The sequence below is a fragment of the Sphingomonas sp. genome (assembly GCF_026460985.1).
Classification (GTDB): domain Bacteria; phylum Pseudomonadota; class Alphaproteobacteria; order Sphingomonadales; family Sphingomonadaceae; genus Sphingomonas.
On record NZ_JAPKNM010000067.1, the window covers coordinates 57,672 to 115,342 of the forward strand.

45 protein-coding genes (2 of these 45 cut by a window edge) are annotated in these 57,671 nt (G+C 68.7%); 15 read left to right on the forward strand and 30 right to left on the reverse strand.

Annotation, left to right across the window (positions count from 1 at the left end; genetic code table 11):
* Together MT490_RS10995 and MT490_RS11000 are read right to left on the reverse strand one after the other, a co-directional pair.
* Positions 1–484 carry the 5' portion of a hypothetical protein gene (locus MT490_RS10995; RefSeq protein ID WP_297387235.1) on the reverse strand. The gene continues 86 nt to the left of window position 1, outside the view, so only the first 484 of its 570 coding nucleotides appear in the window; the start codon lies at positions 482–484; its stop codon lies off the left edge, out of view.
* Between the two features lie 17 nt (positions 485–501).
* Entirely contained in the window at positions 502–3,141 is a 2,640-nt protein-coding gene (locus MT490_RS11000; protein WP_297387237.1) for a TonB-dependent receptor, read from the reverse strand.
* A 379-nt stretch (positions 3,142–3,520) separates the two neighbouring features.
* Here MT490_RS11000 and MT490_RS11005 point away from each other — a divergent pair, with 379 nt between their 5' ends.
* From MT490_RS11005 to MT490_RS11030, 6 genes are all read left to right on the forward strand, one after another.
* The gene (locus MT490_RS11005) at positions 3,521–4,147 is read left to right on the forward strand and encodes a DUF6644 family protein (RefSeq protein ID WP_297387240.1); all 627 of its coding nucleotides are present in this window, start codon (positions 3,521–3,523) and stop codon (positions 4,145–4,147) included.
* The gene (locus MT490_RS11010; RefSeq protein ID WP_297387244.1) at positions 4,144–4,980 is read left to right on the forward strand and encodes a DUF6644 family protein; all 837 of its coding nucleotides are present in this window, start codon (positions 4,144–4,146) and stop codon (positions 4,978–4,980) included. Before MT490_RS11005 ends, MT490_RS11010 begins: the two co-directional genes overlap by 4 nt.
* A gap of 180 nt (positions 4,981–5,160) precedes the next feature.
* Positions 5,161–6,492, forward strand: a complete 1,332-nt coding sequence (locus MT490_RS11015; protein ID WP_297387247.1) for an SMP-30/gluconolactonase/LRE family protein — start codon at positions 5,161–5,163, stop codon at positions 6,490–6,492.
* Positions 6,493–6,557: 65 nt separating this feature from the next.
* Positions 6,558–6,977 carry a DUF6152 family protein gene (locus tag MT490_RS11020; protein WP_297387250.1) on the forward strand — a complete coding sequence of 140 codons (420 nt, stop codon included), beginning with the start codon at positions 6,558–6,560 and terminating at the stop codon, positions 6,975–6,977.
* A gap of 1 nt (position 6,978) precedes the next feature.
* Complete coding sequence (locus MT490_RS11025; RefSeq protein WP_297387253.1) at positions 6,979–7,785, forward strand: hypothetical protein; 807 nt, start codon at positions 6,979–6,981, stop codon at positions 7,783–7,785.
* Entirely contained in the window at positions 7,782–8,756 is a 975-nt protein-coding gene (locus MT490_RS11030) for a hypothetical protein (RefSeq protein ID WP_297387255.1), read from the forward strand. Before MT490_RS11025 ends, MT490_RS11030 begins: the two co-directional genes overlap by 4 nt.
* 196 nt (positions 8,757–8,952) lie before the next feature.
* Here the strand turns inward: MT490_RS11030 and MT490_RS11035 are convergent, their stop codons facing one another.
* A complete protein-coding gene (locus MT490_RS11035) occupies positions 8,953–9,966 on the reverse strand; it encodes a LysR substrate-binding domain-containing protein (protein ID WP_297387258.1) in 1,014 nt (337 codons plus the stop codon).
* A 183-nt stretch (positions 9,967–10,149) separates the two neighbouring features.
* Positions 10,150–11,376: a helix-turn-helix domain-containing protein gene (locus tag MT490_RS11040; protein WP_297387260.1), complete on the reverse strand. Its 1,227-nt coding sequence runs from the start codon at positions 11,374–11,376 to the stop codon at positions 10,150–10,152.
* Between the two features lie 194 nt (positions 11,377–11,570).
* On the opposite strand from MT490_RS11040, the gene MT490_RS11045 reads away from it, so the two are divergent.
* Positions 11,571–13,613 (forward strand): TonB-dependent receptor, encoded by a 2,043-nt coding sequence (locus MT490_RS11045; protein ID WP_297387262.1) that lies wholly within the window; start codon positions 11,571–11,573, stop codon positions 13,611–13,613.
* A gap of 16 nt (positions 13,614–13,629) precedes the next feature.
* Here MT490_RS11045 and MT490_RS11050 read toward each other — a convergent pair whose 3' ends face one another.
* From MT490_RS11050 to MT490_RS11070, 5 genes are all read right to left on the reverse strand, one after another.
* Positions 13,630–14,994, reverse strand: coding sequence for an alginate export family protein (locus tag MT490_RS11050; protein ID WP_297387266.1), 1,365 nt, complete (start codon positions 14,992–14,994; stop codon positions 13,630–13,632).
* A gap of 116 nt (positions 14,995–15,110) precedes the next feature.
* Entirely contained in the window at positions 15,111–16,145 is a 1,035-nt protein-coding gene (locus MT490_RS11055) for a sulfate/molybdate ABC transporter ATP-binding protein (protein WP_297387269.1), read from the reverse strand.
* Positions 16,142–16,975: a sulfate ABC transporter permease subunit CysW gene (gene cysW / locus MT490_RS11060; protein WP_297387272.1), complete on the reverse strand. Its 834-nt coding sequence runs from the start codon at positions 16,973–16,975 to the stop codon at positions 16,142–16,144. Before cysW ends, MT490_RS11055 begins: the two co-directional genes overlap by 4 nt.
* Positions 16,975–17,814, reverse strand: coding sequence for a sulfate ABC transporter permease subunit CysT (gene cysT, locus MT490_RS11065; protein ID WP_297387275.1), 840 nt, complete (start codon positions 17,812–17,814; stop codon positions 16,975–16,977). Before cysT ends, cysW begins: the two co-directional genes overlap by 1 nt.
* A gap of 29 nt (positions 17,815–17,843) precedes the next feature.
* Positions 17,844–18,878: a sulfate ABC transporter substrate-binding protein gene (locus MT490_RS11070; protein WP_297387277.1), complete on the reverse strand. Its 1,035-nt coding sequence runs from the start codon at positions 18,876–18,878 to the stop codon at positions 17,844–17,846.
* 368 nt (positions 18,879–19,246) lie between these two features.
* Here MT490_RS11070 and treA point away from each other — a divergent pair, with 368 nt between their 5' ends.
* Entirely contained in the window at positions 19,247–20,782 is a 1,536-nt protein-coding gene (gene treA / locus MT490_RS11075) for an alpha,alpha-trehalase TreA (RefSeq protein ID WP_363321744.1), read from the forward strand.
* A gap of 84 nt (positions 20,783–20,866) precedes the next feature.
* On the opposite strand, the gene MT490_RS11080 is transcribed toward treA, so the two are convergent.
* Positions 20,867–23,314, reverse strand: coding sequence for a TonB-dependent receptor (locus tag MT490_RS11080; RefSeq protein ID WP_297387280.1), 2,448 nt, complete (start codon positions 23,312–23,314; stop codon positions 20,867–20,869).
* A gap of 355 nt (positions 23,315–23,669) precedes the next feature.
* Between MT490_RS11080 and MT490_RS11085 the strand changes: the two genes are divergently transcribed.
* Positions 23,670–25,964 carry a TonB-dependent receptor gene (locus tag MT490_RS11085; protein ID WP_297387283.1) on the forward strand — a complete coding sequence of 765 codons (2,295 nt, stop codon included), beginning with the start codon at positions 23,670–23,672 and terminating at the stop codon, positions 25,962–25,964.
* A gap of 220 nt (positions 25,965–26,184) precedes the next feature.
* Here MT490_RS11085 and MT490_RS11090 read toward each other — a convergent pair whose 3' ends face one another.
* From MT490_RS11090 to MT490_RS11105, 4 genes are all read right to left on the reverse strand, one after another.
* Entirely contained in the window at positions 26,185–26,640 is a 456-nt protein-coding gene (locus MT490_RS11090; protein ID WP_297387286.1) for an SMI1/KNR4 family protein, read from the reverse strand.
* Entirely contained in the window at positions 26,640–28,190 is a 1,551-nt protein-coding gene (locus MT490_RS11095; protein ID WP_297387288.1) for an HNH endonuclease, read from the reverse strand. Before MT490_RS11095 ends, MT490_RS11090 begins: the two co-directional genes overlap by 1 nt.
* Before the next feature lie 160 nt (positions 28,191–28,350).
* On the reverse strand, positions 28,351–29,781 hold the full coding sequence (locus tag MT490_RS11100) for a CHAD domain-containing protein (protein ID WP_297387289.1): 1,431 nt from the start codon (positions 29,779–29,781) through the stop codon (positions 28,351–28,353).
* Positions 29,782–29,964: 183 nt separating this feature from the next.
* The gene (locus tag MT490_RS11105; protein ID WP_297387292.1) at positions 29,965–30,930 is read right to left on the reverse strand and encodes an alpha/beta hydrolase; all 966 of its coding nucleotides are present in this window, start codon (positions 30,928–30,930) and stop codon (positions 29,965–29,967) included.
* Between the two features lie 227 nt (positions 30,931–31,157).
* On the opposite strand from MT490_RS11105, the gene MT490_RS11110 reads away from it, so the two are divergent.
* Positions 31,158–32,051 carry a LysR family transcriptional regulator gene (locus MT490_RS11110; RefSeq protein WP_297387294.1) on the forward strand — a complete coding sequence of 298 codons (894 nt, stop codon included), beginning with the start codon at positions 31,158–31,160 and terminating at the stop codon, positions 32,049–32,051.
* Positions 32,052–32,099: 48 nt separating this feature from the next.
* Here the strand turns inward: MT490_RS11110 and MT490_RS11115 are convergent, their stop codons facing one another.
* The 5 genes from MT490_RS11115 to MT490_RS11135 all read right to left on the reverse strand — a co-directional run bounded on the left by MT490_RS11115 (position 32,100) and on the right by MT490_RS11135 (position 36,207).
* A complete protein-coding gene (locus MT490_RS11115; protein ID WP_297387297.1) occupies positions 32,100–32,984 on the reverse strand; it encodes a copper resistance protein B in 885 nt (294 codons plus the stop codon).
* Positions 32,981–34,804, reverse strand: a complete 1,824-nt coding sequence (locus tag MT490_RS11120; protein ID WP_297387300.1) for a copper resistance system multicopper oxidase — start codon at positions 34,802–34,804, stop codon at positions 32,981–32,983. The genes MT490_RS11115 and MT490_RS11120 overlap by 4 nt, the downstream gene beginning before the upstream one ends.
* A 136-nt stretch (positions 34,805–34,940) precedes the next feature.
* Positions 34,941–35,507: an RNA polymerase sigma factor gene (locus tag MT490_RS11125; RefSeq protein ID WP_297387303.1), complete on the reverse strand. Its 567-nt coding sequence runs from the start codon at positions 35,505–35,507 to the stop codon at positions 34,941–34,943.
* Positions 35,504–35,941, reverse strand: a complete 438-nt coding sequence (locus tag MT490_RS11130) for a periplasmic heavy metal sensor (RefSeq protein WP_297387305.1) — start codon at positions 35,939–35,941, stop codon at positions 35,504–35,506. The genes MT490_RS11125 and MT490_RS11130 overlap by 4 nt, the downstream gene beginning before the upstream one ends.
* Positions 35,941–36,207, reverse strand: a complete 267-nt coding sequence (locus MT490_RS11135) for a hypothetical protein (protein WP_297387308.1) — start codon at positions 36,205–36,207, stop codon at positions 35,941–35,943. The genes MT490_RS11130 and MT490_RS11135 overlap by 1 nt, the downstream gene beginning before the upstream one ends.
* Before the next feature lie 506 nt (positions 36,208–36,713).
* On the opposite strand from MT490_RS11135, the gene MT490_RS11140 reads away from it, so the two are divergent.
* Positions 36,714–38,972 (forward strand): heavy metal translocating P-type ATPase, encoded by a 2,259-nt coding sequence (locus MT490_RS11140; RefSeq protein ID WP_297387394.1) that lies wholly within the window; start codon positions 36,714–36,716, stop codon positions 38,970–38,972.
* Positions 38,973–38,994: 22 nt separating this feature from the next.
* Complete coding sequence (gene cueR / locus MT490_RS11145) at positions 38,995–39,387, forward strand: Cu(I)-responsive transcriptional regulator (RefSeq protein WP_297387311.1); 393 nt, start codon at positions 38,995–38,997, stop codon at positions 39,385–39,387.
* On the opposite strand, the gene copD is transcribed toward cueR, so the two are convergent.
* The 9 genes from copD to MT490_RS11190 all read right to left on the reverse strand — a co-directional run bounded on the left by copD (position 39,384) and on the right by MT490_RS11190 (position 50,894).
* Positions 39,384–40,319 carry a copper homeostasis membrane protein CopD gene (gene copD / locus MT490_RS11150; protein ID WP_297387314.1) on the reverse strand — a complete coding sequence of 312 codons (936 nt, stop codon included), beginning with the start codon at positions 40,317–40,319 and terminating at the stop codon, positions 39,384–39,386. The genes cueR and copD overlap by 4 nt on opposite strands.
* A 3-nt stretch (positions 40,320–40,322) precedes the next feature.
* A complete protein-coding gene (gene copC / locus MT490_RS11155) occupies positions 40,323–40,697 on the reverse strand; it encodes a copper homeostasis periplasmic binding protein CopC (RefSeq protein ID WP_297387317.1) in 375 nt (124 codons plus the stop codon).
* Positions 40,698–40,774: 77 nt separating this feature from the next.
* Entirely contained in the window at positions 40,775–42,433 is a 1,659-nt protein-coding gene (locus tag MT490_RS11160; protein WP_297387319.1) for an FAD-binding dehydrogenase, read from the reverse strand.
* Entirely contained in the window at positions 42,433–44,157 is a 1,725-nt protein-coding gene (locus tag MT490_RS11165) for an AMP-binding protein (RefSeq protein ID WP_297387321.1), read from the reverse strand. Before MT490_RS11165 ends, MT490_RS11160 begins: the two co-directional genes overlap by 1 nt.
* Positions 44,154–45,440 (reverse strand): acetyl-CoA C-acetyltransferase, encoded by a 1,287-nt coding sequence (locus tag MT490_RS11170; RefSeq protein ID WP_297387323.1) that lies wholly within the window; start codon positions 45,438–45,440, stop codon positions 44,154–44,156. The genes MT490_RS11165 and MT490_RS11170 overlap by 4 nt, the downstream gene beginning before the upstream one ends.
* Entirely contained in the window at positions 45,424–46,326 is a 903-nt protein-coding gene (locus tag MT490_RS11175; protein ID WP_297387324.1) for a MaoC/PaaZ C-terminal domain-containing protein, read from the reverse strand. The genes MT490_RS11170 and MT490_RS11175 overlap by 17 nt, the downstream gene beginning before the upstream one ends.
* A 5-nt stretch (positions 46,327–46,331) precedes the next feature.
* Positions 46,332–47,624: a 3-oxoacyl-ACP reductase gene (locus tag MT490_RS11180; RefSeq protein WP_297387326.1), complete on the reverse strand. Its 1,293-nt coding sequence runs from the start codon at positions 47,622–47,624 to the stop codon at positions 46,332–46,334.
* Complete coding sequence (locus MT490_RS11185) at positions 47,621–50,110, reverse strand: acyl-CoA dehydrogenase (RefSeq protein WP_297387328.1); 2,490 nt, start codon at positions 50,108–50,110, stop codon at positions 47,621–47,623. The genes MT490_RS11180 and MT490_RS11185 overlap by 4 nt, the downstream gene beginning before the upstream one ends.
* 307 nt (positions 50,111–50,417) lie before the next feature.
* Complete coding sequence (locus tag MT490_RS11190; protein WP_297387330.1) at positions 50,418–50,894, reverse strand: hypothetical protein; 477 nt, start codon at positions 50,892–50,894, stop codon at positions 50,418–50,420.
* Positions 50,895–51,128: 234 nt separating this feature from the next.
* Here MT490_RS11190 and MT490_RS11195 point away from each other — a divergent pair, with 234 nt between their 5' ends.
* Positions 51,129–51,737, forward strand: a complete 609-nt coding sequence (locus tag MT490_RS11195; RefSeq protein ID WP_297387332.1) for a TetR family transcriptional regulator — start codon at positions 51,129–51,131, stop codon at positions 51,735–51,737.
* A gap of 270 nt (positions 51,738–52,007) precedes the next feature.
* Here MT490_RS11195 and MT490_RS11200 read toward each other — a convergent pair whose 3' ends face one another.
* Together MT490_RS11200 and MT490_RS11205 are read right to left on the reverse strand one after the other, a co-directional pair.
* Positions 52,008–52,469 (reverse strand): DUF2147 domain-containing protein, encoded by a 462-nt coding sequence (locus tag MT490_RS11200; RefSeq protein WP_297387334.1) that lies wholly within the window; start codon positions 52,467–52,469, stop codon positions 52,008–52,010.
* A 10-nt stretch (positions 52,470–52,479) separates the two neighbouring features.
* A complete protein-coding gene (locus tag MT490_RS11205; RefSeq protein ID WP_297387335.1) occupies positions 52,480–55,809 on the reverse strand; it encodes a TonB-dependent receptor in 3,330 nt (1,109 codons plus the stop codon).
* A gap of 274 nt (positions 55,810–56,083) precedes the next feature.
* On the opposite strand from MT490_RS11205, the gene MT490_RS11210 reads away from it, so the two are divergent.
* On the forward strand, positions 56,084–56,767 hold the full coding sequence (locus MT490_RS11210; protein WP_297387336.1) for an ABC transporter ATP-binding protein: 684 nt from the start codon (positions 56,084–56,086) through the stop codon (positions 56,765–56,767).
* A protein-coding gene (locus tag MT490_RS11215; protein WP_297387338.1) for an ABC transporter permease crosses the window boundary here: on the forward strand, positions 56,761–57,671 show its 5' portion. The gene runs 289 nt beyond the window's last position; the window shows 911 of its 1,200 coding nt (coding positions 1–911); its start codon is at positions 56,761–56,763; its stop codon lies beyond the right edge, outside the window. Before MT490_RS11210 ends, MT490_RS11215 begins: the two co-directional genes overlap by 7 nt.

A 57,671-nucleotide genomic window follows, 5' to 3' on the forward strand; every position in this document is an offset into this window, starting at 1 on the left:
AGGCCTGCTTGTCCTGCTTCTCGGCTGCCTTGGCAGCCTCGATCGCGACCTTGCGCACCGCTTCCACGGCGCGGTCCCATTCGGCCTCGCGCACGCGGCGCCTGGGCACGAGAAGCGTGTTGGTCACTTCGGCTAGCGTCAGCGCCGCGCTTTCGGCCTTCTCCCATTCCTCGTCGTTCTTGGGGAAGAGCGAATGCTCGCCGGCCGCGTCGACGACGGAGCCCTGGCGCTCCCAGATGCCGTCCGCCGAATATTGCAGCACGTGCACCATCAGCTCGTTGAGCGGGAGCTCGGCGTAATAAGGAGCGTCGTCCGCCGCGGCCTGGGCCAGCGGCTCATCCTGCGCGGCCTGGCGGTTCGCCGCCTCGGGTGCGCTGCACGCCGCCATGGCGAGCAGAAGCGCCGCGGCCAGCGGCGGGAGCGCCTTCGCCTGCCGCTGGCCGAGCCGCATCTTCGACCATTTCCTCTGGAGCCGTCGCGACATATCGGAAGCCTCCAAGATCAGAGCCGCGAGCGGAAGGAGACGATCAGCGTCCGGGGAGCGCCCCAGGTGACCGATTGCGCCGCGCTGTTCGACCAGGTGCTGGCGCTGGTATAATATTCCTGGTCGAACAGGTTCCTGACGAGCAGCGCGGCTTCCCAGCTGCGGTCCTCCGCGCCGAAGCCCAGGCCGAGATTGGTCAGGTTATAGGCGTCCTGATAGGTGAAGGCCGCGTGATTGTCGTTCTGGTAATAGCCCGAACGGAACGCGTTCGCGATCGTGATGCGCCCCAGATAGCCGCCGATCGGCACGCTGTAATTGAGCCCATAGCTCAGCGTCAGCCTGGGAACGCCGGTGACCTGCTTCCCCTCCAGGTCGAAGAACTCGGTGGCGGCGATCTCGGGACGCTGCGCCAGCCACTGAGTCTCGTACTTCGCCAGATTATAGGCGCCGGCGAAATTCAGGGTCAGGTGGCGGCTGTGCCGATACTGCGTCTGCAGCTCGATGCCCTTGGCCCCGATCCGCTCGACATTGCCCCAGCCGCTGATGAAGCTGCCGGGCCGCCGCGGATCCTCGCGTTGCCACGATGCCTGGTAGTTCTTGATCCGCGTATAATAGCCGTTGATGTTGAACTGGAGCCGCCGGTCGAAGAAGGCGCTCTTCAGGCCCAGCTCGATGTCATAGGTCTGCTCGGGCTTGATATGGCTTTCGGTGGCGGTCTCGTCGGTGGCGAAGAAGATGAAGCCGGACTTCACGCCCTTTCCCAGCGAGGAATAGAGCAGGATGTCGTCGGTGACGTCGTAGCTCAGCCCGATATTGGCGGCGGTGAGGTCGGCCTCGATCGGATTGCCGTCGCGCCAGCCGAAGGCCGGGTCGATCTGGCCGTCGCGGATCGCCTGTGCGGCCGCGATCTGGGCGCCGCTCGCGTTCAGGGCGGTGCCCAGCGCCGTCAGGTTCTCGCCCGGCCGGTCGAGCTCGTGCGACACCCGGTTGGTCTTCTTCTCGTGCGTCTGCCGCACCCCGAAGTTCAATGTGAAGCCCTTGGCGAAACGCCAGTCGGCCTGGGCATAAGCCGCAAGGCTCTCCACCCGGGCATCGGTCACCCGCGAATTGTAGACGCCGTCCAGCGACTTCCGGAGCAGCTCCCGGCCGGCGCCGTCGGCGATCAGGGTGCGGAACTGCGTGGCGCTCGCATACCAGGCGCCGGCATCCTGCCCGTAATAGCTCGGATCGTCGCTGTAGACGCGGGCGTTCAGATAATAGACGCCGCCCTGATAGTCGAAGGACCCGCCGCCCGGCGACGTGAGCCGCAGCTCCTGCGAGAACTGGCGGTTCCACAGCTGCTGGCCGCCATTGCTGATGTAGAATTGGCCGTATTGGCCGCCATTCTTGATGTCGAAATCCTGGTAGCGATAGGCGGTGATCGAGGTCAGCGTGTGCCCGCCGAGATTCCAGTCGAGCGTGGCCTGGATGCCCCATTGGTTGGTGATCTGCGGCCGTGCCTCGGAATTCGCGATGTCGGTGGTGCCCAACGGGGGCTGGTAGACGGTCCCGTCGGCATTGTGGAACCACGCCGCCTTCTGGGTGAAGCGGCCGAGATAACCGTAAGTGGCATAGGTCCCCACCGGCGAATAGGCGATGGGCGTGAGGATCGGGCGCGCACTGCCGTCGGCATAGGTCGCCGGGCCGTTCGAAATCAGCGTGTTGCCGGTGTTGACCCGCTCGTCGGAGCGCAATTTGTCCGCGATGATGCGCGCCGTGAAATTGTCCGACGGCTTCCAGAGCAGCTGTGCGCGGCCCGCCAGCTTGTTGCTCTCGCGCCACGTCTCCTTCGCCCGGCCGAACGACTGATAGGTGTTGGTGTAGATGCCGTTGCTGCGATCGGCGACGAAGTTGACGCGATAGGCGAGCGTGTCACCGACCAGCGGCCCGGTCGCCGAGAATTTGCCGCTCAGCGTGTTCAGGTCGCCCGCGAAGATCTCGAAGCTGTGCTGGCTGTCGAAGCTGGGCGCCTTGGTGACGATATTGATCGCGCCGAGCGAGGAATTCTTGCCGAGCAGCGTCCCCTGCGGCCCGTTGAGCACTTCGATCCGGTCGAGGTCGACATAGTCGCTCCACGCCTGCCCCGAATAATAAAGCGTGACGCCGTCGACGATGACCGCGACGCTCTGCTCCATCGAATCGTTGGCGCCGCCGCGGCCGAGACCGCGGATCGACGGGCTCACCTTGCGGGCATTCTCGCCGGGATTGTTGAGCTGAAGGTTGGGGACCTTGGCGGGCAGGTCCCAGATCGACTTGATGTCCTCGCGGTCGAGCGTGTCGCCGCCCAGCACCGTGATGGGGAGGGGCACATCCTGGGCAAGCTCCTGCCGGTTGCGTGCGGACACCACGATCTCGTCCCCGCCCCGCGGCTGCTCGGCCACGGCGGCAGCGGGCGTCGGCGCCGGATCGGCCGACGCGCCGACCGCCGCCAGCTGCGGTGCTTCGACCGGTGTGGAGCCCGATCCCTCGCCCAGGCGCCGCTTGAGCGCTTCGATCTCCTTGCGCAGTTCCTGGTTCTCGATCTGCAGATCGCGTTCGCGCGCGTCGGGCGCGGTCTGCGCATGCGCGGGAACCCCGGCGAGCATAAAGATCGATATCGCCGCCCCTGCGTGGAGCACGTTCCTTTTCCTGCGGACGGAGGCGGCGCGACCCTTGACGTGATTCACTTCTGGTTCCCCCGGAAATCAGAGTACAAGTTGCCGTCGCGGCAATCGCTGTGACTGCCGCGTGCAGAGACGATCCATGTTCGGCGGACAGACGAGATCGTCGAACCAAAGCCCGTTGGCTTCGCGCATCGTCTATGGAACCGGCGAAAGGGCGGACGGAACCGATAATTGGGCATTTAGATAGAAGCTTTGCATCTATCCGCGCGGGCCCCGGGGGAGTGCCGGACGCCCAAAGCACTTCGCGTCACATTCTAATGAGCAATGTTTGGTTCTGCCCCACGCCTCTCGGGCCTAGTGCCATGCGATCGATACGACCGCGCGGGAGAGTGCATTGTCCCAGTTGATGGCCTGGCTGCAGTTCGTGTTCGGGGCGCATCGCGACGCGGCGGGGCATGTGCTGTCCGATACGTCGTTCAGCGCCCAGCTCCAGTCCTCGGAGCAACTGTGGATGCTGCTCGAGGGCGCGCATGTCCTGACGCTGATGTTGTTCGCGGGGACGATCCTGTTCGTCGATCTCCGGCTGCTCGGTCTCGTGCTGCGCGGCACGCCGGTGTCGAAGGTCACTGCCGGCATCCTTCCCTACACGGTCGGCGGGTTTGCCGTGATGCTGATCACCGGGCTCGCATTGTTCTTCGCCAACCCGTTCGAATATTATCACAATTTCATCTTCCGCCTGAAGATCGGCTTCCTGCTCGCGGCGGCGGTCAACATCTTCCTGTTCCACCACCGCGTTCAGGCCGATCGCGAGAGCTGGGACCTCGCGCCTCGGCCGCCGGCATCGGCCCGCGCCTCCGCGGCGGTCTCGCTCAGCCTGTGGATCGTGGTGATCGTCGCGGGCCGCTACGTCGCCTATGACTGGTTCCGCTGCGAGACCGCCACCGGCTTCGCCGCAGCCGCCGCGCAATGCGGGGAACATGACGCGACGCTCGCCGCGATCGCGCCGGAGCTCGCGCAATGAGCGCCGCCATCCGCGACTTCGCGCCCGCGCTGGCCGCGCAGATCGATAAGATCTCGCAGCTGCCCTTCATCCGCTACGTCAACGAGACGGTGTGGATCTTCGCGATCGTCGAGACCGCGCATCTGCTGTTCCTCGCCATTCTGGGCGGCGCAGTGCTGATCCTCAATTTGAGGCTGCTCGGCGCGACGCTCGGCGGGCTGCCGGCGCGGGAAGTGGAACGCGCCACGCGTCCCTGGCTCATCACCGGCATCGCGGGAACGGTCGCGACCGGCTTCGCGATGGGGCTGACCGCGGTCAACACGATGCTCGGAAGCGCGGCCTTCCTGGTCAAGATGGTGGCGCTGGTCGCCGCGATCCTGTTCAGCCTGGCGGTGGTGCGCGCGGCGCGGCGCGACGATCCCGCCACTGCCGACGCAGGTGCCGGCGGCAGCGTCCTCGCGGTCTTCGCGACGATATGGTGGCTCGCCTCGCTGTGGCTGTTCATGGCCGGCGAGGGCCTGCGGTCGGGCGCGTTCCTGGTGGCGCTGGCCGGCTTCGTCCTGTTCGCCGCGCTGACCACCCGCTGGCGCCGCCTCTATCTCCTCGGCCTCGCGGCGATCCTAGGCGGGGGTATCCTCGCGGTCGAATGGATCAGCGGCGACGGCGCGCAGGGGCCGGTCTGGCTTCCCTTCGCCCCCATCATAGGCGCCACGGCGCTGGTGGCGGCGGTGAGCGCGCTCGAGCGGCGCGAGCCCGGGCGAGTCGCCTCTTCCCCCGCGCGGCTGACAGCCTTCGCCTCGACGCTGGCATGGATCACGGTGGCCGCGGCCGGGCGCTGGATCGGCTTCAGCTGACCCTCTTCCCGTGTTGCAAAGACAAGCGGCATCGGCGCTTCGCCGGTGCCGCTTTCGTGCTGCGACTTCGCCGCCGGGGCTTATCGCTCCAGCTAATATGGATCGAACGACACGTTCGTTCCGTTTGGCCGCGCCGGCCCATAGGCCCCTCATGAACTTGTCCAGCTCTGGGGGTTACGCATGTCTGAGAGTCGCACCGGATCCGTCATCTTCTCCAAGCGTGTCGGCCGCCTGGCCGGCGCTGCGCTGATCGCGCTCGCCGCCGCGCAGGGCACCGCTTTCGCCCAGTCCGCGCCCGCCGCGCAGCCGGAAGCGAAGGCGCCGGTGCTCGATCGCGCGCAGGTCGACGCGCTGCTCGCCACGCCGGACAAGGTGACGTTCATCGACGTGCGGCGCGCGGACGAGATCGCGGCGTCCGGAACCGTGCCGGTCTATCTCAACATCCAGGTTTCGGAGCTCGACCGGTTCCTGCCCTATATCCCGCGCGACCGGCAGATCGTGACCATCTCGAACCATGCCGGCCGCGCCGGCAGGGCGGCTTCGGTGCTGCGGGACGGCGGGTTCAATGTGGTCGGCGCGGTCGGCATCGAGGATTATGCCGCGAAGGGCGGCACGCTCTACGGCAAGAAGTTCGTAACGCCGGCGATCGCGGGCGTAGTCGCCGCCGACACGCGCGTCCAGGTCGTGCGCGAGGGCTTCGAGGGAACCGAGGGCCCGGTGGCGCTGCCCGACGGCTCGCTGCTCTTCACCGAGAACCGCGCCGACCGCATCGTCAGGATCGCACCCAACGGCGCGGCTTCCACCTATCTCGAGAAGACCGGAGGCGCGAATGCGCTGGCGCTGAACGCCAAGGGCGAATTGTTCGCGGTCCAGACCGCGCCGTCGGCGATCGCGGTGCTGCAGCCGACGCCCAAGGTGCTGGCGGCGAAATATGAGGGCAAGCCGCTCAACCGGCCCAATGATTTCGCGCTCGCGCGCGCCGGCGACATCTATTTCTCCGACCCCGGCGCCAATCCGGGCAACGGCGCGCAGGCGCCGGCGACCCCGGCGAAGTCGGGCTTCTACTGGCTCGACCGGCGCGGCAAGCTGCACCTGGCGGCGGACGACATCCGCCGGCCCAACGGCGTCGCGCTGAGCGCCGACGAGAAGACCGTCTATGTCGCCAACACCGCGGGCGAGTATCTGATCGCCTTCACCGTGAAGCCCGACGGCAGCCTCGCCGAGCGGCGCGACTTCGCCAGGCTCGCCGGCTTCAAGCAGGAAGCGACCACTGCCAGCAGCGGCGCCGACGGCATCGTCTCCGACGAGGCGGGCCGCGTCTATGTGGCCACCAATGCCGGCATCGAGATCTTCTCGCCACAGGGCGAGGCGCTCGGCACGATCGCATTACCCAAGAAGCCGCAGAACCTCGCCTTCGCCGGCAAGGATCGCACGCAGCTCTATGCCGTCGGCCGCGGCTCGGTGTTCCGCATCGCCACCCTCACGCACGGCGTCGACCGGCCGGGCAAATGACGCCCGGTCGCCTCGCCGGCACTCGGCGTGCCGGGAGGCGCGCAATTCTGACCAAAGGAACCGTCATGCGCAGGAAGCTCTTCTGGATCGCCGCCGCCGGGCTGGCCGCGACCGCCGTCACCCTGTCGGCGCCCAGCATCGCCCACCACGCCTTCGCCGCCGAATTCGATTCCTCCAAGCCGGTCACGATCGACGGCGTCGTCACCAAGGCCCGGTTCGTCAATCCGCACAGCTGGATCTATGTCGACGTGCGCGGGCGGGACGGCAAGGTGACCAACTGGGGCTTCGAGTTCGGTACGCCGAGCTCGCTCCGCGCCAAGGGGCTGGACAGGGCCGACGTCGCCTTCGGGACGAAGATCCGCGTCAACGGCTTCCGCGCCAAGAATGGCGGCCCCTTCGGCTATGCCACGGTGATCGTGCTGCCGGGCGGGCGCAAGGTGCAGACCGGCGGCGCGCCCGACGCCCCGCGGCCGACCGGTCGCTGAGATGACGATGGCATCCCCAAGGTTACTCGCCACGGCGGCGGCGCTTCTCGCGCTGGTTCCGGCCGCGGCGGTGGGCCAGGCCGCCGGAGCGGCGGCTGCGGCAAATGCGCCGGCTCCCGCGATTCCACGGCTGGCCAGCGGAAAGCCCGATTTCTCCGGTATATGGGAGACGTTGAGCGAGGCCGATTACGATCTCGAGCCGCATGCCGGCCGGCGCGACGCGCCGCCGAGCCCGGGCGTGGTCGAGGGCCGTGCGATCCCCTATCTGCCTGGCGCGCTGGCCCGGAAGCAGGCGAACTTCGCCGCGCGCGCCAAGGAGGATCCGCGGCTCAAATGCTGGGTGCTGGGGGTGCCGCGCGGCGTCTACTACCGGGCGCCCTTCCAGATCCTCCAGCGCGACGCGGACCTGACGCTGATCCACCAGTTCGGCAACCAGGTGCGCGTGATCCATACCGACGGCTCGCTGCACCCGGTCGACCAGCACCAGGAGCTGTTCCTCGGCGATTCCCGCGCGAAATGGGAAGGCGACACTTTGGTCGTCGACGTCACCGACTTCAACGAGGAAACCTGGCTCGACCGCGCCGGCAATTATCACAGCGAGGCGCTGCACGTCGTCGAGCGCTGGAGCTTCGTCGACAAGGATACGATCGCCTATTCGGCGACGCTGGAAGATCCGAAGGTGTTCAGCAAACCGTGGACGGTCAACGTGCTGCTCCACCGCCGCCGCGACCGCGATTTCCAGCTGATCGAGGACTATTGCTACACGCTCGAATACGAGCAGTTCTATCCGCACAAGGACGGCAAATGATGCGTCGCACTCCCTATCTGCTGCTCGTCGCCGCTTCGATCGGGGGCGCACAGCCCCTGGCGGCGCAGACCGCGCCGGCCCAGGCCGGGGGCACGGAGAATCCGCGCCGGAGCAAGGACGTCCCGGTCATCGCCTCGGGAGCATGGACGGGGCCGCGCACGCCCGACGGGCAGCCCGACGTCACGGGCTTCTATTCGAACACGGTCGGCAACCACGGCAACTTCACCGATCCCCAGGCCGGCCCGCCGGGCGAGGCGTCGAGCGCGGCGCGCCTGCCGCGCGACCAGCGCGCGCCGAGCCGGGTGTCCGATCCGGCCGACGGCCAGATCCCCTATCTGCCAGCAGCCCGCGCGCTCCAGCAGGATTTCGCGAAGAACTTCCCCAATCCGGTCAAGCCCCGCTACGTGGAGCCGCTCGCGCGCTGCGCCCCCGCCGGCTCGCCCAAATCCTTCATGTGGCATGGCTTCGAGATCCGCCAATATCCGGGCGCGGTGCTGTTCTGGTTCGATTCCGGATGGCGGCTCGTGCGGCTGGACGACGCGCCTCGTCTCGCGCCTTCGATCAAGCTGTGGAACGGCGCGTCGCGCGGGCATTGGGAAGGCAACACGCTGGTCGTCGAGGTGACCAACAACAACGGCAAGGCACTGTTCGGCCGCTATGGCGACTATATGAGCGAGAACGCCACCGTCCTCGAACGCTATGTGTTCGACAGTAATGGCCAGCGCTTCAACTATGTCGCGACCTTCACCGACCCGACGGTCTATGCGCGGCCATGGACCGCGACCATTCCGGTCCGGCGCTACACCGCTGCCGACGAGCCCGATGGCTGGAACTTCGACGTCCAGCCGGTCAACCAGCCGGGCCAGCCCAAGCGCTACGAGCATGCCGAGCGGATCTGCGTCGAGAATAACGGCCCGTTCGGCGGCGGCGCCGTGGGCGTGCCCTCGGACGGACCGGTGATCGCGCGCTAGGGCGAATCGACATTCAGGCGATCGAGAGTTTTCAATCCTCCCCCGCCAGGGGGAGGTGTCGCCGAAGGCGACGGAGGGGGAGGTAAGCGGCGCACTCTCCAATTGAGCCCAGTGCTTCCGCCCCCTCCGTCACGCTGCGCGTGCCACCTCCCCCTGGCGGGGGAGGACTGAAAGACCGATACGCGCTAGGCGCGACTCAGCCGATCGCGGCCAGGGCGACTGTCTCGCGCGGCAAATGCAGGTCGCGCCAGTCGGAGAAGGGCAGCAGTGCCTCCGGGCGATTGAGCGCGCCTCGCCGGGCGCCGCTCAGCACGGCCGAATCGAGATGCGGCGCCAGCGCCTCGACGAAGCGATAGGCGTAGTTGCGGAGCAGCACGCCGCGGGGGATCGCCACCTTGGTGGTGCTGATGCCGAAGGGCCCGTTCGAGCCCGGCACCGCGATGAGCCCTTCGCTCGGCTGATCGGTCATCGCCATCTGCGCGACGATCCCCACGCCGAGACCCAGCTCGACATAGGCCTTGATGACGTCGGCATCGGTCGCGGTGAGCCGGACATCGGGGGCCACGCCCGCCGCTTCGAACGCGGCGTCGATCTTCGATCGGCCCGAGAAGCCGGGATTGTAGGTGATGATCGGATATTCGGCGATGTCGGCCAGCGTCGGATCGGCCTTGTCCAGCAGCGGATGGTGCGGCGGGACCACGGCCACATGCTCCCAGGTGAAGCAGGGATGCGTCTCGAGCTCGGGAAAAGCGTCGACGGCCTCGGTCGCCACGCCGATATCGGCTTCTCCGCGCACCAGCGTCTCGGCGACATATTTGGGCGAGCCCTGCCGCAGCTCGATCTCGACATTGGGGTAGAGGCTGGTGAAGTGCAGCAAGGTCGGCGGGATGACGTAGCGCGCCTGGTTGTGCGTCGTCGCGATGATCAGCCGGCCGTGATCCTCCTGGGTGAACTGCTCCGACAGCCGCTTGAGGTTGTCGGCTTCCGCGAGGAGGCTGTTGATCACCCGGACCACATTCTCGCCCGCCGGGGTGATGCCGACGAGCCGCTTGCCGCGGCGGACGAAGATCTCGAAGCCGAGCTCGGCCTCGAGTTCCTTGATCTGCTTGCTCACGCCGGACTGCGACGTGAACAGCACGTTGGCGACCTCGGTGAGGTTGAGGTTGTTCTGCACCGCGGCGCGGACATATTTGAGCTGCTGGAAATTCATCCGCGCGCCTCGCCGCCCTGCGCGCTGGCGGGGCGCATCCGCTCCTTCGCCGAAAGAGGATTTTCGATCATGGATTCTACCCCTTCGTCACCAAGGTAAATCCTATCTGATCAGTAGGAATAAATATCCTACTCTTTGTTGGGACGGCGAAAGCTGAGCTTGGCTGCGCGGGCGCGCTGTTCTTCAGCCCGCTGGGAAGGGCTTGCCCGCGGCGCCGCGCTCCCAGATGATCGCCTGGTCGAGCGGGCCGGCGCGGATCAGGCGGCTGTCGACATTGACCTCGCCCATGCCGTTGATCCCGTACAGCGCCTCCGCCGCCCCGGCCTTGCCGCCGGCCCGGGCAAGATCGTCCAGGACGCCGCGGCTGACCGCGTTCTGGCCCATCTGCATGAGCGCCGCGTCGCGCGTGCCGGCGACGATCACGAAGCGATTGCCGGTAGGGCCGGCGAAGGTCGCCAGATAGCCATAGTCAGGATACATGGCGTCGCCCCGGTGCGGCGCGCCGCCGCCGCTCTCGAACCGCTGTCGGGTCCGGTTGTCGACGATGTCGTCATAGGTCTCGCCGATCGAATAGCGCGAACCAGCGAAGGTGGCGTCGCGGAGCAGGCCGAGGCCGCTGAGATAGCCGACATAGACGATGTTGCTGTCGCGCAGCATCGCCGGGGTGAGGCTCGACACGGGCAAGACGCGAAGGTCGCGCGCGCCCTGGAGCGCGAGCGTGACGTTCATCACCGCGCTGGCGCTCCCCACCGGCAGATAGTGCAGCCCCAGATCCCTGTAACCCGCCGAGCGCTCCGGATTGTCGCGCGCGAACTGGTTGAGGTCCTCCGGCGAGTTGACCGTATATTCGCGCACCAGCCGGCCGGGGCCTCCGCCCGGCCCCATATCGGCGAAGATGTAATAGTCGCCGATCGCGACGATCGTCGGCTTGCCGTTGCCGGTCACCGCCTTCCACGGCTGGACGTCGGCGAGCCGCGCCGGCGCCGAGGACCCGGCATTCGCGGCCATGATCGTCCATGCGCCCACCGCGCAGAGGCTCGCCAGTGCTACCGCGGCAACGGCGAGACCCGCCCGGCGCAGCCATTGCGGGCGTCGCACCGGCGGGGCCTTCTCGCGCAGCGCGAGCCGATACTCGCCGCGCGGGATGGTCAGCCCCTGGCCGTCGCCGATCGCCTCCAGTCGGCGGCGAAGCTTGTGGACATAGACGCGCGCCACTGCGTCGCGCGAGGGGTCGAAGTCCGGCTGCCGGCCGAAGACTTCGATCGCGACCTCCGATTCCTTGGGCGATCGTCCGGCGAGGCTGCTCTCTGCCAGATAGTCGAACAGCCGGCGCACGAGCGTCGAACGGCCCAGCGCCGGATCGCCGCGGGCCGCCTCGATTGCCCTGCTCAGCGCCGCGGGATCGGACATGCCCTTCTTTTACCGGCAAATCGCCCGCCGGAAAGCGGGCGACGGCATGGGATTTCTTGGGGCGCGACAACGTTCATGAACGTTGCTGGAACCGTTACGCGCGAGCGTTCCGAAGCGGAACTCCCGCAAACCCCGGACGGACCGCGGTCCGACCTATTGGGGAGCCTTTCGTGAATCCTTCGTCCCGTCTCGCTTTGCGTGCGACTGCCGCATTGCTTCTGCTGCATGCCGGCTGCGCCGCCGCCCTTGCCGACGACCGGCGCCAACGGAGTGATACGACAGGCGAGACCGCCGATCCTGCGGAGGGGCCCGCGGACGACGATCAGGAGGAGATCGTCGTGTTCGGCCGGGGCGAGCTCAAGATCGGCATCGCCCAGTCCGCGAGCGAAGGCACGATCGGCGGCTCCGACCTGCTCGTGCGCCCGCTGTTGCGCACCGCCGAACTGCTCGAGGCGGTGCCCGGCATGGTCGCCGCCCAGCATTCGGGCAGCGGCAAGGCCAACCAGTATTTCCTGCGCGGCTTCAACCTCGATCACGGCTCGGACTTCACCACCTATATCGACGGCGTGCAGATGAACTTCCGCACCCATGGCCATGGCCAGGGCTATCTCGACCTCAACGGCCTCATCCCCGAGATCATCGACCGCGAGGATTTCCGGAAGGGGCCGTATCGCGCCGATGGCGGCGACTTCGCCCTGGCCGGCGCCGCGTACATGACGACGATCGATCGCTATGCGCGTCCCTGGCTTTCGGCCGAGCTCGGCTCCTACGGGCACCGGCGCCTCGCCGCGGGCGGCACGGTGAACGCGGTCGGCGGCGACCTGACCTTCGCGGGCGAATACCGCATCTATGACGGGCCGTGGCAGCAGCCCGAGCGCCTGCGCCACTATGCCGGTTTCGCCAAATATAGCCGGGCGACCGGGATCGGCATGCTCGAGCTTTCGGCGCACGGCTATCGCGGCACCTGGCGGCCCACCGAGCAGATACCCGAACGGATCATCGGCTCCCTGGTCTGCGCGGACAGGTTCTGCTCGCCCGATCCGACCGCCACCGGCGAGACCACGCGCTTCGTGGTCAACGCCCGGCTCTCCGGCGCCAGTTGGCGCGTGAACGCCTATGCCCAGTTCTACGACTGGAACATGTTCTCGAACCCCGAATATGCCGCCGATGACGGGACCAGCGCGCAGATCCACCAGATCGACAAGCGGCGCGTCTATGGCCTGACCGGCGAGAAGAGCTGGTCGCTCGGCGACACGATCGAGCTCACGCTGGGCACCGAGAACCGGTACGACGATATCGCTCGGGTCGGCGTGCAGCACAGCGCCGCGCGCCAGTTCGTGAACTCGTTCGGCCTCTACAGCGTCAAGGAAGCCTCGGCGGCGCTCTACGGATCGGCCACCTTCCGCCCCGCCAAGGGATTGCGCCTGATCGGCAGCCTGCGCGGCGACTATTATCATTATTCCGCGCGCGCGCTCGATGCCGAAGCCGCGGCGCTCGGCCAAGGCTCGGGCGACGACGCCATCCTGTCGCCGAAGCTCCAGCTCGCCTATCAGCTCGACGACAGGATCGAGCTCTATGCCGGCTGGGGCCGCGGCTTCCATTCGAACGACGTGCGCGGTGCCGTGACCGCGACGCCGGTGCCGGTGCTGGTGTCCGGAACGGGCAAGGAGCTGGGCGCGCGGCTTCAGTTCAACCGGCTGTCGATCACTGCGACCTGGTGGTGGCTGAACCTCGGCAGCGAGCTCCGGTTCGTCGGCGATTCCAATGCGGTCGAGCCGAGCAGCGCCAGCCATCGCCGCGGCTATGAGATCGTCGCCTTCTGGCGCCCTTTTCCCTGGCTCGCGATTGACGCCAACTACACCGCCAGCCACGCGCGCTACGACAATGGCGACTATATCCCCAATGCCTTCGAGAACGCGGCCTCGGCCGGGATCTCCCTGGTCACCGACCGGTGGGAAGCCAGCCTCCGCCTCCGCCACCTCGGTGCCTATCCGTTGATCGAGGACAATTCCCAGCGCGACCGCGGCAGCGACGTCGTGAACTTGCGCGGCGCGCGCAAGTTCGGCGATTTCCAGGTCTATGCCGAGGTGCTGAACCTGCTGGGGAGCCGCGACAGGGACATCGCCTATTGGTACCGATCCTATATTCCCGCCTTCGACGCGTCGCCCGTCGAGGGACGCCTCAGCCGCGTCGTCGAGCCGCGCACGCTTCGAATCGGGATAAGGTACAGCCTCTAGGAGCGGTACCCGCGGGTCAGTAGGTCGCGGTCAGCGCCAGCGACAGATAGAGCGTATCGCCGGTGCGCGGCGCGTTGGGCGCGTTCCGCAACACGCCCCTTTTGGCCAGCCACAGGCCATTGGCCTCCGCGCGCAGCCGCTCCGGAACCAGCCAGTGGCGAAGCCGGCCTTCGAGCTGGTGCCCGGCGAAATTCCCGGATGCGCCGCTTGGATCCCGTACGCCGGTGGTCGAGAAGCTGTCGGTCCGGCTCGCGAGCCACATCGGCCGGTAGCCGAGGAAGCCTTCGGTCCTGGCGGTCGGACGCGCCTCGAGCCGCACGCCGATGGTACGGATATTGGTCCGCCCGATCGCGGCGTAGATGCCGGAGGGCCCGAAATCGGGTCGGCGCATTCCGAACAATGTGTCGAAGCGGCCGTAGCCGGCGCCGGGGCCGTCGCCCGAGGCATGGTCGTATTCGATCGAAAGCCGCGGCTTCCAGCCACCGGCGAAGGAATAGCCGATATCGGCATGGACGAACCAGGCCGAGACGTCGAGCTCGGGTGCGGTGGGTGCGATGCTCGCGCGGATGCTGCCGAATTGGTAGATGCCCTCGGCTTCGAAGTCGAACCTGCCGGGCGCGGGCTCGCGGATCACGCGCGCGTCCACATTGTGGAGCCGGCGGTTGCGTGTCGGACGCCCCGGGGCGTCACGCTCCAGAAAGCCGAAATAGCCCAATTCGACCGCAGCTTTGCCCCAGGCACGCGGCTTGGTGACGAGCCCGCCCCACAATCGCGTGTCGAAATCCTCGCGGTCGAGCTCGACGCGGTTGGCGAGAATGCCGGCTCGCGTGTCGGGCAGCCGGGTCTGGGGCAGCACGTAGATCAGCGTTGCCGAGGTGCCGTCGCGGGTCCGGAGATCGGCGCGGAGACCGGTATAGCCGCTGGTGGTGTTGCGATAGTCGTCGGCGGAGACGAGGCGGCGCGAGCCGAGGTTGAGCGTGAAGCGGCCCGCCTGCAGCGTCGCCGAGCTGCCGCGCCCGAACGGATTGACGAAATCGGCGGCGAGATAGGCCTGGACCGGTTCGAGGGCGTTTACTTCGCTCGTCCCGATCACGCTGCCGGGATCGACACCATAAGCGCGGCTGTCGTAGAGTTCGCCGCCGATGCGGATCGGTCCGCTGTCATATTCGGCGAACAAGGTCGTGCGGATGCTGACGAGATCCTCGCTCTCGGCGAAGCCGGGGCGAACCTGCCCGTCCAGCACTTCGTAGCGGACGCGCATCGACGCCGAGAGCTTCAGATTTTCGGGCGCGCCGACCGCGTCATGGAGAGTCTGCGCCGCGGCCGGAGCCGACGGGATCAGGAACAGGGAAGCGGCGCCGCAAAAGGCGAAACGGGACATGGGATGCGTCTCCTGTGACGCAACGCTTCGGCCGTGGCCTCGCCGGGAGGTTGCAACGTCCCCGGTGGCACATGGTTAGCGGAGATGTTCCACGCCTTTCAAGCCTGCCCGACCGGTCAGGGGAATAGGCGCGCGTGGAGCAGCCGGATCGCGATCGGGCTGCCCGGCGCGAGACCCTCGCGCGCGACGAGATCGAGCTCGATCGGCACGTCGAGACCGTCGACCGCGGCCTGGACCCGGACGCCGCCACCGCGCGGGCGGATCTGGGCGATCACCGCGGGCAGGCCCGGCGCACCGCCTTCAGCCAGCTCGGCCTCGTGCGGGCGGAAATAGAGCTTGCCCGGGCCCGCGGCACCGGCGGGCAAGGGCAGATCGAGCACATGCGCGAGATAGGCGGCGCGGCCGTCGGTCACGGTTACCGGCACGCAGTTCGCCTCGCCGACGAACGCGAAGACGAACGCGTTGGCCGGATTGTGGTAGATTTCATGCGGGGTCGCGATCTGCTCGATCTTGCCCTGGTTCATCACCACCACCCGATCGGCGAGCTCGAGCGCCTCCTCCTGGTCATGCGTGACGAAGATCGAAGTGAGCCCGACCCGGTCGTGCAGCTCGCGCAGCCAGCGGCGCAATTCCTTGCGCACCAATGCGTCGAGCGCGCCGAACGGCTCGTCGAGCAGCAGCAGCCGGGGCTCGACCGCGAGCGCGCGGGCAAGCGCGACGCGCTGGCGCTGCCCGCCCGAGAGCTGCGCCGGATAGCGCTGGCCGAGCTCGCCCAGCTGGACGAGATCGAGCAGCTCCTGGACGCGCGCCTTGATCGCGGCGCGCGACGGGCGGTCGCGGCGTTTGCGGACCGAGAGGCCGAAGCCGATATTGGCGGCGACGGTCATGTGCTTGAACAGCGCATAGTGCTGGAAGACGAAGCCGACGCGGCGCTTGGCGATGCTGAGCGCGGTGATGTCCTCGCCTTCGAACGAGACCCTTCCCTCCTCCGGGAATTCGAGCCCCGCCATGATCCGGAGCAGCGTGGTCTTGCCCGATCCCGACGGGCCGAGCAGCGCCAGGAACTCGCCGGGCTCGGCCTCGAGGCTGATGTCGCGGATGGCGGGATAGTCGCCGAACGTCTTGGTTATCCGGTCGAGTCCGATGCTCAATGGCCTGCCCTTTCGCGAATGCCGTAGCGCCATTCGAGCAGGCTCTTGAGCGCGAGTGTGACGAGTGCGAGCAGCGCCAGCAGCGAAGCGACCGCGAACGCCGCGACGAAGTTGTACTCGTTGTAGAGGATCTCGACATGGAGCGGCATGGTGTTGGTCTTGCCGCGGATATGCCCCGAGACGACCGAGACCGCGCCGAACTCGCCCATGGCACGCGCATTGCACAGCAGCACGCCGTACAGCAGCCCCCAGCGGATATTGGGCAAAGTCACGTGCCGGAAGGTCTGCCAGCCGCTGGCGCCCAGCGAGATCGCCGCCTCCTCGTCGGCCCTGCCCTGCTCCGCCATCAGCGGGATGAGCTCGCGCGCGACGAACGGGAAGGTGACGAAGACGGTCGCCAGCACGATGCCGGGAACCGCGAAGATGATCTCCACGTCGTGCGCCTGGAGCCAGGATCCGAACCAGCCCTGCGCGCCGAACAGCAGCACGAACACCAGCCCCGACACGACCGGCGAGACGGAGAAGGGTAGGTCGATCAGCGTGATCAGCATGCTCTTGCCCGGAAACTGGAACTTGGTGACCGCCCAGGCCGCGGCGACGCCGAAGACCAGGTTGAGCGGAACCGCGATCGCCGCGACGAGCAAGGTCAGCCGGATCGCGGAGAGCACGTCGGGATCGGCGATCGCCTGCGCATAGGCGCCGATGCCCCGAGCGAGCGCCTCGACGAACACCGCGATCAGCGGCACCAGCAGGAACAGCGCCAGATAGGCCAGGCCGACGGCGAGCACGGCGAAGCGGCCCACGCCGCGGGCGGGACGGCGGCGCGCCATCAGTCGGCCATCCTGCGCCGCGCCCAGGCCTGGATCAGGTTGATCGCGAACAGCAGCGCGAACGACGCGAGCAGCATCACCACGGCGATCGCGGTGGCGCCGGCATAGTCATATTGCTCGAGCTGGGTGACGATCAGCAGCGGCGCGATCTCCGAGACATAGGGCATGTTGCCCGCGATGAAGATCACCGAGCCATATTCGCCGACGCCGCGCGCGAAGGCGAGCGTGAAGCCGGTGAGCAGCGCCGGGAACACCGCGGGGAGGATCACGCGGCGGAAGGTCTGGAGCGGACTCGCGCCGAGCGATTCCGCCGCTTCCTCGACATCGGCGCCGAGGTCCGCGAGCACCGGCTCGACCGAGCGCACGACGAAGGGCAGGCCGATGAAGATCAAAGCGACGACGACGCCCAATGGCTTGAACGCGACCTGGACGCCCAGGGGCGCGAGCAAGGATCCGAGCCAGCCATTGGGCGCATAGAGCGTCGTGAGCGCGATGCCCGCGACGGCGGTCGGCAGCGCGAAGGGCAAGTCGACGACCGCGCTGACCAGGCGCTTGCCGGGAAAGTCGTGGCGCACGAGGATCCAGGCGATCGTCAGCCCGAACACCGCGTTGACCGCGGCGGCGATCAGCGCGGCGCCGAAGCTCAGCCGATAGGCGGCGAGGGCACGTTCGGACAGACCGACCTCGGCGAATTGCGCCCAGCCGAGACCCGCCGCGCGCAGGAACAGCGCGCTGAGCGGGATGAGCACGATCAGCCCCAGCCAGGCGAGCGTGAACCCGAAGGTCAGCCCGAAGCCGGGGATGACCGATCGGCGGCGCAGCCAGGCGCCGCGCCGCATCCTTGGCCGCACGGGGGTGGCGATCGCGGTCAGCGCCGGATCCCTGCCTGGATCCGGTCGAACACCGCGCCGTCCGCGAAGAAGCGCGCCTGCGCCGTCTGCCAGCCGCCGAAATCCTTGTCGATCGTGACGAGGTTGAGCGTCGGGAAGGTCGCGGCATGCTTGGCGGCGACGGCCGGGTCGCGCGGCCGGTAATAGTTGCGCGCGATGATCTCCTGCCCCTCGGGCGTGTAGAGGAAGCGCAGATAGGCCTCCGCCAAAGCCGTCGTCCCGCGCTTCTGGGCATTGCCCGAGACCACCGCCACCGGCGGCTCGGCGAGGATCGAGAGCGAGGGCACGACGATGTCGAACTTGCCCGCGCCGAGCTCCTTCTGCGCGAGGAATGCCTCATTCTCCCAGGCGAGCAGCACGTCGCCGATGCCGCGCTCGACGAAGGTCGTCGTCGCGCCGCGCGCGCCCGAATCGAGCACCGGCACATTGGTGTAGAGCCGCTTCACATAGTCCTCGGCGCCCGCCTCCGAGCGGCCGAGCGTGCGGCCATAGGCCCAGGCGGCGAGGAAGTTCCAGCGCGCGCCACCGCTCGTCTTCGGATTGGGCGTGATCACCTGGACGCCGGGCTTCACCAGATCGCCCCAGTCGCGGATCGCCTTGGGATTGCCCTTGCGGACGAGGAACACGATCGTCGAGGTGTAGGGAGCGCTGTTGTCGGGCAGCGCGCTCTGCCAGTTCTTCGGGAGCTTGCCGGTCCTCTCGGCGATCGCGTCGATGTCATAGGCGAGCGCGAGCGTCACCACATCGGCCTCGAGACCGTCGATCACCGCGCGCGATTGCTTGCCCGAGCCGCCATGGCTCTGGTTGATCGTGATGTCCTGGCCGTGCTCCGCCTTCCATTTGGCGGCGAAGGCCGCGTCCACGTCACGGTAGAGCTCGCGGGTCGGATCGTAGGAGACATTGAGGAGCTGGGTGCCCTTGCCGCCCGGCCCCTGGGAATTGCCGCCCGAACATGCCGCGAGAAGCGCCGCAAGCGCCATCGCCGTCGCTTTTCCTGCTTTGCCCAAATTCATGCGTACCTCCCCAATTGGACGGCGCCGTCAGCAACGTGCGCCTCCCCCGCAAAGATCCCGGATGCCCGGAACCGAGAGCGTAATATCCTACTATTCCGATGGACTATCAACCGAAGCAAGGCTTCGGCGGCGCAAACAAAAGCTGCGATCGTGGCGGCATCCTTGAGCGTGTCCGCCGCACCGTCGAGGTCCGCGGGCCCGACCGGTCGCTACCGCCTTGCGATGGTCAGACGGGCTCGAGAGCCGAAATCACCGCGGAGGACGCGGCCGGCATGGAACAGTCCGGCGTGAGGCGCTAACCTGTGGGCCTGAGGTACGGAGGCGTAGCGTTGAAGCGAGCACGATCGATCCTCGGCGCATTGGCACTCGTGCTCATGAGTACTGCGGCGCTCGCGCAGCAATCGCCCGCCGAGCTGCTGGGCCCCTTGTTCGAGGCAGTGCAGACCAAACGTGTCTTCCCGGACGGGAAGACCTTCGTCGACGCGGTTCCCAAGCGCGACGTTCGGGCGATATTGGCGGACTATAGACGTCAGCAGCCTGCCGATCCGACGGCCCTTCGCGCCTTCGTGCTCGCCAACTTCACCGTGCCCGGCGTCAACGACCACGCGGCGACCGATGTACGCCAGCATGTCCGGGCATTGTGGCCGATGCTGATCCGGCAACCCGTCTCTCCCGCGCCCGGAAGCTCGGCATTGCGGGTCCCGGCGCCGCATGTCGTCCCCGGCGGTCGATTTCGGGAAATCTACTATTGGGACAGCTATTTCACCATGCTCGGGCTGGCCGTCGACGGCCAGCAGCCGCTCATCGAATCGATGCTCGAAGCCTTCACTGCGTCGATCGAGGAGCATGGGCACATCCCGAACGGCATGCGGACCTATTATCTCAGCCGCTCGCAGCCGCCCTTCTTCGCCTTGATGCTCGATCTCTCGCGGAACGCCGATCCCGCGACGGCGGCGCGCAGGCTGGCCGCGCTCCGCCGCGAGCATGCCTTCTGGATGAAGGGCGCGGCCTGCCTCGATGCCGGCGGCGCGTGCCTGCGGGTGGTGCGCATGCCGGACGGCAGCTTGCTCAACCGCTATTATGACGATCGCGACACCCCGCGCGACGAATCCTTTGCGGAGGACGTCGCCACCGCGGCGGAAGCACGGGCCGCAGGGCGCGACCCGAGGCTCGTCCAGCGCAATTTGCGGGCGGGTGCGGAGAGCGGATGGGACTTCAGCAGTCGCTGGCTCGCCGATGGCCGCTCGCTTGCCACCATCCGCACGATCGACATCGTTCCCGTGGACCTCAACAGCCTGATGCTGGCGATGGAAGAGCGGATCGCGACCCGTTGCGCCGCCGCGGGCGATACCGCCTGCGCCGCGGAATTCGCGGGGTCTGCCCAACGGCGCAAGGCTGCGATCGCGCGCTATCTCTGGGTCGCGCGCGAAGGCCGTTTCGCCGACTGGGACCGTATCGCGCAGCGACCGACCCCGGCGCTCACCGCCGCCACGCTGTTCCCTTTGTTCGTCGGCGCAGCCACGCCCGGCCAGGCGGCGCGCGTCGCGGCGACCGTCCGCCGCACGCTGCTCGCGCCGGGCGGGTTGCGCACCACGACCAGCCGGACCGGGCTCCAATGGGATTCGCCCAATGGCTGGGCACCGCTCCAATGGGTCGCGATCGACGGGCTGGCGCGATACGGGCAGACCGATCTGGCGCGCGAGATCGCGCGGCGCTGGGCGGACACCGTCGCGCGCACCTATGCCGAGACGGGCAAGATGCTCGAAAAATACGATGTCGAGGAGCGCAAGCCCGGGGGCGGCGGGGAATATCCCACCCAGGACGGCTTCGGATGGACCAACGGCGTCTTCAGCGCGATCGACGAGCGCTGGCCGGATCTGATGCGCGAGCGCCGACGCGATTGAGGGTCGGCCGGGCCGTTCCCCCCACCGACGATGCTGGACGAGCATGGGCCCGCCCTCCGGCCGGAGCCGGAGGACGGGGCATGATCAGAAGCTTAGCGCCGCGCTGAAGCGGAACGAGCGGCCGAGGATCGGCCGCGCCAGGATCGGCCCCGATCCCTGCGATCCGATGATGCGCGGATTGCCTTCGGTGAGGCCGATCTCGTCGGTCAGGTTGTTGCCGGTCACCTGGAGCTTGATCCGCTCGGCGACATCGACCGAGACGCCAGCGTCGAGCTGGTAGAAATGCGGCAGCAGCTGGTTGTTCTCCGGGTCCGAGAAACGGTCGCCGGTATATTGCAGCGTGGCGAAGATCGAAGGCCGGACGCTGCCGAGATCGAGCTCATAAGCCGGCGTCACGCGCCACGCCCAGCGCGGCTGGCGCTGCACGCGGTTGCCGGTGTTGTCGATCGTGCCGCCGCCGGTGAAGAAATCCACGTAGCTCGCGTCGAGCCAAGTGCCCGCTGCCGACAGGCTGAAGCCGCGGAACGGCCGGATCGCGCCCTCGATCTCGACGCCCGTCGCCTTCGCGCCGCCGATCTGGCTCAGCGGCACGTTGTTGACGAGCTGGGTGGTCGCCAGCCCGTCGAACTTGTTGTGGAACAGAGTGGCGTAGAGGTTGACCAGCGGCGTCGAGACCTTGAGGCCGCCTTCATAGGTCTCGACTTCGGCAGTGACGGCAAGGCCGGTGTCGTTCGCGATGTCCGCGTCCGAGGCGTCGCGCAGATTGTCGAACTGCGGGAAGCTGTTGCCGCGGCTGTAGCGCGCAAACAGGCCGATCTGGCGCGTGACGTCGTAGTTGACGCCTGCGGTCCACGACCAGGCCGAATCCGAATAGTCGATCCGGCGCGGGCCGCCGAACACCGAGACCGCATTGTCGTAGAGCGTGCCGGCGTTGCCGTCGAGGTCGACGGTCCCGCCCGGGGTGCGGATCGTTCCGTTCACCGTGTGCCGCTGCCAGCGCACGCCGCCGTCGACGCGCAGCTCGGGGGTGATCTGGAACTCGTCGACCGCGTAGAAGGCATAGTCGCTGCCGTCGTAGCGGCCGTCGACGATGAAGCCCGGACCGCTGGTGAAGCCGTTCAGCGTCGCGGTCCGGCCGCCGTTCAGCGTCATGTCGAGCAGCCGCGCATTGGGCTCGCCGGTGAGCAGCAACTGGTTGCCGAGCGACCAGCTGTCGCGCGAGGTATAGTTGGCATAGTAGAAGCCGCCCGTCAGCTTGTTCGCGCCGGCGGTCCATTCGAAGCCCGTATCGGCGACGAAGGACGAAATCTTCTTGCGCACCTCCCAGACGCCGGCGCGCATCACCGGCGTGGTCGCCGCGAGCGTGCCACCCCCGTCGACATAGCCGAGGCTCGCGATCGTCGAGCCCGCGCCGCCCAGCGTCACCGCCATGTCCGAAGCCGCGATCGGCGCTTCGGCCGGCACCAGCCCCACCGTATCGGCATTGCCGCCGAGATAGCTGAGACGCTCGCGCAGCCGGAAACCGTCGGCGACTTCGTACTCGAAGTTGATGCCGGTGTTGAACACGTCGGCGCCGCGTCCGTCGGCGAGGTCGACGGTGCGGCCGACCAGATTGGTCGTGACGCGGGTTTCGCGCCCGGGGAGCGCGCCGGTGCCGGCGTTGAAGCCCGGATATTCGCTGATCTCGCTGCCGTTCTGGACGATCGGGATCGGCAGCAGCCATTGGCCGTGATCGTTCAGGTAGCGCGCATAGATCTCGACCGAGCCGCGATTGTCGAAATCATGGTGGATGTTGGCGGTGACCTGCCCGCCCTTCTCGGCGCGGAACTGCGGATCGCGGACGCCGTTGCCCTGGGCGTAATAGCCGCCGATCATGAAGCCGGTGTCTTCATTGAGCGGACCCGAGACCCAGGCATCGCCGCGGATCTCGCCGAAATCGGTATAGGAGACCTTGCCGAGCCCGTGGAAGTCGCGGCCGCCGGTGCGCGGCACGACGTTGACGGTGAGGCCGGGCTGGCCGTTCGAGAAGAGCGAACCCGTGCCGCCGCGAACCGCCTCGACCCGCTGCACCGTCTCGTCCAGGCGGATCAGCTGCGAATTCTCGAGGAACGACAAGGTGGGCGGCGGGAAGATCGGCACGCCGGCGAGTTGGAAGGTGACGAACTGCGCGTCACCGCCCGAAGGATAGCCGCGCACGAAGATGTTGGCGCCGTTCTGGCCGCCCGAGCTCTCGGCCATCACGCCGGGCACCGTGCGCAGCAGGTCGGCGGTGCTGTTGGGTGCGGCGCGCTCGATCGCCTCGCTGCTCAGCGTGGTGACCGCGAAGGCGGCATCCTGCCGCCGCGTCCCGCCGCCGGCCGTGCCGACCACGACGATTTCCTCGCCGTCGCCGTCCGGTTCGCTCGCGACGTTCGCTTCGGCCTGGGTCGCTTGCGCGTCCGTGGTCTGGGCGGCGGCGCGGTCGGCCAGCATCAGCGCGGCCGGCGCGGCGCCGAGAAGGAGCAGGTTGAGTGTGCTGCGGAGACTTTTCATAAGATCCTCCCTTATGGCCCCGGGCATTGCCTGCGCGGGATTGGGTTCCCCGGCCGCAGATTACCATTCGCCGGAGTCGGGATTCAATCGACGCCACAAGGACTTGCCCGGATATCAGGCACGTTCCGTCGTTCCCTGCGGTCGTCCCGTCTCCCACCCATCGATGATGCCCCGGGGACCAGCATTCAGAACCGGAAATCCACGCCCGCGTAGAGCATGCGTCCGTAGCGTGTCCGCAATACGTCATGCAGCTGTCTCCGAAACGCCATCGGCGCTTCTCCATGCTGCAACGCACAATGCCTAGCCGCGACGAGAGCGGACGCGGGGTCCGCGATCATCTCGGGGAAAATAGCCCATGCGTAAGGTTGCAGCCTGCCTCTTGGCCGGCACTTCGCTTCTCATTTCCGGTGCCGCCTTCGCGCAGAGCGAGCAGGCCGCGCCTGCCGCCGACGACATGGTGGGCCAGAGCGAGATCGTCGTGATCGGCAAGGGCGAGACCCGTCAGGTCCAGCAGCTCGATGCCTCGGACATCGCCGAGCTCGCCGCTGGCACCAGCCCGCTCAAGGCGATCGAGAAGCTGCCGAGCGTCAACTTCCAGTCGGCCGATCCGTTCGGTGCCTATGAATGGGCCGAGCGCGTCTCGATCCGCGGCTTCAACCAGAACCAACTCGGCTTCACGCTCGACGGCATCCCGCTCGGCGACGCGAGCTACGGCAACGTCAACGGCCTCCACATCAGCCGCGCGATCACCAGCGAGAATATCGGCGAGGTCCGCGTGTCGCAGGGCTCCGGCTCGATCGGCACCCAGGCGACCAACAATCTCGGCGGCACGCTCGAATTCTTCTCGCGCGATCCTTCGGACAGCTTCGGCCTTCAGGCCCAGGGTACCTATGGCACCGAGAACACCGTCCGCCTGTTCGGCCGGCTCGAGACCGGGGACCTCGGCAACGGCGTCGCCGGCTATGTCTCCTATGTCTATTCGGACATGGACAAGTGGAAGGGCTGGGGCTCGCAGCGCACCAACCAGGCCAATGCCAAGATCGTCGCACCGGTGGGCGGCGACGTGCGCCTCGTCGGCACGCTGAGCTATTCGGATCGCCGCGAGAACGACTATCAGGACCTGTCGCTCGGGATGCTGAACCGTCTCGGCTATGACTGGGACAATATCTCGAACGACTATGCGCTGGCAGTCCGCGTCGCCGACATCGCCAACAACCGCGGCGAGACCGGCGCGCCAGTGAGCAACGCCGCGGCGGGCACGGTCTATCCGGCGCCCTTCGCGACCGTCGACGACGCCTATTTCGACGCCGCCGGCCTGCGCCGCGACTGGCTCGCCTCGTTCGGGATCGAAGGCGGCGGCGAGGGCGGGCTGCGCTACAACCTCAAGGGCTATTACCACAACAACCACGGCCAGGGCCTGTGGTACACGCCCTACGTGCCGAGCCCGGGCGGCGCCTCGCCGATCTCGATCCGCACCACCGAGTACGACATGGACCGCAAGGGCGCGTTCGGCGACGTGGGCGCGACCTTCGGCTTCAACCAGGTCAGCGTCGGCCTCTGGTACGAGCGCAACGACTTCCAGCAGGCACGCCGCTTCTATGCGCTCAGCAGCCGCACCGAGCCGGGCCGCGACAGCCTCGACTTCCAGTCGAACCCCTTCGCGACCCAGTGGGACTTCGATTACAAGACGGACACCTTCCAATATTATGTCCAGGACAAGCTGACCTTCGGCGACCTGACGGTGAACCTGGGCTGGAAGGGCTTCGAGGTCCGCAACCAGGCGAATCCGGTCGTCGCGGCCAGCCTTGCCTCGGGCAAGATCAAGGTCACCGACTGGTTCCAGCCGCATGCGGGCTTCGCCTACGTACTCGCGCCCGGCGCCGAGCTGTTCGGCGGCTTCACCCAGGTGACGCGCGCCTTCACCGCCTCGGCCACCACCGGGCCGTTCGCGACCACCCAGGCGGGCTTCAACGCGCTGCTCGGCGGCTCGACCAAGCTCGAGCCCGAGCAGTCGGACACCTATGAGCTCGGCGGCCGCTTCCGCTCGGGGCCGTTCACCGGCTCGCTCGCAGGCTATTATGTCAACTTCCGCAACCGCCTGCTCGGCGTGACGACGGGCGCGGGCATCGTCGGCAATCCGGTGACGCTGCAGAATGTCGGCGACGTCCGCTCGGTCGGCTTCGAGGCGACCGGCGACCTCCGGCTCGGCAGCGGCTTCGGCGCCTTCGTGTCGTACAGCTACAATGACTCGACCTATCGCGACAACGTCACCAACGCGGCCGGCGTCCTGCTCGCCGCGACCAAGGGCAAGACCGTGGTCGACGCGCCCAAGCATCTGCTCAAGGGCGAGCTGACCTATGACTATGCCGGGTTCAACGCCCGGATCGGCGCCAACTATATGAGCAAGCGCTACTTCACCTACACCAACGACCAGTCGGTGGACGGCCGCGTCGTCGTCGACGCGACGATCGGCTACAAGTTCGACCTCGGCGGCCACGCCCTCGAGATCCAGGGCAATGCCACCAACCTGTTCGACAAGAAGTACGTCGCGACGATCGGCACGAACGGCTTCGGCAATTCGGGCGACAACCAGACGCTGATGGTCGGCGCTCCGCAGCAGTTCTTCGTGACGCTGAAGGCAGGGTTCTAACCGCGAACGAAATCCTCCCCCGGTTCGCTGGGGGAGGATCCGTCCGTCACTCCTCCACTTTCCTCAGGCATCGCCAGCCCCAGTGACCACCGACGCCCGGCGACGCGTGCAGCCCTATGGCCGGGGCAAGCCCAGTAAGCAGGACCTGTCGCACGGGTCATGCACAGGCCGGTAAACGGAATGCCCCCTGGTCATTGACCGGGCACTGGGATCCGCGCTCTTATTTCGGACCGATCCGAGTCAGGAAATCCTCGAAGCTGTCGCCGAGCAGCGTGATCTCGCGCCCCTCCGCCGCCTCGAAGTCGTAGCTGACCACCTTGGGGTCTGCGCTCCCCCGATAGTCGAGGCAGACAAGGCCCGAATAGTTGGTGGTCGCGATCGGCACGAGTTTCGGATCCAGCTCCCCTTCATTCTGCTCCCAGATGTCGGCAGCCGAATAGCGAGGCTGGGCCTCGTCATAGTGGAAGACGGTGCTGAGCCCGGTCGGTTCTCCCCGTTCCTTGTCGCGGATATAGTTCTGGCCCGAAGCGAAACGCTTGCCGCCGTTCGCTACCGCGAACTCGGCATAGCCGGGCGGCGGCGCGACGCCGCGCTCCGCCAGCTTGCGCTCGACCACGGTGGGCGGCACCTGCGCCGGGGCGGGTCCGCTGGTCGCATCCCAGGGCATCATATCCATCACTCCACCGTAAAGCGCGCGGCATCGCCCCACAAGCTCCAGCCGCCGGTGTGGCCGCCGGAGAAGGTCTCATGCTCGCTGGTGCGGACGAGCTGCATGCGGCCGACATCCTGGTGATGGTGCCAGGTATAATTGTCGGGCGTGTTGCCCGCGCGGATATTGGCGATGTCGGCATTGCTGAAGCCGGCGCCGCGCAACTGGTCGTCGGTCCTTTCGGCCAGCATGCGGTTGGCGGCGGTGAAATGCGTCTCGCGGCTGCCGACCACGATCTTGTCGGGCGGGAGATACAGATCCGCGCGGGTCGAGTCGAAGAGGGGGAAGCCGTTGGCGTCGTACCGCACCGATTCGCCGTTCCTCGTATAGGTTACCGTGCCGTCCGGATTGTCGACGCGGGTCGTACCGTTGGCACCCGGCTGCCGCAAGGTCACCTGGTCGCCGTTGGCGTTGGTCGCGAGCGGGCGGCCGTCGGCGCGGCGCGCGACTTCGGGCGCGGCGCCGATCGTGACCTCGCGGCCGTTGATCGTCACCTTGCGGCCGACATTGGCGGTGTCGACGATCGCGCCGGCCGCATTGTCGGCCGCGCGCGCGCCGCCCGCGAAGAACTCGTCGAGCTGGGTCTTCATGCGCTCGATCGACTCGCGCGCGGAGGCCGGCAGCGCGTCCAACGCCCCCTGCGGGATCTGGTTCACCGCATCGGACACCGCGCGCAGGCCGGGCTCCAGCGCACCGCGCAGGGCAGGATTATGGGCGACGGCGGAGACGGCGTCGGAGACCGTCTGGGCCCATTTCCCGATCTTGCCGAGCTTGGCGAGATCGCCCGCCAGCGGCAGCACGCCGGCGGCGGAGATCAGGCCGTTCACCGCGTGGCCGCCGGCCCCACCGAAATCGCCGGAGAAGAGCGACCCGATCGCACGACCGGCCGAGATCACCGCATTGCCGCCGTCCGCGATCCCCGTGGGATCCACGATCCCCCCGATGTCGAGCGCCATCTGGGTCAGGTCGAGCCCGAGCTGAACGGGATCGGGACCCTGCGGCGCTGCCGTCGGCTGCGATGCCGCGGCCTGGCTCTCGACCTGATCGAGCGTCTGGCCGCTGGCGATCATGCGCTGCAGGCCCGTCTCTATCGCGGCGACGTCGTCGCTGGCGACATTTCCGTCGCCGAATACCCTGTCGAGCCGATCGTAGAGCTGGCGTGCGGGCGTGCCCTCGGCGGCGGCGCGCAGTTCGGACACGCGCTGGCCGTTGCTGTTGAAGCTGACCGCGCCGCCATCGGGCGCATCCACCGAATAGCTGGCACTGGCCAGTTCGCCGCGCTGGACCGGGGTGAGCTGCCGTTCGACCGCGGCGGTGATGGCGTCGGCCTGCGCCGGGTCCTGAAAGCGGGCGCGATCGAGATCCCGTTTCAGGCCGGCCATGTCGAGGCCCTGTTGCGTGTCGCGATTGGCCTCCAGCACCTGATGCGCCGCCGTCTCCGGCGTCGGCGAGGACGCGTTGGTCGTGGCGCTGTCACGCGTGGCGACGGAACTGGTCTGATCGAGCACGATCTTCACCCTTCAACCGGATTCGTACTCCCGAGAATAAGCCCCAGGTGCGATGCCCGGGCTAATCGATCCGCCTATTCCGGCTAGTCGAAACGACTAAAGGGCGGCCCCGGGAAGCGGCGATGTCCGCAATCGTGCCGTTGCCGGACCGTCGGCCCGGCCATTGCCCTCATCGCCAGTATCGCTTCGTATCGAGCAGCGCCTCGCGCGCGCGGTCCGCCTTCTCGACGAGACTTTTCTTCCGCCCTCGCGCCAGCAACCGCGCGGCCTCCGGATCGTCTGCGACGCCCAGCTTCTTCAGTATGTCCGGCGCGGTCGCGAGGTCGTTGAGCAGGCCGAGCTGGCCCTGAAGCATTTCCAGCGCCGCGACGAAACGCTTGTAGCGCCGCCTCTCGCGCTTCCGCGCAAACAGGCTCGCGAAGAACTCGCCCGCATAGCGCAGCTTCTTGGCGTGCTTGCGGACCTCGTGCCGCACGCGATCGTCGGCATGGGCAAGATCGCGCGCCTCCTTCTTCACCTTGCGGCGAAAGCGGCCGAGTGCCGTGCGGGCAAACGCGCGCGCCGGCTGGTCGCCGTCAACCTCGCCACTAGCAGTCAGCTCCACGAGGCCGAGCATCAGGCGCCGCGCACGCGGCGACGAAAGCGCATCGCCGACGCGGTCATAAGCGACCTCCCGCGCAGCTGCGAGACGGTCATGCAACGGGCCGGGCCGGGTGCGTTCCAGCAACACGTCCAGGTTGCGCGCGTCGCCGAGCTCGGAGGCGAGCCAGCGCAGTCCCGCGCGCAGGTCCGCGCCGCCGTCGTCGATCATCGGCTTGAAGATCGAGAAGGCCGATCGCAGGCGGCGCAGCGCCACGCGCGCCTGATGCAATGCCTCCGGATCGCGACCTGCCGCGAGCAGCGCCTCGTTGAGCCGGAACTGCCGCACGCAGGACTGCACGATGCGTCGAAACGCCTGCGCCGCCGTCATGTCGCGGGCGAGCGCGACCGGCTCGGCCTTGGCCCTCGTCGCGGCGGGCGCCAGCAACAGATAGCCCCGTTCCGCCTTGCTCCGTACGCCCAGCCGCACCGGCGCGGCCGCGTCGATCCTGCGGGCGAGCGCGAACAGCCCGGCGGGATCGCCCCCTTTCAGTTCCAGTTCGATCTCGCAGATCGGGGCGCGGCGGTCGCCGGCAACGACTTCGCCCCGGTCGAGGACGAGTTCGATCACCGTGTCGCCATCGCCGACGATCCAGGTGCGCCGTTCGACCCTCACTTCGAATATGGGGACGATGGCATCGGCGGCGTCGCCGAGCAGGCCCCGGACCGGCGCGGTGTCGTCGAGGACCGGCGTGCCGTTCTCGACCGGGCGTTCCCATTCGGATCGCGCGAAGAGGCCGGCGGCGCCGGCATCGTCCGCCTTGATCGTCTGCACGCTTTTCCCGTCCGACCGGCGGATGCGAAGCGAGAGGCCGCCCTTCGCCAGGTCGCGATCGGGCGTATCGAAATAGATCGCCTCCTGTCGCGCCGTCTCCGGATCGCCGGACAGCAGCCCCGAAGCCTCGATCTCGTCGGCGGCTTCCGGCGTCAGCTCGAGCTTCAGTTCGACCTCGTCCGCCATCGATGCAGCTTTACCGCGCGTCGACCGCCAAGTCTCGTTCGATTGGCGTCATGGACGGCTCGGGACGGCGGACCAGCAGCAGAACGCCGAGCCCCGTGGCGACCGGCGTGGTGGAACCAGGCGAGCTGACCCGCCATGGTCCCGAGCGCCTCTCACATCGCTCTCCGGGACGTCCGCAGCATCCTATTTCAGATTGGCATCGAAGAAGCGGGCAATCGTCTCGAACGGGATCTTGTCCACTCGATCGTAGAGATCGACATGGTCGGCGTCCTTGATGATCATCAACTGCTTGGGCTTGCCAGCAGCCTTGTAGGCGTCCTCGGAGAAATAGCGCGAATGCGCATTCTCGCCGGCGATCAGCAGGATCGGCCGCGGGGCGATCTCCTCGATATAGGTGAGCAGCGGCATATTCATGAAGGACAGCGCGTTGGTCGCGGTCCATGACCCGTTCGAATTGGGCGAACGCTCGTGGAAGCCGCGGGGCGTGCGATAATAGTCGAAATACATCCGGGCGACCGGATCGGTGACGCCGTCCAGCGTCTCGGGCAGGATCCGCGGGCCCGGGGCCGGGGAGCCCCTCTCGGCGTCGGCCCAGCGCTGCCGGCTCATCTGCTCCAGCCGCTGCGCGCGCTCTTCAGCGCTGAGCTTGTCGTAATAGCCTCGCGCCATGACCCGCGACATGTCGTACATGCTGGTCGTCACGACCGCCTTGATGCGCTTGTCGACGGCCGCGGCGTTGAGGCCCATGCCGGCGAAGCCGCAGATTCCGACGATCCCGATCCGCTCGCGGTCGACGAAGGGCTGCAGGCCGAGATAGTCGACGGCCGCGCTGAAATCCTCGGTGTTGATGTCGGGGGATGCGACGTTGCGGGGCTCGCCGCCGCTCTCGCCGGTGAAGGACGGATCGAACGCCAGCGCGACATAGCCGCGCTCGGCCATCGTCTGGGCGTAGAGGCCGGAGGACTGCTCCTTCACGGCTCCGAACGGACCCATGATGGCGAGCGCCGCGAGCGGCCGGCGGCCACGCTCCCTGGGCAGGTACAGGTCGCCCGCCAGCTCGATGCCGTAGCGGTTCCTGAAGACGACTTTGCGGTGATCGACCTTGTCGCTCTTCGGGAAGGTCTTGTCCCAAGCCTTGGTCAGGCGCATTGCGTCGCTCCTTGCCGGGGGTGAAGTGATTTGCGCCTCGGACGGCAGGCCGCCGAATGTCGCCAGGGAGCCAGTCAAGGCGGCTCCGATGAACTGCTTGCGGGTGAGCAGGTTGCTCATAAGGGTCGCTCCGTCGCTTTCGGTATTTCGGTGTCGACGAGGTAGCAGCTGCCGTTATCGCGGATTAGGCGCTACAATGCGCATGAACCTGTAAGCAGGACTTCATAATGACGCGCGCATCGCTGGCTGATCTCAACGCCTTTCTCGCAGTTGCGCGCGAACGAAGCTTCACGCGCGCCGCCGCGCAGCTCGGGGTTTCCCCCTCGGCCCTCAGCCAGGCGATGCGGGGCCTGGAGGAGCGGCTGGGGATGCGCCTGCTGACGCGAACGACCCGCAGCGTCGCTCCGACCGAGGCGGGCGAGCGGCTGATCGCCACGGTCGGCCCGCATCTGGAGGGAATCGAGACCGGACTCGCCGCGCTGTCCGCGCTTCGCGACAAGCCCGCCGGGACGATCCGCATTAGCTGCGTCGATCACGCGGCCGAGACGATCCTCTGGCCGGCGCTCGCAACCTTCCTTTCCGATTGCCCCGCCGTCCAGGTCGAGCTCGTCGTCGACAACATCTTGCGGGACATCGTCAGCGAGCGCTTCGACGCCGGCATCCGCATGGGCGAGCGGGTCGCGCGCGACATGGTTGCGGTACGGATCGGCCCCGATATCCGGATGGCCGCCGTCGCGACGCCGGAATATTTCGTCAGGCGCGGCAAGCCGAAGACGCCGCAGGATCTTGCCACGCACGACTGCATCAACCTGCGAATGCCGACCTTGGGCGGCATCTACGCCTGGGAGTTCGAGAAGGGATCGCGCGAACTCGCGGTTCGGGTCGAGGGACAGCTGACGGTCAACGACATCGCCGTGATCCGGCAGGCCGCGCTGAACGGGGTCGGGATCGCCTTCATGCCCGACGACATCGCGCGGCCGCACGTCGATGCCGGCGAGCTGGTCCATGTGCTCGCCGACTGGACTCCGCCCTTTCCGGGCTACCATCTCTATTATCCGAGCCGGCGGCAGCACTCGCCGGCATTCGCTGCCTTCGTCGAGGCACTGAGGCATCGCGGGTGATCGCCGTCCGGGTACGGATTAGGGCGAAGCGCCCCGCTCTACCGGACCTCAGAACCAGGCGCGCACGCCGAGGACGAAGCTCGTCCCCCCGGTGCCCTCGCCACGTTCCCGCGCGAAATCGGCGGTGCGGCCGAAGCGGCGCTCCCAGGAGACGCCGAGATAGGGCGCGAACTCGCGGACGCGCTCGTAGCGCAGCCGCAGCCCGAGCTCGGCGCTCGAAAGCCCGGCACCGACGCGGTTCGCCGGCATGTCCTGCGCGGCGAGATTGAGCTCGCCGCGCGGCTGGAGGACGAGATTTTGGGTGATGCGTTGGTCGTGGCTTGCTTCGGCGCGGGCGAGGAGATCGCCCTTGTCGGAGAGGAACAAGGTACCGCCGATGTTGAACCACCAGGGCGCGAGGCCTTCCACGCCCAGCACCGCGAAAGTCCGCCGCGGACCCGGCCCGATATCCTGGCGGACGCCCGCCTGCAGGTTCCAATAGGGATCCATTGCCCTGCCGTAGAGAATCTGTACCTCGGCGCTCTCGACCCCCTCGCCGAACCGCCCCTCGCCCTCGGACTTGAGCCAGAAGCGATTGATGTCGCCGCCGATCCAGGCCTCGCCTTCCCAGCGATAACCTTCGTTGCCCGACTGCATGCGCAGTTCGGCCAGGTCGAGCATCACCTGGCTGAAGGTGCCGCCGCCATGCTCGCGGCGCATGCCGCGCTCGGCCTCGGCCATCGCCTCGGCGCCCCAATAGGCATCGGCGGCGCGACCCGGCTCGGGCGCGGGCGCGGTCGCGTTGCCCGGCGGCAGATCGGTGCCGCCCTGCCCGACGGGCGCGGGCGGCGCCTGCGTTCCCGGCATGTCGTGGCCCGAATGATCCTGTGCCACAGCGGGCTGGGCGAATGCGAGCGCGAACGGCGCGAGCCCAAGGAGGAGCCGCAGCTTCATGCCGCGTCTCCCCCGAGCGGACGGACCTGCACGGTCTGCATCATGCCCGCATGCATGTGATAGAGGAGGTGGCAGTGAAACGCCCAGTCGCCGGCTTCGGCGGTCACGTCCCAGCTGACCTTGCCGCCGGGCAGGACATTGACCGTGTGCTTGCGCGGGGCGTGATCGCCATGGCCGGTGACCAGCTCGAAGAAATGGCCGTGGAGATGGATCGGATGCGACATCATGGTGTCGTTGACCAGGGTCACGCGCACGCGCTCGCCCGCCTCGAACGGGATCGGCGCCTTCACCTCCGAGAATTTCACGCCGTCGAACGCCCACATGAAGCGCTCCATGTTGCCGGTCAGGTGGATCTCGATCTCGCGGCCCGGCGCGCGGACATCGGGATTGCGCTCCAGCGCCACGAGATCACGATAGGTGAGCACCTGGTGCCCGACATCCTCGAGCCCCTGGCCGGGATCGCCGGTGCGATCGACCGGCATCGGCGCGATCGTCTGGACGCCCGGGCCCATCCTGACCTGCGGCGCATTGGCCGGATCGCGCATCCGCATCCCCGCCATCGAATGGCCGCCATGATCCTGGCCCGAGGCCGGTGCCGCACCATGATCCATTCCGGGCATGGCGGCCGATCCCGTCGCGCCATGGTCCATGCCCGGCATGCCCTCCATGCCTCCGGCGTCGGCGGCGCCGTGATCCATGCCCGACATGCCGCCCATGCCCATGTCCTTCATCGTCGCGATCGGCCGCCTGCGGAGCGGCGGGACCTCGGCGGCCATTCCCGCGCGCGGCGCCAGCGTCGCCCGGCCCATGCCCGAGCGGTCGACCGCTTCGGCGACGAGCGTGTAGGCGCGGTCCTCGGGCGTAACCACCACGTCGTAGGTCTCGGCGACGGTGATCTGAAACTCGTCCGTCTCGACCGGGCGGACGTTCTGGCCGTCGGCCTGGACGATTGTGAACCGGAGCCCCGGGATGCGGACGTTGAAGATCGTCATCGCCGAGGCGTTGATGATCCGCAGCCGCACGCGCTCGCCGGGCCGGAACAGCGCGGTCCAATTGTCCTTCGGGCCATGGCCGTTGACGAGATAGGTATAGGTCGCGCCGGTCACGTCGGAGATGTCGGTCGGGTCCATCCGCATCCGGCCCCATTCGAGGCGCTCCCGGAGCGGCAGGTCCTCGCCGCGCGCCAGACCCGCCAGGGTCTGCTTCTGCCGGTTGAAATAGCCCGGCTGCAGCTTGAGCTTGCGGAAGAGGACGTGCGGGTGGAGCGGGCTGTGGTCCGAGAGCACGACGACGTGCTGGCGGTCGAACGCCACCGGATCGGGATCCTTCGGCTCGATCAGGATCGGCCCGTAATGGCCGAGCTGCTCCTGCAGCCCCGAATGGCTGTGATACCAATAGGTGCCCGACTGGACGATCGGGAACTCGTAGGTGAAGGTCGAGCGCGGCTTGATCCCGGGAAAGGAGATACCGGGGACGCCGTCCATCTGGAACGGCAGGATCAGCCCGTGCCAATGGATCGAGCTGTCCTCGTCGAGCGCGTTCTCGACGTGCAGCCGGACCCTCTGGCCCTCGCGCAGCCGGATGAGCGGCCCGGGGATCGTGCCGTTGATGCCGATCGCATGGCTTTCGCGGCCGTCGACGGTCATCATCCGATGCGCGATGCGCAGCCGGATGTCCTCGCCCGCCACTTCGGGGAGCGGCGTCGTAATGCCACCCGCATTGGTCTGCGCCCAGGCCGGTAGCCAGGCGGCGAGCGCCATTCCCCCTCCGCCCATCGCCGCGCCGCGCAACAGCTCCCGGCGCCCCATCCTGCTCGTCATCTCGTTCCTCCGCGCGGGTTCGCGCTCCCTAATGGTTACGCGGCAGGGACCGTCATCCCTCCCGCGCGGCCCGCTTTCGCCGGCATGGCATGGAGATAGGATTTGACATCATGTCAGGGTCAAGCGCCGGTCTGCCTCACCGACCGAGCTGCTCGGCGAGGCGCAGGCGCGCGCGGCGGAGGCGAGTCTCGATCGCCTTCTCGCTGACGCCGAGCGCCGCCGCGCTCTCGGCCTGCGACAGCCCCTCGATCGTGCGGAGCACCAGCACCTCCCGCAGCGAGGCCGGGAGCGCGGCGATCGCCTGCGCGGCGCGCGCGAGCGCCTCGCGATCCTCGGCCTCGACATCGAGGCCCGGCCGGTCCTCGACCACGCGCTCCGCGGCATCGTCGAGGGGGCGTGCGAAGGCGAACAATCGCCGCACCGCGCGGCGCCGGGCCCAGTCGCGGCACTTGTTGAGCGCGATGACGGTGAGCCAGGCGCGCATCGGCCGGGCCGCATCGTAGCGCCGGAGCGCGGCATGCGCCGACACGAAGGTCTCCTGGACGAGATCGAGCGCTTCCTCCGGATCGCCGATGCTCGCCGCGACGATCCGGTAGACGGCGTCGCGATGGCGCGCGAGGATCGCGGCGAAGGCGGCGGTGCGACCAGCCAGGCTGAGCGCGGCGAGCTCGCCGTCGGAAAGGCCGGCGAGATCGAGAGTCACCGGGCCTCGGCGGTCAGCGCCTTCACCACCGCCTGGTCGAACCTGGCCGCCTGATCGGGCCGGAGGATCGCGCGCATCGCGAAGACGTGCGCGAGCGTCTCCTTCTGGAGCGCGCCCATCGCGACATGGATGCGATCGACCGCATCGCGCACGCGCGGACCCGCCGAATGCTCGGCCTCGATCGCCGCGGCGAGTCGGGCGTTATCGGCGCGCAGCTCCATCTCGAGCGCGCGCTTGCGCAGTGCGAACTGCCGCTCGAGCGCATCGAGCTTCGCCTGCTGCGCCGCGTCGAGATCGAGCCCGTCATGGAGCAGCGCGTGCAGCTCCGAACCGGGCTGCCGGAGCGCCGGCACGAACCAGCGGGCCGCGAGCACGCCGGCGACCGCGGCGGCGAAGGCGATGAGCGCGACGAGGAGGAGGCGGCCGGGGCGCATCAGCCGCCCAGCAATGTGGAAGGCGCCAGCGACCAGCCGGCGTCGAACACCAGCGGCTGGGCATGCGTCGGCTGGGTCAGCCCGCCCGCGAAGCCGATGCCGACCGCGACGACCACCGCGAGCGCACTCGTCAGCAGGAACGCATCGCGGCGCGGCGCCGGCGGCGCGGCCACGCGATCGAGCACCGACGCCGACACGGCATCGAGCCCCGGATGCGGCGCCCGGGCGGAGAGCCGCCCGAGCAATTGGTCCAAATCGTCCGTCATGATCCGCCTCGTCCCCGATCACATAGGTTACGCACCGGCGCGCGCCGTCCCTCATGCGATCCGCAGCACCGGATCATGCCGCGCCGTGCCTGCGCATGCCAGCCTTGGGTTCGTATCGATATTCAGGTCCCTAAATCCTCCCCCGCCAGGGGGAGGTGGCGCCGAAGGCGTCGGAGGGGGAGGTAGGCAGTGCACTCTCCAAGTGAGCACAGTGATTCCGCCCCCTCCGTCACGCTGCGCGTGCCACCTCCCCCTGGCGGGGGAGGATTGAAAGGCCTCGCCCCTGATTGTCGATACGACCCAGCGCGCCGAGGGCTCGACCGCCGCCGTGCGTAATCGAGAGTGACGGACAGGCCCCTTGACCCTGACATGATGTCAATCCCTAGATGGCCGGGCATCGGAGGAACGCAATGACGACTCATGCCCATCACGATGCCCCGCACGACCATGCCGGCGGCTCCGCCGGCGCCCTGCCGCCCGGCAGGGTGAAGGACCCCGTCTGCGGGATGACCGTGGACCCGGCGACGACTGCGCACCATGCCTTCCACCACGGGGAGGAATTTCATTTCTGCAGTGCCGGCTGCCGCGCGAAGTTCCTCGCGGATCCCGAGCGCTACCTCGCGCCGCCCGCGCCCGCGGCCGAAGCGCCGCCGGGAACCATCTACACCTGCCCGATGCACCCGCAGATCCGCCAGGTCGGCCCCGGCGCCTGCCCGATCTGCGGCATGGCGCTCGAACCCGAGACGATCACGCTCGACAGCGGCCCCAATCCCGAGCTCGCCGACATGACGCGCCGCTTCTGGGTGGGCCTCGCGCTCGCGCTGCCGGTGTTCGCGCTCGAGATGGGCGGGCATCTGACCGGGCTGACGATGCTGGTGGGGCAGCAGCTCTCCAACTGGCTGCAGTTCGCGCTGGCGACCCCGGTCGTGCTCTGGGCCGGCTGGCCGTTCTTCGAGCGCGGCTGGGCGTCGCTCCGATCGCGCAACCTCAACATGTTCACGCTGATCGCGATGGGCGTGGGCGTCGCCTTCGCCTATAGCGTCGTCGCGGTGCTGGCGCCGGGCATCTTCCCGGCGGCGTTCCGCGGGCATGACGGCGCGGTCCCGGTCTATTTCGAGGCGGCGGCGGTGATCACCGTGCTCGTGCTGCTCGGCCAGGTGCTCGAGCTGCGCGCGCGCGAGCGCACCTCGGGCGCGATCAAGGCGCTGCTCGACCTCGCCCCCAAGACCGCGCGACGGCTGCGCGACGACGGCGGCGACGAGGAAGTCACGCTCGACCTGATCCAGGTCGGCGACCGGCTGCGCGTACGCCCCGGCGAGAAGGTCCCCGTGGACGGCGAACTGCTCGACGGCCGGGTCGCGATCGACGAATCGCTCGTCACCGGCGAATCCATGCCGGTCACCAAGGAGCCCGGCGCGCAGGTGATCGCGGGCTCGCTCAACAAGACCGGCGCGTTCGTGATGCGCGCCGACAAGGTCGGCACCGACACATTGCTCGCGCGGATCGTCCAGATGGTCGCCGAGGCGCAGCGCAGCCGCGCGCCGATCCAGCGCATGGCCGACCAGGTCTCGGCATGGTTCGTGCCCGCGGTGATCCTCGTCGCGCTCGCCGCCGCGCTCGCCTGGGGGCTCGTCGGGCCCGATCCGCGGCTCGGCTATGCGCTGGTCGCGGCGGTCTCGGTGCTGATCATCGCCTGTCCCTGCGCGCTCGGGCTCGCCACGCCGATGTCGATCATGGTGGGCGTCGGCCGCGGGGCCCAGGCCGGAGTGCTGATCAAGAATGCCGAGGCGCTCGAACGCTTCGAGAAGATCGACACGCTGATCGTCGACAAGACGGGCACGCTGACCGAGGGGCGCCCCGCGGTGACGCTGGTCCGGCCCGCTGCCGGCCAGGACGAGGCCGAGCTGCTGCGCCTCGCCGCGAGCGTCGAGCGGGCGAGCCAGCATCCGCTCGGCGAGGCGATCGTCCGCGCCGCGACAGAGCGCGGGCTCGCGCTTGCCGAGGTAGAGGATTTCGACGCCCCGATCGGCCGCGGCGTCACCGGGCAGGTCGAGGGGCGGCAGCTGCTGCTCGGCGGGCCGCGGCTGATGCGCGAGAGCGGCGTCGACCTCGCCGCGCTCGCCGACGCGGCCGAGGCGCTGCGCGCCGAGGGCGGCACGGCGATCTTCGTGGTGATCGACGGCGCGCTCGCCGGGCTGATCGGCGTCGCCGACCCGATCAAGGCGAGTGCGCCCGAGGCGGTGCGCGCGCTGAAGGCCGAGGGCATCCGCGTGGTGATGATGACCGGCGACAACCGCACCACCGCGCGCGCCGTCGCCGCGCGGGTCGGGATCGACGAGGTCGAGGCCGAAGTGCTGCCCGAGGACAAGGCGGCGGTGATCGGGAAGCTGCGCGCGCAGGGCCGCGCGGTGGCGATGGCGGGCGACGGCGTCAACGACGCCCCGGCGCTGGCCGCGGCCGAGGTCGGCGTGGCGATGGGCGCGGGCGCCGACGTCGCCATCGAGAGCGCGGGCGTGACCCTGCTCCAGGGCGATCTGGGCGGGCTGGTCCGCGCGCGCCGGCTGTCGCGGCTGGTGATGCGCAACATCCGCCAGAACCTGGTCTTCGCCTTCGCCTATAACGTCGCGGGCGTGCCGATCGCGGCGGGCCTGCTCTATCCGCTGACCGGCATGCTGCTGTCGCCCGCGATCGCGGCGCTGGCGATGGCGCTCTCCTCGGTGAGCGTGATCGGCAACGCGCTGCGGCTCCGGCTGGTGCGGCTGTGAAACCGCGAATGGGACACGGCGCATGAACATCGGTCAGGCATCGCAGGCGAGCGGGGTCTCGCAGCGGATGATCCGCCATTACGAGAAGATCGGGCTGATCCCGCGCGCCGCGCGGCGCGACAGCGGCTATCGCGACTATTCGGAGGCCGACCTGCACCAGCTGCGGTTCATCGCCAATGCGCGCGACCTGGGCTTTCCGATCGAGGAGATCGGCAAGCTGCTCGACCTGTGGCGCGACCGCGGCCGCTCGAGCGCCGAAGTGAAGGCGCTGGCGACCGCGCGCGCCGAGGAGCTGCAGCGCAAGGCCCAGGCGCTCGAGGCGATGCGCCGCACGTTGCTCGACCTTGCCGGCCGCTGCCAGGGCGACGCGCGGCCCGACTGCCCGATCCTCGACTCGCTCGCGGCGCGTTCCTAGGCGGCGCCCAGAGGGTCGAGCGTCCCCAGCCAGGCGACCAGAGCGAGGATCGCGATTGCGCAGGCGGTCTCCATCGCGAGGCTCCGGCGCAGCGCCGCCAGTGCCGCGGCGTGATCCCCGGCCGCCATCGCGCGCTCGAAGCGCGGCACCAGCCGGAAGCGATTGCCGGCGGCGAAAGCGAGCATCGCCGCGAACAAGGCAAGCTTGGCGAGGAGCAGCTGGCCATAGCGAGCGGCCGGGAGCGCGGCGATGCCGTCCAGGCCGATCGTCCCCAGCAGATTGACGACGCCCGACACGACCAGCGCACCGACGACGAGCGTGCCCAGGCTCGAAAAGCCCGCGAGCACGCGATGCGAGACGCGGAGATGGGTGCGCTCGATCTTTCGCGCCGGGCGCAGCAGGAGCAGCAGCATCGCGAAGAGCGCGCCGACCCAGATCCCGGCGGCAAGGAGATGGACGATGTCGGCGCCGAGCCGGAGCCAGCCGGACGCGCCTTCGCCGGCGGCACCGTGCCCGCCCCAGGCCAGGCTCGCGAGCGCCGTCCCACCGGCGAGCGTCGCCAGTGCCGCACCGGCCATCGCCGTCCCCCGGCGCCGAACCGGCCAGGCCGCCACGAAAGCGACGGCCAGCGCCGCCATGCGCAATTGCCACGCAGCGCCGTTGCTCGTCTCGAGCAGCAGCACGTCCAGGGTCTCGCGATCGAGCGCGAACGGCCCCGTGCCGGCGAGGCTCGCGGCGAGCGCGGCCAGCCCCAGCAGCGACAGCAGCGCGCCACCGAACGCCGTTCCCGCGACGAGCGACGCGAGCGGAAGCAATGCGCCCGAAACGCGCTCGCGACCGCGCAGCGCATGGAGGCTGAATGCGGCGAGGCCGAACAGCGCCATCAGGTCGAGATAGAGGAGGAACCGGACCGCGACGGCGAGCTCCGTCACCGCTCAGCGGACCGTGAAGTCGAAGCCGCCCTCGATCTTGTGGGTATCGGCGGACACGACCTGGTAGGTCACCTTGTAGCTGCCCGCGGCGAGCGGGCGCGCGAGAGTCACCACCAGCGTCTTGCCGTCGGCGGCCATGGCGGCGCGGCCCTGCACGGGCATCGGCGGATGATCGGCCATGCCGGGCATCCCCGTCATCACCACCTGCGCACTCGACAGCCGCGCGACGAGGCGTTCGGAGAAACGCAGCTCGACCTTGGCGGTGGACTTGACCGTCGCGCCGGCCGCCGGCGTCGACGAGAGGAGCTTGGGATGGGCGGCCGCCGGCACGGCGACGATCACCGCGGCGGCGGCGAGGACAGACAGCGTGGAACGCATGGGAAAGGCGATCTCCTGGACGTCGGCATCGGTGCCGACACCAAGGATACGCAGCTGCGGCCCGCGCCCCTCGCCCTTCAGCTCTGGACCACGGCCCGCCCCGCGGCACGGCCGCTGAACAGGCAACCGCCGAGGAAGGTACCTTCGAGCGAGCGATAGCCGTGCATGCCGCCGCCGCCGAACCCGGCCGCCTCACCCACGGCGAACAGTCCCGCGATCGGCTCGCCGTCGCTGCCGAGCACGCGCGCGTCGAGGTCGGTCTCGAGCCCGCCCAAAGTCTTGCGGGTCAGGATGTTGAGCCGCACCGCGATCAGCGGTCCGTTGGCGGAGTCGAGGATCGGGCGCGGCGGGGCGGTGCGCATCAGCCGCTCGGCGAGGCCCAGCCGGGCGTTGCGGATGCCCATCAGCTGGAAGTCCTTCGAGAAGGGGTTGGCCAGCTCGCGGTCGCGCATCACGATCGAATCCTCGATGCGCCGCCGGTCGAGCGGGGCTCCCTCGCCGATCCGGTTCATGCCGTCGACCAGCGTCGCGATGTCGTTCGCCACGACGAAGTCCTCGCCCTGCGCCTTGAAGGCCTCGACCGGCTCGGGCGCGCGGCTGCGGCTGGTCACGCGGCGCAGCGTCCGCCGCAGGCTCCGGCTGGTCAGGTCGGGATTCTGCTCCGAGCCCGACAGCGCGAACTCCTTGCGGATGATCGCCTGGTTGAGCACGAACCAGCTGTAGGGATTGCCGCCCTCCAGCAGATAGCGCAACGTCCCCAGCGTGTCGTAGCCCGGCAGGAACGGCGGCGGCAGCCGATCGCCGCGCGCATCGAACCACATCGAGGACGGACCCGGCAGGATGCGGATACCGTGATCTTTCCAGATCGGCCGCCAGTTCCGCAGCCCTTCGACATAATGCCACATGCGATCGGAGTGGATCAGCCGCGCGCCCGCCGCCTGTGCGATGCCGATCATCCGCCCGTCGACATGCGCGGGGACGCCGCGCACCATGAAGGCGGGCGGCGTGCCCATCCGCGCCGGCCAGTTGCGACGGACAAGGTCGAGATCGCCGCCGATCCCGCCCGAGGCGACGATCACCGAACGCGCGGTCAGCCGAAAATCGCCGACCGCGTCGCGCGTACTGGCGGCGCCGCGTTCGACGGGATCGGGCGCGAGCCGCGTGCCCGACACGCCGGTGACGCGGCCGCCTTCGGTCTCCAGCGCATCGACGCGGTGCCGCCACAGGAAGCGCAGCCTGCCGTCGCGCTCCGCCGCGCGCGCCAGCTCGGCAAAGGGTTTGACCACGCCCGGCCCCGCTCCCCAGGCGATGTGGAAGCGCGGCACCGAATTGCCGTGCCCCTCGGCGCGCCCGTCGCCGCGCTCGGCCCAGCCGACCACGGGCACGAACGACACGCCCAGCCCGCGCAGCCAGTCCCTTTTCTCGGTCGCCGCGAAGCGCACATAGGCCTCCGCCCAGCGCCGCGGCCATCGGTCCTCGGGTCGATCGAACCCGGCGGTGCCCAGCCAGTCCTGCCAGGCAAGTTCATGGCTGTCGCGGATGCCCAGCCGGCGCTGCTCGGGCGAATCGACGAGGAACAGCCCGCCCAGCGACCAGAAGGCCTGTCCGCCCAGGCTCTGCTCGGGCTCCTGCTCGACGACGACGACGGAAGCACCGCGCGCCACCGCCTCGCTCGCCGCGACAAGGCCGGCGAGCCCGGCGCCCACCACGATCACATCGGCATCGCGCGGCGCCATCAGCGCAGCTCCCGCCGCAGGATCTTGCCGACATTGGTCTTGGGCAACGGCGTGTCGCGGATCTCGACGATCGACGGCACCTTGTAGCCGGTCAGCCGCGTGCGGCAGTGCTCGCGCACCGCTTCGACCGAGAGCGTGGTCCCGCGCGGATGCACCACCGCCTTGATCCGCTCGCCCTTCACGGGATCGGGTACGCCGACCACCGCGACTTCGGCCACGTCCGGATGCGTCGCGATCGCCGCCTCGATCTCGGCGGGATAGACGTTGAAGCCCGAGACGAGGATCATGTCCTTGATCCGATCGATCAGTTGCACCTCGCCGTCCCTCCCCATCACCCCGACATCGCCGGTCGCGAGCCAGCCGTCGTCCGACAATGCCCGGGCGCTTTCCTCGGGATGCCCCCAATAGCCCCGCATCACCTGCGGCCCGCGCACGCAGAGCTCGCCGGGCTCGCCGAGCCCCGCCCAGCTTCCGTCGGCGCGGCGCATCCGCACCTCAGTGGACGGCACCGGCAGCCCGACGGTGCCGCTATAGCCCATCACGCCGGGCGTCGCGAAATCGACCGGGCGGATGCACACCACCGGCGCGCATTCGGTGAGCCCATAGCCCTCGACCAGAGGCTTGCCGGTGAGCGCCTCCCAGCGCGCCGCCACCTCGGCATGCGTCGCCATCCCTCCGGCGATGGTGAGCCGCAGCGCGGAGAAATCGCGCGCGCGGAATTCGGGATCGTCGAGCAGGCTGGCGAAGAGCGTGCTCACCCCCGCCATGCCGGTGAACCGCTCCTTCCGGAGGATCCAGCTCACCCGCCGCGTGTCGCGCGGATTGGCGATGAGGATGTTGCGCCCGCCCACCCCCATGAACATCAGCAGGTTCGCGGTGAGCGAGAAGATATGGTAGAGCGGCAGCAGCGTGACGTTGGTCAGCAGCTCGCTGTCGTCGAGCTGCGGCATCACCCAGGCGCGGCCCTGCAGCACATTGGCGACGACGTTGCGGTGCGTGAGCATCGCGCCCTTGGCGACGCCCGACGTGCCGCCGGTATATTGCAGGAAGGCGAGGTCGCCCTGCGCGATCCCGGGCCTGCGATATGCCAGCCGCCGTGCCCGGCGCATCACTTGCTTCCATCGGTACATGCCGCGTTTCGGCCAGGGCGCGGGCTTCTGCCCCGCGGCGCGCAGCATCAGCCCGATCGCCGGCCCCTTGATCGGACCCAGCATGTCGCCCATCGACGTCACCACCACTTCGCGGACCGCGGTCTGCGCGCGGATCGACGCGAAGGTCGCGGCGAACATGTCCATCACCACGAGCACCACCGCGCCGCTGTCGCGCAGCTGATGCGCCAGCTCGGGCGCGGTGTAGAGCGGGTTGACGTTGACCACCACCGCGCCCGCGAACAGCGTGCCGAAAAGCGCCGCCGGATATTGCAGGCAATTGGGCATCATCAGCGCGACGCGATCGCCCTTCGCCACGCCCACGCTCTGCAGCCACGCCGCGAAAGCCTTCGCGTCCGCGAGCGTCGCGCCATAGGTGCGCCCGCTCCCGAGGCTGACGAACCCGATACGCCCCGCATAGCGCAACGCGTCGCGCTCGAAGATGTCGGCCAATGTCCCCGCCGCGTCGAGCTCGGCGTCGATGTCGATCGGAACGCCGGGGCGATAGAAGCGCGTCCAGAAGCGCTCGGCCCAGAGCCGATCCGCATCGCCCTGCGGGATCGGCTCCGTGGTCACTTCTCGACCACCGCCACCACGCCCTGCCCGCCCGCCGCGCAGATCGAGATCAGCCCGCGCCCCCCGCCGCGCCGGTCGATCATCCGCGCCAGATTGGCGAGGATCCGCCCGCCGGTCGCCGCGAAGGGATGCCCCGCCGCGAGCGAGCTGCCGTTGACGTTGAGCTTCGCGCGATCGATCGCCCCCGGCGGCGCATCGCGGCCCAGCCGGTCGCGCGCGAATTGGGGGTCCTCCCAGGCCGCCAGCGTGCACAGCACCTGCGCGGCGAAGGCCTCGTGCAGCTCGTAATAGTCGAAGTCCTGGAGCGTGATGCCGAGCTTGTCGAGCATCCGCGGCACCGCATAGGCCGGCGCCATCAGCAGCCCTTCCGCGCCGCCGACAAAGTCGACCGCCGCAGTCTCGCCCGCCCGCATATACGCAAGGATCGGCAGCCCACGCCCGCGCGCCCATTCCTCGCTAGCGAGCAGCACCGCTGCCGCGCCGTCGGTCAGCGGGGTCGAATTGCCCGCGGTGAGCGTGCCGTTCGCGCGATCGAACACCGGCTTGAGCGTCGCGAGCTTCTCCACGCTGCTATCGGGGCGAAGGTTGTTGTCGCGCGCCAGGCCGCGCCACGGCACGATCAGGTCGTCGAAGTCGCCGCGGTCATAGGCGGCGGCCATATTGTGGTGGCTCCGCACCGCCAGCGCGTCCTGGTCGGCGCGGGAGATCCCCCAGCGCTTCGCCATCAGCTCGCAATGCTCGCCCATCGAAAGCCCGGTGCGCGGCTCGGCGTTGCGCGGCAGCTCGGGCTTGAAGAGCATCCCCGGCCGGACCCTGGCCAGCGCCTTCAGCCGGCCTCCCAGCGTCTTTGCGCGATTGGCCGCGAGCAGCGCCTGCCGGAAGCCCTCGTTGACGGCGATCGGCGGGTCGGACGTGGTGTCGGCGCCGCCCGCGATGCCCACTTCGATCTGGCCGAGCGCGATCTTGTTCGCGACGAGGATCGCCGCCTCCAGCCCGGTGCCGCAGGCCTGCTGCACGTCATAGGCCGGCGTTTCGGGAGAAAGGCTGGTCGACAGCAAAGCCTCGCGGGTGAGGTTGATGTCGCGCGCCTGCTTGAGCACCGCGCCTGCCGCGACTTCGCCCAGCCGCATGCCTTCGAGTCCGAACCGCTCGACCAGCGCCTGGATCGCGGCGGTCAGCATCTCCTGGTTCGATGCATCGGCATAAGCGGTGTTCGAGCGCGCGAAGGGGATCCGGCTGCCGCCGAGGATCGCGACGCGGCGCGGTTCATTTGAGCTCAGCATGCATTCCCTCGAGTGCGAGATCGCGGCCGAACCGGCCGATCAGATGGAGCCGCTCGCCCGCGCCGTCGCGCACCGCGAAGGCAGTGCCATGGTCCGACGGGTCGGCGAAATGGGTGGCGCGCCCGGGCAGCTGGATCGGGGCGCGGAACGCCACGTCGATCGCGATCCGGTCGACCGGCGCGGCGGGGAGTGCGCGTGCCAGCGCCCGCGCCTTGGTCCACATCCCATGCGCGATCGGCCGCTCGAACCCGAACAGCCGCGCGCCGAGCCACGACATGTGGATCGGATTGCGGTCGCCCGACAGGCGGGCGTAACGCGGTGCCACCGCGCGCGCGATCGTCTCGGCGCCGGTCGGCGTCGTCGCGGCATCCGCGTCGGACAGCGTCGCGACCGGCGCACCGAGCGCCGAGCGCGCGCCGCGCCGCAGATACACGCTCTCGCTTCGCCACACCGTCGTGCCGCCGCGCTGCGCCTCGGCGCGGATCGTGAACGCCTGTCCGCGCGGGTGCGACCGGAATTCGCCGAAGCCCGCCGAGACGGTCAGCCGATCCCCCAGCGCCAGCGCGCGATGCTGGACGATGCGGTTGGCGATGTGGACCGTTCCCGCCAGCGGCCAGGGAAAATCGCGCCGCATCATCAGCGCGAGATGGAGCGGGAAGGCGAGCAGATGCGGCCAGGTCGGCGGCACGCCCTGCGCTTCGTCGAACCCGCACAGGTCGCGATAGTCGGCGAGCGGCGCGGCTTCGATCGGCAGGTCGGGGCGGACCAGCCGCACGCCTGGCAGCACCGGGTGCGCCGGCGCGGACTTCGCCAGCGACGCCAGGCCCGCGAGCAGCACCGCGCCGGGCGAGGAGGGGCGATCGACGATCAGCGTCTCTGCCACCATGGCGATCAGGCTCCCAACAGGCTCTGGCCGCAGACGCGGACGACTTCGCCCGAGATGCCCGCGCTGCCGGGATCGGCGAGCCAGAGGATCGTCTCGGCGACGTCCTCGGGCTGGCCGCCCTGTCCCAGGGAGTTCATCCGCCGCCCGGCCTCGCGGATGGTGAAGGGCACCGCCGCGGTCATCTGCGTCTCGATGAAGCCCGGCGCGACGGCGTTGGCGGTGATGCCGGCGGGCGCCAGTTCGCGCGCCAGCCGCCGGATCCAGCCGATCACCCCGGCCTTCGAAAAGGCATAGTTGGTCTGGCCGACATTGCCCGCGATCCCGCTCAGCGAGGACACAGCGACGATCCGCCCGCCGCGGCGAATCTGTCCGGCCGCGAGCAGGGCAGCGGTGACTCGCATCGGCGCGGCGAGGTTGACTTCCATCACCGTATTCCAGCGATCGGCCTCCATCCGCGCGATCGTCTTGTCGCGGGTGATCCCGGCATTGTGGACGATCACGTCATAGCCGCCCCGCGCGCGGGCATCCTCGACGATCCGCCCGGCGGCGTCGGGCGCGGTGATGTCGAGCGCGAGCGCGCTGCCGCCGAGCCGGGCCGCCTGTTCGGCGAGCGCTTCCTGGGCTCCGGGCATGTCGAGCCCCACGACATGCGCGCCGGTCCGCGCGAAGCTGTCGACGATCGCCGCGCCGATCCCGCGCGAGGCTCCGGTGACGAGCACCGTTCGTTGCAGGTCTGCCGCTCCCGCCACGGCGGTGCCGACGCGGATCGCCTGCCCCGAGACATAGGCCGAGCGCCCCGACAGCAGGAAGCCGAGCGTGCTTTCCAGCGCCGGATCGCCCGCGACGGGCACATAGACCAGTTGCGCCGCGATCGCCCTGCGCGCTTCCTTGGCGAGCGAGCGCAGGAAACCCTCGAGCCCGCGCCAGATCGCGGCGGCCTCTTCGTCCGGCGCCTGATCGGGATCGTGCGCGAGCAGCACGATGCGGCCGTTGGGCCGCACGCCGCGCAGGTTCTCGTGGAAGATGCGGTACAACGCCTCGGTCGCCGCGACGGTGGCGCAGCCGGTGGCATCGACGATCAATGCATCGACGGGCGCTACCGCGTGCGCCACGCCGAGCTTCTCGAGCGTGCGCGTCACCAGGCCGCCCAGCCGCCCGCCGCCGGCATCGGCGACCAGCGCCGCGGCGGCCATGCGCGCGGGATCGCGGTCGATCGGCACCGGCTGCGGCAGCCCGAGCGCGCCGGTGAGCCAATGTCCGATCCCCGAATTGGCGAAATCGAGATAGCGGTCGCTCATTCCGCGGCCACCGCGAACGCGTTGCCGACATTGCGTTGGCGCAGTCCTTCGGCCAGCCCGAAATCGGGCGGGAAGTCATCGACCTGGATCGCGATATCGGCATGTTCGGCGAAGCGGGCGATGGCTTCCCGCTCGCTCGCGTCGATCAGCCCCTGCGCCTCGGCCTCCGCCGTCCAGGCCCCGAGTGCGCGGAAATTCTGCGGCAGCCGCGCGATCCTGCCCGCGCGGATCGCCGGTCGCAGCCGCGCCTCGATCGCGGCGACCGCGGGATAGAGCTCGAACGCGACTTGCGTGGCGGCGATCGGGTCGACGTCCATGCGCGGCGTCCAGGAACCCGCGAGCAGCCGGTCCCGCGCCGCCCCGTGCGTCTGGACCAGCTGCGCCACCGCGGCGGCGGCGCGATCGTCGGGCGAGGCGAACCGGCCGCCGAACGGCCGCACCAGCAGCCGCAGCGCGAGCGCCGCGAGGCGGCTGGGATGGTTGGCGATCACTTCGCGCAGGGCAGTATCGGCACGCGCGAGCGCGTCGCGCGCGGCCCAGTGCACGAAGGGCAGGTCCGCCGCTGGGCGGCCTTCGTCCTCGAAGCGCTTGAGCACCGCCGACAGGATGAACAGCTGCGACAGGATGTCGCCCAGCCGCCCGGTCACCGTCTCGCGGCGCTTGAGCGTTCCGCCGAGGGTCGCCATCGACAGGTCGCTCGCCAGCGCCAGCGCGGTCGAAAGGCGGGTCGCGCGGCGATAATAAAGCGCGAGCTCCGGCGCCGCACCGGAAGGTGCCGGGATCAGTGCGCCCGCCGGCGTCGCGAACGTCAGCGCCCGCGCCGCATTGCGCAGCAGGAAGGCGAAATAGCCGAACAGCGCCCTGTCGAACCGCGCGAGCCCCGCTGCGCCTTCCTCCTGCGCCGAGCGCAGAAGCGTCAGGATATAGGGATGGCAGCGTATCGCGCCCTGCCCGAAGATGATCAGCGTGCGCGTCATGATGTTCGCGCCCTCGACGGTGATCGCGATCGGGATCTGCTGATAGGCGCGCGCGAGGAAATTGGCCGGCCCCATGCAGATGCCCTTGCCGCCGATCAGGTCCATGCCGTCATTGACGATCAATCGGGCGCGCTCGGTGACATGATATTTGGCGATGGCCGAGATCACCGAGGGCTTCTCGCCCTGATCGAGCCCGCTCGCGGCGAGCCGGCGGGTCGCATCGATCGCATAGAGATGCCCCGCCATCCGCGCGAGCGGCTCCTGCACGCCCTCGAACATGCCGATCGGCACGTTGAACTGGCGCCGGATCGCGGCATAGGCACTCACGCCGCCCACGGCGAGCTTGGCCATGCCGACATTGGACGAGGGCAGCGAGATCGCCCGCCCGGCCGCGAGGCACTCCATCAGCATCCGCCACCCATTGCCGACCTGCTCGCGCCCGCCGATCACCATGTCGATCGGGACGAACACGTCGTCGCCCGAGGTCGGGCCGTTCTGGAAGACGGCGTTGAGCGGCCAATGGCGCCGCCCGATCCGCACGCCCGGATGATCGCGCGGGATCAGCGCGCAGGTGATCCCCGGATCCGCCTCGCCGCCCAGCAGCCGCTCGGGATCCTGCACCCGGAAGGCGAGCCCCAGCACCGTCGCGATCGGCGCCAGCGTGATGTAGCGCTTGTTCCAACTGACGCGGAACCCGAGCGTCTCGCGCCCCTGCCACATGCCGCGACAGACCAAGCCGGTATCGGTGATCGAGGCCGCGTCCGAGCCCGCATAGGGGCTGGTGAGCGCGAAGCACGGTATCTCCTCGCCGCGCGCGAGCCGGGGCAGATAATGGTCCTTCTGCGCGTCGGTGCCGTAGTGGAGCAGCAATTCGGCGGGCCCGAGCGAATTGGGCACCATCACCGACACCGCCGCCGCCGAGCAGCGCGTCGACAGCTTCTGGATCACCTGGCTGTGCGCATAGGCCGAGAAACCGAGCCCGCCATAGGCCTTCGGGATGATCATCCCGAGAAAGCCGTGTTCGCGGGCATAGGCCCAGGCCCGGGGCGGCAGATCCTGCCACACCGCCGTGCTCTCCCAATCGTTCGCGAGGTCGCAGAGCTTCTCGGTCTCGACGTCGAGGAAGCGCTGTTCCTCCGCGGTGAGCGACGGCGCCGGCGTCGCGAGCAGCCGGCGCCAGTCGGGCCTGCCGGCGAACAGTTCGGCGTCCCACCACACCGTGCCCGCGTCGATCGCCGCCTGCTCGGTCGGGCTCATCCGCGGCATGATCCTGCGGAACACGCCGCGCAGCGGCGCTGCGAGCAGCACGCGGCGCAGCGGGTGCAGCGCCAGCACGAGCAGCGGCACCAGCATCACCGACAATGCTGCGGCGGCCTCCCAGCCGATCACGCCCAGCGCATAGCCGGCGCCGATCCATGCCGCGAACAGCGCGAGATGCAGCCAGGCGCGCGCCTGGAACAGGACGAGCCCGAAGCCCGCAGCGAACAATGCGCCGATCCAGATCGCCATGGCCTATCTCCAGCCGCCTCAAGTTATATTGACATCAATGTCAATATTGCCACGTCGGCGTCAAGTTACAAAATGGCCGGAACGCGGGGAGTATCCCGGCACGCGGCACTTCCGTGCGGCGCGGGACCGGCCGCGCGAGCGAAGGATGAAAGGGAAAAAAGGTCGAGCGGCTGCCTAGCCTGTGGCTCCGGCGCCGGGTCGAAGACGCCGCCAGCGGGTTCGGTGCCCCACCGCTCGACAAGGGGGTGGCATTGCAAATGGCAACGGGGAGCCGGGCGAACGGGGGTGTCGCCCGGCTCCATACGCATCAGGGGATGGTGAAGGTCACGGTCGGCGAGATCTGGACCCGGCCAGTGACACGGCAGGGACTGCCGCCCGAAGTCGACGGGATCGTCGCGTTGGTGAAGGTGATCACCCCGGTCGACTGGTTGTACGCGCCGGTCAGGGTGCCCGCGCAATTGCCGGTGATCGCGGTGACGGTGACGCCGTTCAGCGTGATCGAGGTCAGCGAGCCCGACGTGACCGTATAGGGCGTGCCGGTGAACAGCACCGAGCCGCATAGGCCGCCGGTGAGGTTGATCGACGTCACGGTGGCCGCACCGCCCGAGACCGAGCCGCCACCGGTAAGGCCGCAGCTCAGCGTGATCCCCTTGCTGACCGTGATCGTGCCGATATTGGCCAGGGTGAAGGGGCCGCTCGGCGAGAAGGTCTGCGCCGAAGCCTGGGGCACCAGGAACGCGGCGGAGGCGGCCAAGGCGCCTGCAGCCAGGATTTTCTTGATCATCATTCCTCTCCTCGGTTTTTTTGGCATTGGAATGCCCGTTCGGAGGCGGCACACCCTGCCTCCCCCATTTCGAGAGACGCGCGCGGACCGGCTTCGGGGGGACGCCGCGCAAAATAGAGGACGAGACATCCTGCAGATGCGGATCAATCGCAGGAAAGAAGAGGTCGGGCGGGGCGCAAGTCGGCTCCGCACCCTTTACTTCGGGCTGACCGTGCGCCCGGACGGGACCCATTGATGAGCGCCCCGCGGACCAAGCGGCGCAAGCGCAGCGCGGCCGAGGCGCGCGAAGAAGCGCTCGCCGCGGCGCGCGTCCTCCTCCTCGAACAGGGCCCGGCGGCGGTCACGCTCGCGAATGTCGGCCGCGCGATCGCGATGTCGCACCCCAACGTCATCCACCATTTCGGCTCGTCGGCGGGGCTCCATACCGCGCTGATGGAGGCGATGATCCGCGACCTCGCCGACGCGCTCGGCGATGCCGTCGGGGCGCTCCATGTCGATGCCGAGGCACCGACGCGGCTCGTCGACCGCGTGTTCGACGCGTTCGGCGCGGGAGGCGCCGGGCAGCTCGCCGCATGGCTCGTGCTGGCGCGCGAGCTCGACCATTTCGATTCGCTCGATCAGGCGGTCGCCGACCTCGTCGCAGCGGTCCGCGCCCGCGTGCCGGACAGCCCGGACAGCGAATCGCGGATCCGCAACATCGTCCTGCTGATCGCGGTCTGCGCATTCGGCGACGCGCTGATCGGGCCGCATCTGCGCCGCATGCTCGGCCAGGAGGCAAGCGCGACGCGCGAACTCGTCGCGCAGCTCCTGCCGCTGCTGATCGCCCCGCCGCCGCGCGGTTAGGTTGGAATACCTCTCGTCGTCATCCCGGCGAAAGCCGGGATCCAGAGCCACGAAGGAAGTCGCCCATGGCTCTGGGCCGCGTCGACATTCCTATCCTCCCCCGCCAGGGGGAGGTGGCGCCGAAGGCGTCGGAGGGGGAGGTAAGCAGCGCACCCTCCAATCGAGTGCAGTGATTCCGCCCCCTCCGTCACGCTGCGCGTGCCACCTCCCCCTGGCGGGGGAGGATTGAAAACCCGCGCTCGCCTGAATGCCGATTGATTCCGGCCCGCTTCAGCGCGCGCGCCGCCAGGTCTGGGTCTTGCACAGGAACATGGCGATGCAGCCCTGCACCTTGAGCGTGTCGGGGTTCACCAGCGTCAGCGTTCCCGATCCGGCGCGGTTTCCGGTCTCCGGATCGTAGAGCGGCCCGCCCTTCCACCTGTCCGGCCCGCCCGCGAAGCCGCTCAGCACGCGCGCGCCCAGCACCTTGCGGTCGCGCTGCGTCCTGTCCGGGTTGCGCACGTCGCGCTGGTCGGGGTTGGCGCGCAGCCGCGTCCCGTCGACCACCCGGCCGCACAGCGCCTGCCCGCAGCGATGGATCTCGACCACCCCGCCTTCGCGCTCGGTATGCCAGCGCCCGAGCAGCGTCTTGTCGCTCCCTTGCGGAGGAACGCTCGCGGCGGTCAGCGCCAGCATCAGCCCGGCGGTCGCCGCGACGCGCGTCTTCGGTATCGGCCTGTCCGACCTCCCCATGCTCACCTCCTCAGAAACGCTTGGCCAGCCGGAAGCCGAAGATCCGGGGCTCGAGCGTGAACACGTTGGTGGTCAGGCCGGTATCGTCCGAATTGGTGAAGGCGTCGGTGATCGGCGTGCCGTCGAAGACGTTCTTCACATAGAATTGCGCGACCAGGCCCCAGGCCGCATTCTCCGCGGTGAGCGAGAGATTGGCGTTGTCCCATCCGCGCAGCCGATCATAGGCCGTGTTGTAGACGCGCGCATAGCTCGGCCCCTGGCGGTAATAGTCGCCGCGGAGCGTCAGCTTCCAGTCGTCAAGGAACAGATTGTACTGCGCGCCCACGTTGAGCGTCAGCCGCGGCGAATTGGGCAGTTCGTTGCCGCCCAGATCGGCATAGAAGCCGCGCCCGCCATTGGGGGCGCCGCTGCGCGGATCGGTGCTCCCGAACGGCTGGATCGGGCTCAGCGCGGGATCATAGGGCAGCAGCGGATCGTAGAGGAAGCCGTAGAGCATGTAATAGGGCACCTGCCCCTCGGGCAGATTGGGGTCATAGTCGCCCAGCCGGCTCGACGCGCTGCACAGGGCCGCCAACGCATAGGGCGCGATCCCGCCGTCGGGCGCCTGCGACAGCGGCGAGCTCAGGATCGCCTCGACCGCGACGCGCGGCGCGACGCAGTTGGACGGCACCTGCACCCAGGGCCGCACCACCACCCAGTCGTCATTGCCCTGGGTGCGGTCCATCACGTCGATCGATTGCTCGCCGTCGGCGATGCGGGTGCGCAGATAGCCGAGATTGGCGTCGAGCCGAAAGTTGCGGGAAGGCTGCCACCACGCCTCCACCTCGAGCCCCATCGACGTCGCATCGAAATTCTCGTTGAGCGATATCCGGTCGACGATCTGCGAGACCTGGTAGTTGGTATAATCGTAGTAGAAGCCGGTCAGGTTGAGCCCGGCCTTGCCGCCTGCGAAGATGTTCTTGGTGCCGATCTCGAACGCGTTGACATATTCGGGCTCGAAGGTCTGCGGGAGCGGCTGGTAGCGCACGATCTCGGGATCGAAATCGACACGCGGCGGATTGGCGCCGCCGCCCTTATAGCCATGGGCGAAGGACGCATAGACCAAGGTGTCCTCCGAAAAGCCCAGGTCCGGCTTCCAGTCGATCACCGCGCGGCCGCTGAAGCGCTGCCATTTCTGCACGATGTCGGGCTGCGGCGGATAGCCGATCGCCACCTTGCCGCCGGTCGAATCGGTCAGCACCGGGCCGATGCCGAGCAGCAGCTGGCTCGGATAGGGCGTGCTGGTCTTGGTGTCGTTGGTATAGCGCAGCCCGCCGGTCAGCTTCAGCCGGTCGGTGAGCTTGAAATAGAGCTCGCCGAACAGCGCCCAGCTCTCGGTCTCGACCTCGTTCTTGCTGCGGAAGTAATTGTGTCCCTCGCCATTGATCTGGTCGAGCGGGTTGGGATCGACATAGATGCAGTTGGCGGTGGCGTCGGTCGGCCCGCTGGGCTGGCACGGCAGGGTGCCGATCACGTAGCGGCTGTTGTCGAAATCGATCTGCGCATCGAGGTTGTAGAAATATTGCGCGCTCAGCGTGAACAGGTTGCTGAACACATAATAATCGTCCTTCGAGTCGAACTTCAGGTAGTTGCCGCCGATATTGATGTTGAGCGGGCCGTCCCATGCGGACTGGAGCCGCAGCTCCTGCGTCCATTGCTCGTTGCGCGACTTGCTCAGATCGACCGAGAGGAAGCGGTCCGACGGACCGAGCTGCGGATCGGTGAAGACCCCGCCCGGCGTCAGGTTGGGCGCCACCACCGGAAAATCCAGCGGGCCGAACAGCCCAGGCGCGGTCGAATCGGCGAAGATCGGGTTCGAGGCGAACCGGCTGTAATCCTGCGTCGAATAATAGCGGTCGCGCGCATAGGCGGTCTGCGAGATCAGCTGCAGCCCGTCGCCCAATTCGACGTCGAGGTTGAGCTGGTAGAAATCGTTCTTCGCGCGAAAGACCGGGTCGTAGCTCGTCGAGATCTCGCGCAGGTTCCGCGATTGCGTGACGCCCTCATAGGGATCGGTCAGCTGCGGCACCACGAAGACGGGCGTGAAGTCCGCGGTGTTGCCGATGCCGATATTGCTGGCGAGGAAGACGTGCGGGAAGCTCTCGGCATTGGGGACGCCGTACGCGTCGTCGGCGAACAGGGTCCGCGACTGGCAGCCCTGGCTGAAGCGGGCGCGCAGGGCGTCGGGCACGGGGGTGCTGCCGATCTGGGTCGGGCCGGGATCGCGCGTGCACAATTGCTTGCCGCTGCGCGAGCGATTGTCGTCCTCCTCGAAATGCTGCCAGATGAAGCTCGCGCGAAAGCCGGCCGTGGGCTCCCACAATGCCGAGACGCGCGCCGTCCACAGGTCGCGGCCGTTCACCCGCGTGTCGTTGAAGCTGTTATATTCGAAGCCGTCGCGCTTGGTGTAGGCGCCGGCCGCGCGCACCGCGAGCGTCGGGGTGAGCGGCAGATTGACCATCCCGCTCACCCGGCGCGTCTCGTAATTGCCGATCTCCGCCTCGATCTCGGCGTTGAAGCGGTTCGAGGGCAGCATCGGCAGCACGTTGACGACGCCCGCGGTCGCGTTGCGGCCGTAGAGCGTGCCCTGCGGCCCGCGCAGCACCTCGACGCGCTGGATGTCGAGGAACTCCTGCTCGAACAGCCGGTTGCGGATCAGCGGCGTATTGTTGAAGCTCACCGCCACCGCGGGATCGGTGCTCGCCGAGACCGCCTTGGTTCCGACGCCGCGGATCGAGAAATTGTAGCCCGAGAAATTGCTCTTGGAGAAAGTGACGTTGGGGATCGCGCGGAGCAACTCGGCCCCGGTCTCGATCTTGAGATTGTCGAGCGCGGCGCCGGAAAAGGCCGAGACCGCGATCGGCACGTCCTGGATCGATTCCTCGATCTTCTGCGCGGTGACGACGACCTCGCCGTCCTGGTCCGGCGCCGGCGCCGGCGCCGCCACCTGTTCCTGGGCATCACCCAGCGCCGCCGCGCGCGCGGCGACGATGACGTACAGGTTCCCGCGCTGGCGATAGGTCAACCCCGATCCGCGCAGCAGCGCCTCCAGCGCGACCTCGACGCCGCTGGTCGCGGCATAGCGCGGCGCCATCTTGCCCTGGGTCAGCGCCGAATCCGCGAGGATCGAAACGCCGCTCTGCATCGCCAGATCGCGCAGCGCAGTGGCGAGCGGCTGCGCCTCGATCTTGAAGCTCGTCTCCCGTGGCGCCGCCTGCGCTGCCGTCACGGGCGCGACCAACCCCAGATTGGCCACTCCGATGAGCAGAATATGACGCAGCTTCGGCGCGATGGCACGCATGAATGTCCCCTCCCTCAACGAGGCTTTGGCCTCTGTCATCCGCCGCGGCGCGCCGCAGTCTAGAACTACGACGCGGACAGGGCGAGGCCGGGGGGATCGGTAAAAAAATATCTACACCAATGTCAGCAGGCGAGCTTGTCCGGCATTCGCAACTGCAACAACCGGCATCACGCCGCGCCGCACAACTTGGCGTGTTCGGCGGAATCGCGGCGAAATGGGCCGCTATTGACAAGAATCGGACGATCATTCCTGTTCCGGCCGGGCGGAGGTCGATGTGCTCAGGCTTGAAGGCGTCTCCAAATACTATGCCGCGCCTGATCGTGCGATAGCCGTGCTCGAGAATGTCACGCTGTCGGTCGGCAGCGGCGAGTTCTGCGCATTGGTCGGCCCGTCGGGCTCGGGCAAGAGCACCTTGCTCAACCTGATCGGCCTGCTCGACCAACCGAGCAGCGGCACGCTTTCGATCGACGGGGAATCGGTGGCCGGCTGCTCGGCGCATGAGAGCGCGCGGCTGCGCAACCGGCTGATCGGCTTCGTCTTCCAGTCCTTCCAGCTGCTGCCGCGCCTCACCGCCTGGCAGAATGTCGCGCTGCCGCTGCAATATCGCGGCGTCCCGCGCGGCGCGCAGCGCGAAGCGGCCGAGGCGATGCTAGCGCGCGTCGGCCTCGCCGATCGCACCGGCCATCTCCCCGGCCAGCTCTCGGGCGGACAGAGCCAGCGCGTCGCCATCGCCCGCGCCCTGGTCGGCGCGCCGCGGCTGCTGCTCGCCGACGAGCCCACCGGCAGCCTCGACAGCAATACCGCGCAGGACGTGATGGCGCTGCTCGCCGGGCTCAACGACGAGCTCGGCGTGACGATCGTTATGGTCACCCATGACCGCGACCTCGCCGCCGCCTGTCCGCGTCAGATCGCGGTGCGCGACGGGCGCATCCTTACCGGCGGCGCGGGCACGTGCTGATCGCGCTGCCCGATCTCCAGGGCAGGCTCGGCGACACGCTCGCCGAGGCACGGAGCAATCTGCGCGCGCAGGGCCGCCGCTCCGCGCTCGCATTGCTCGGCATCATGATCGGCACCGCCTCGATCATCGCGATGCTCAACGGCGCCCATATGGCGCAGCGCGAGTCGCTGAAGCTGTTCGCCAAGCTCGGCGTCGACATGCTCCAGATCCAGGCGGCGCCCGCGGGCGATCGCCCGGCGATCCTCTCGCGGGCGGCGATCGACGCGCTTCCGCGCCTCGATCCCGACGTGATCGAAGCTATTCCGCTCGCCGGCGGACGCGCGCCCGCACGCGCCGGCGGCAAGACCGCGGACATCGCCACCCTCGCCGCGCCCCCGACGCTCGCGACGCTCGCCAATCTGCGTCTCGCCGCCGGACGACATGCGAGCAGCGTCGAGGAGTGCGCGCTCTCGGCCGTGCTCGGCGATGGCGCCGCGCGCGCGCTTTCGGGCCCTGCCGCGGCGATCGAGCCCGGCAGCAAGGTGCTGATCGGCGGCTATGGCTATACGGTCATCGGCGTGCTGGCGCCGGTGACGCCGGAGACGCTCGACCCGATCGACTATAATATGGGCGCGCTGATCCCGCTCGGCTGCGCGCAGCGGATCATCCCCGGCGGCGGCCCCACCGGCCTGCTCGTCCGGCTGCGCCCCGGCGCCGACACCCAGGCCGCGAGCGAGCGGATCACCGCGCGCCTCGCCACGCCCGATGCCAAGCTCACCGTGCTCGACGCCCAGTCGATCCTGCGGACGATGCAGGAGCAGAAGGCAGTGCATTCGCGCATGCTGATCGGGATCGGCGCGGTATCGCTGCTCGTCGGCGGGATCGGCGTGATGAACGTCATGCTGATGAGCGTGATGGAGCGCCA

Excerpts from the sequence above, each read along its gene's own strand:
- cysW (WP_297387272.1), bottom strand. The coding sequence starts at position 16,975 with ATGGCGCGCCGCCGTCCCGCCCGCGGCGTGGGCCGCTTCGCCGTGCTC.
- cysT (WP_297387275.1), bottom strand. The coding sequence starts at position 17,814 with ATGCGGCGCGGCGCCTGGCTGCGCCGCCGATCGGTCATCCCCGGCTTC.
- MT490_RS11185 (WP_297387328.1), bottom strand. The coding sequence starts at position 50,110 with ATGGCGATCTGGATCGGCGCATTGTTCGCTGCGGGCTTCGGGCTCGTC.
- MT490_RS11110 (WP_297387294.1), top strand. The coding sequence starts at position 31,158 with ATGACGCGCGCATCGCTGGCTGATCTCAACGCCTTTCTCGCAGTTGCG.
- MT490_RS11070 (WP_297387277.1), bottom strand. The coding sequence starts at position 18,878 with ATGAATTTGGGCAAAGCAGGAAAAGCGACGGCGATGGCGCTTGCGGCG.
- MT490_RS11010 (WP_297387244.1), top strand. The coding sequence starts at position 4,144 with ATGAGCGCCGCCATCCGCGACTTCGCGCCCGCGCTGGCCGCGCAGATC.
- MT490_RS11130 (WP_297387305.1), bottom strand. The coding sequence starts at position 35,941 with ATGCGCCCCGGCCGCCTCCTCCTCGTCGCGCTCATCGCCTTCGCCGCC.
- MT490_RS11115 (WP_297387297.1), bottom strand. The coding sequence starts at position 32,984 with ATGAAGCTGCGGCTCCTCCTTGGGCTCGCGCCGTTCGCGCTCGCATTC.
- MT490_RS11195 (WP_297387332.1), top strand. The coding sequence starts at position 51,129 with ATGAGCGCCCCGCGGACCAAGCGGCGCAAGCGCAGCGCGGCCGAGGCG.
- MT490_RS11020 (WP_297387250.1), top strand. The coding sequence starts at position 6,558 with ATGCGCAGGAAGCTCTTCTGGATCGCCGCCGCCGGGCTGGCCGCGACC.
- MT490_RS11135 (WP_297387308.1), bottom strand. The coding sequence starts at position 36,207 with ATGACGGACGATTTGGACCAATTGCTCGGGCGGCTCTCCGCCCGGGCG.
- MT490_RS11120 (WP_297387300.1), bottom strand. The coding sequence starts at position 34,804 with ATGACGAGCAGGATGGGGCGCCGGGAGCTGTTGCGCGGCGCGGCGATG.
- MT490_RS11025 (WP_297387253.1), top strand. The coding sequence starts at position 6,979 with ATGACGATGGCATCCCCAAGGTTACTCGCCACGGCGGCGGCGCTTCTC.
- MT490_RS11040 (WP_297387260.1), bottom strand. The coding sequence starts at position 11,376 with ATGTCCGATCCCGCGGCGCTGAGCAGGGCAATCGAGGCGGCCCGCGGC.
- MT490_RS11175 (WP_297387324.1), bottom strand. The coding sequence starts at position 46,326 with ATGGTGGCAGAGACGCTGATCGTCGATCGCCCCTCCTCGCCCGGCGCG.
- MT490_RS11170 (WP_297387323.1), bottom strand. The coding sequence starts at position 45,440 with ATGCTGAGCTCAAATGAACCGCGCCGCGTCGCGATCCTCGGCGGCAGC.
- MT490_RS11160 (WP_297387319.1), bottom strand. The coding sequence starts at position 42,433 with ATGGCGCCGCGCGATGCCGATGTGATCGTGGTGGGCGCCGGGCTCGCC.
- MT490_RS11200 (WP_297387334.1), bottom strand. The coding sequence starts at position 52,469 with ATGGGGAGGTCGGACAGGCCGATACCGAAGACGCGCGTCGCGGCGACC.
- MT490_RS11050 (WP_297387266.1), bottom strand. The coding sequence starts at position 14,994 with ATGTCCCGTTTCGCCTTTTGCGGCGCCGCTTCCCTGTTCCTGATCCCG.
- MT490_RS11100 (WP_297387289.1), bottom strand. The coding sequence starts at position 29,781 with ATGGCGGACGAGGTCGAACTGAAGCTCGAGCTGACGCCGGAAGCCGCC.
- MT490_RS11190 (WP_297387330.1), bottom strand. The coding sequence starts at position 50,894 with ATGATCAAGAAAATCCTGGCTGCAGGCGCCTTGGCCGCCTCCGCCGCG.
- cueR (WP_297387311.1), top strand. The coding sequence starts at position 38,995 with ATGAACATCGGTCAGGCATCGCAGGCGAGCGGGGTCTCGCAGCGGATG.
- MT490_RS11085 (WP_297387283.1), top strand. The coding sequence starts at position 23,670 with ATGCGTAAGGTTGCAGCCTGCCTCTTGGCCGGCACTTCGCTTCTCATT.
- MT490_RS11035 (WP_297387258.1), bottom strand. The coding sequence starts at position 9,966 with ATGAATTTCCAGCAGCTCAAATATGTCCGCGCCGCGGTGCAGAACAAC.
- copC (WP_297387317.1), bottom strand. The coding sequence starts at position 40,697 with ATGCGTTCCACGCTGTCTGTCCTCGCCGCCGCCGCGGTGATCGTCGCC.
- MT490_RS11105 (WP_297387292.1), bottom strand. The coding sequence starts at position 30,930 with ATGCGCCTGACCAAGGCTTGGGACAAGACCTTCCCGAAGAGCGACAAG.
- MT490_RS11015 (WP_297387247.1), top strand. The coding sequence starts at position 5,161 with ATGTCTGAGAGTCGCACCGGATCCGTCATCTTCTCCAAGCGTGTCGGC.
- MT490_RS11205 (WP_297387335.1), bottom strand. The coding sequence starts at position 55,809 with ATGCGTGCCATCGCGCCGAAGCTGCGTCATATTCTGCTCATCGGAGTG.
- MT490_RS11030 (WP_297387255.1), top strand. The coding sequence starts at position 7,782 with ATGATGCGTCGCACTCCCTATCTGCTGCTCGTCGCCGCTTCGATCGGG.
- MT490_RS11140 (WP_297387394.1), top strand. The coding sequence starts at position 36,714 with ATGACCGTGGACCCGGCGACGACTGCGCACCATGCCTTCCACCACGGG.
- MT490_RS11180 (WP_297387326.1), bottom strand. The coding sequence starts at position 47,624 with ATGAGCGACCGCTATCTCGATTTCGCCAATTCGGGGATCGGACATTGG.
- MT490_RS11090 (WP_297387286.1), bottom strand. The coding sequence starts at position 26,640 with ATGGATATGATGCCCTGGGATGCGACCAGCGGACCCGCCCCGGCGCAG.
- MT490_RS11080 (WP_297387280.1), bottom strand. The coding sequence starts at position 23,314 with ATGAAAAGTCTCCGCAGCACACTCAACCTGCTCCTTCTCGGCGCCGCG.